We start from the raw sequence: 57,671 nt of genomic DNA on the forward strand, positions 1-57,671 counted from the left end.
GCATGATGAAGTCCGGCTTCAACTGCTCGCTCCACCTCTTCATAGGTCGCATCGGTGTGGCCGAGTGCCGCTGTAACCCGCTGTTCACGCAGCCACGAGATGACTTCCAGTGCGCCTTCACGTTCCGGTGCCAACGTAACTTGACGGATTAGGCCGGGATATTGCTTCTCCCATGTTTCAAGCCAGGATACATCAGGTAGAATGATATGTTCCGGATTTTGCGCACCAGGCCATTTCGGACTGAAAAACGGACCTTCCAGGTGCACACCCTCAAGCTGTGCATACGGCATCTCACCGGAACGATAACGAGCTACTTCAGCAAGTACGCTGTCCAGTCGCTCTTTCGGAGCGGTCATGGAAGTCGCAAGCATCGCTGTTGTTCCCTGCGTACTATGAAAAGAAGTGATCTTGTCCAACACCTCCGGGCTTGCATCCATAAAGTCTTCTCCGTTCCCACCATGCACATGGATATCAATGAATCCAGGCACAATGAGGCCATGGTCCGGTACAGACAGCTGCAAAGCTTCTCTCCGAATCTGTTCAGGCAGACCTTCCGGTACCCCAGCATAAAGGATTTTTCCATCCCTCCAGGCTAATACACCGTCTTCCAATATCTCATTGGAAAGGAGCAGCTTGCCCCGAAGAAGAGAAATATTTTGTTCACGCTGGCTCCCAGGTTCATGATTATTCGCTCCGGTCATCTCACCAGCCTCCCTGCTGCACGGTCCAGCAATACCACCACATTTGGATGACATTGCAATAGCGATGCAGGACAGGCCGTTGTAATTGGGCCCATGAACGCTTCGCGAATAATCTCGGCTTTTTCCTCCCCACGGGCAATGAGCAGAATCTGTTTGGCTTTCAAAATGGTACCAACACCCATCGTAATCGCCTGAGCCGGAACCTCATCGATGCTGTCGAAGAAACGTGCATTTGCCTTACGTGTCTCTTCTTTCAGATCCACAACATGTGTTCGTCCTGTAAGTTCAGTTCCCGGTTCATTGAAGCCAATGTGACCATTATGTCCAATGCCCAGCAGTTGCAGATCCACGGGTCCACGATCATCCAAGCGCTGTTCATAAGACTTACATTCCTGTTCCAGATCGGCAGCCTGACCATCAGGTACATGCGTTCTCGCAAGATCCATATCGATATGATGAAATAATTGTTCGTTCATGAAACTGCGGTAACTTTCGCGATGCTCTGTTGGAAGTCCTACATACTCATCCAGATTGAATGAAGAAGCCTGCGAGAAGCTGACCAGTCCCTTCTGGTACAACGTGATAAGCTGTTTATATATGCCTACAGGCGAACTTCCCGTTGCAAGTCCGAGGACTGCACGTGGTTTGGTCTGCAATAAACTTGCGATGACTCCTGCACCTGTGGCATTCAAATCTTCTTCATTTTCAAAAATACGTATATTCATCTGTTTAAGCACCTCCGTTGTGTTGTACGCGATAGGACTGCACGTTGTGATAGGATTGTTCCAGTCTCGGGATAAAACGGTCGAAGTCGGCACTTACCATGCCTGTGAACAAAATATCGACCACATGCAGCAGTGCAATACGTGAAGCCATATCTCCACGCCTCATGCCCTCTTCCAGAGAAGAGGTGAACAGTGGGATATCAGATACCGTTGCGAGTGTATTACTTCCATAGGAAGTCAGTGAAATCGTAGAAGCTCCGGCTTGTTTGGCACAATGCAGGGCATCAATGGTTTCGGGTGTTTCGCCTGAATAGGATACGGCCATTGCGACATCCCCCTCAGCGAGCGAAGATGCGGATGTGATCTGCATATGTGAGTCTGAGAAAGCAGTACAACTTTTGCCAATCCTCACCAACTTCTGATAGAAATCCTGTGTCACAATCGACGAGGTCGCCACACCGTACAGATCAATACGGCGAGCCTGGCACAATAATTGCACCGCCTGCTCCAATCTGCCCAGATCCAGCAAACGGGTAGTATCAGCAATAGACGCGAGGTGATTGGCTTCGATCGCTTCAACAATTTTGGATAGTGAATTGCCCGCTACAATGTCCTGATACGCTGTTTCATCAGAAGCGTGGGACAATTCTGCGGCGAGCTTCATTTTGAAATCGGGAAAACCTTTGAAATGAAACGACTTGCAAAAGCGGGTCACCGTCGCCGCACTTGTACCACTCTGCTCTGCCAGATGACTAATCGTCCAGCCGGGAATGTCCGACGGAGATTGCATAATGACTTCGGCAATACGTCGCTCCTGAGACGGAAGGTTATTCAGTTCTTGCTGCAACGCACGTAATATGGCTGCCATAAGGACCTCACTTGTATGAAAATTATTTTTATATATTTTTAATTTAATAAGAAAATTATTTTTATAACTTCATTCTAATCAAGACGATCCTGCAAATCAAGAGCAATTTCTCACGACTTTCGCAATGATACTGAACTTGTATAGACACTCACCAGCTTGATACATATCATATGTATCCTTTATATTGAGAATCGAGATATGATCGTATTAAAAAAAGGAGCGATTCAATGAATCGAAGACAACGGGAAAAGTTCATTCCTTCCATCTGGATTATTGCTACCAAACCAACAGAAGGACACGCCTATTATGCCCTCTATGCCATCGACTGGAAACGCGGAGGTCGGCTCAGTTGGGAAGGCTGGAATCAGCTCGAAGATCTGCTGCAATTTCATATTCCGATCAAACGAAAAGCTGGAGGACGGAAATCTTCTTCCACGCCTGCCGCCAAAATAGCGAAAAGAGCGCTCCATCTTCACCTGAATGAAGCACAGTTCGAGGAACTGGAGCAGCTCTTTTATCAGCCATTTTCGAAGAAAAGATGGAGGACGTTTATTCGAATGAATAGGAATCAGACGTGATAAAGTGATATGAATTAGGTTATTTATTTTTCAAGCTAAAACAAAAAAGCCTCTCCCCTTCTTTAGATAAAATAAAGAATTAGGAAAGACTTTCGCGGTATTAAAATTCAATTCGTTTTCATTTAATTTGCATTTAACTCAAAACTCAACTCAAGTTAACTCGTTCTAATTCATGTCATCATATCGTTCTAGGAACATGCTGACTAAGCCGGGTACCGTCATTTGGTGAACCGATTGATTCTCAATCTCCTCCGCCAGATCGTCATCTGTGAGGGAAACAAAGAAGGTAATGTCTGCTTTAGTTTGTCCATACCGAGCAAAAACGTCATCGGCTGTCTCATTCACGACTTTAGCGATGATTCGAATGATCTCATCCTTATACTCCCGAACCTCTTCTGTTGCATACAACAATCGGCTGATGTGGTTAAAGTGCGTATCCTCGCCATACTGATATTCGGAGCAGCCCCATCTGTAATAGATCTCGTCCTCCTCACTGTCGCATAGCCCTTGCTCTTTCATTCTCGAAATGTGCGTTGCCAGGGATTCCTCGGTATTCACCGCCATAAACAGCGTTACCCAATCACTGTCCGTTCCAAATGCACAAGCATATACTTTCTCATGCTGCACTTTAGCCAGCGTCTGTTCCAGATCGGGTAGAAACCCCGCTCGAAATTGTTTTTCAAATTCACTTAAGAAACGTTCCATTCAGCTCATCCTTTCATGTTTTATATAAGTTGAATACCGAATCGTTACACTTGCAACTTCGCTGACAGAATAACCTTCTGATCACTGTTATCCCCAGATTTCTTGTATCACTTTTTAAAAGTGGAAATCTGCGGATAAAGGCGACCGCTCCGCTTTTTCAGGTCATTTCTGCCCTCTCCGTTCTAGTGTAAATATGTAGTTTAACTTATATAGATGTAGTACAAAAAAATCTCAACCAATTTGTTCAAGCTATTGTTTCACTTCAAAGCCTTACCTACAATCTCTTATCTACTTCATATATGTAAATCATTATGGCCTAGTAAAATAATGAAAACAAGCGATGCTACGTTTCGGATATTCCCTCAAAAATATTGATAGTTCCCTGAGTCCATGGTCCATACCAGCAAAAAAGCCTTGCCCCATTCTTCATGACAAAGAATAGAGAAAGGCTTTCATGCTGCTACTTCATCCTAACTGTAATTCGCAACTAGATCTTCAGTTCTCCAAGCTTAATCAGCTCGACAACTGCCTGCGAACGACCCTTAACATTGAGTTTCTGCATCACATTCGAAATATGGTTTGAAACACACAAAAAACTATAGCCTACCCAATACGGAATGAATCTCAACATTGTTTGCTTTATCAACTGTAATGTTTGAAACTAATTTTTTCAGGATCAGGTTTACTTGGTCTACTTCAGTAAATTGTCCTAGATCTGATAATTCATCAAGTGAGATGTTTATTTCCTTAAACTGTTCACTGTCATTCAAAGCTCGTTCTAATTCAGATTTCATTTTGGACAACTGTTCTTGTTTCTGTTTAATCTCATGTTCATACTGTTCCTTCTCAAACTCATATTGCTCATCATCAATCTCATCATTTAACTTTTGCTTTCGGATCTCAAAAAGCAATTTACGTGCATTCTGTATCTGCTTCTCATATTTAGCAACTAGCTTTCCGGTATCTTCTCTCGCTTTTTTAGTGAAGGTTATAGTCTTACCCGACTTTGTTTTACTTCTCAGTTTCTCGCTCAATCTTTCAATTAAAGCATATTTGAAATCATCGTATGGAATCCTATTGTGATTGTCGCATCCAGTTTCGCCCTGTCTTCTTCTCTTAGAACAAACTAAGTAACGATAGCTGTTCTTCTTGCCGTTGGAGGTCACAATGTTCAAGGATGATCCACAATGCTTACACTTGATTATGCCAGCAAATACATTAACCTTGTTTCTTACCCCTCCACGCTTTCCACCGCCACGCTCTAACCGTATCTCCTGTGCCTTTCTAAATAGCTCCTCACTAACAATTGCTTCATGAGTCTGCTTACCGCTTTCTTCCCATAGCTCCTTGTCACGCTTAACCAACTTTCTAGTTTTATCAGAGATATTGTTGATATCGTTATAAACCTTTACAACTGTAAATTTATTAAATATGTTTTTACCTGTATATATCTCATTCGTTAGTATACGCTCTACAGACGTTACTCCCCATTTCCCTCCTCTGTAAGAGGGAATTTTCTCTTTATTCAGATACTTTGTTATAGCTTTCTCACCCATCTTTTGATTGACATACATATCAAAAATGAGTTGAACGATCCTGGCACGTTCATTAGGTATAATGGTTTTCCTATCATCGACCTTTATTTTGTCATAGCCCAATGGTGCAATAGTACCTAAATAATTTCCTTTCATTCCCGACTGACGTATACCTCTTCGTGATGATATGCTAATTTGCTCACTCAACTTTTGGTTAACTGCGGAGAATATTTGAAATTTAAACTCGTCATGATCAACTTGTGAATCATAGTTCTCGTCCAAGGATACAACCCTTAAACCAAGTTTATCCACAAGAGTTCTCTTCAAACCTAACGAGTCATACGTATCACGAGAGAATCTAGATAAAGAAGAAAAGAGGATGGTTTTAAAGTAACCCTTACCTGCATCCTCAATTAGCGTCTGAATAGATGGTCTTCCAACAATGGATGTACCACTATCCCTGTCTACATATATGTACTCTTCACGAACCTTTAAACTTAGCTGTCTGGCTTTTTCTTCACAATCCATCCGTTGGTGTTCTGGACTGAACTTTTGTGACTCCTTTGTTGTGGATACCCTAACATATATTGCTGCATCCTCATATCTCATGTGACTTTCCCCTCAGTCTGTAGATTTAATTGTGATATCATAGTCTGTAGCAGGGAAATTTTTGATCGCTCTTTGTACTACAGTATCAACTACAAATTGAATTGCTGCTTTTGCTTCTTCTTCGCTACGGTTATCGTCTATAAAAATAAAGTTGAATGATTTAGATTTTTTCTGCTTGTTTGTCTCCTTCATCCGTTGTACACCACCCGTATGACTTTCGTACGCATAATGTATGCGAATGCTGCTTGGACGAATGACAGACAATGTTTTTGCTGCACTTTGGATATTCACTCACCTCCTCACCTTGTATATTCGAGGTGATAGTAGTTTGTCACCCTGACACCCACGAGACTACTCAGTATTCTAAGACATGTTCCTTTGTGTTTAGTGTAATTTAGAGTGCGATGAATAGATGGATTACAATTGAGTCTAGAGATAATCTTGCATGTTCTTTTGTTTTGTAATTCTATTCTTAATCCTGCAACTTAATTTTCATTTGTTCAAAGGTAAACGGTTGATGCACATTGTATATTTGACCATCAATCTCTATCTGTCCTATTGGTATGTATCCTTTATACACTTTCTGTTCATTCTCATTACTGTTTACTTCAATGCTTTTTTGACCAGTCGTTAATTGCTCCGATTGAATCAAAACTATTTTTCCATCTTGAATGTTTTTTAAAAAACTCTAGTATCGTTTTCTAGCTTAGGTAGGTAAACCCAAGTCTTTCTTTGCATCTGTTATCGAATCATATCTTCTAAATGTGGGAATTACATTGGATTGCATGTTTCCCATCTCAAATGCATAAACTGGCTTAGCCTGTGCCTTATATGAAAAGTTAATATGGTAACACTGGGAATCCTTTATTTAGAAATGATTCCTACGTCTCTGATTCAGTCAACTTCGATAAGCTTAAGTGGGTAGTTGCATCCCCTCTCCTACATGGGAGAGTGTTGAGAACCTTTATCCTCAGATGTTGAAAATGTACAATGAAGACTTGCTAGTTTTGAACAAATTGCAGACCACCAAAACAGACTCGTGGACTAAAAAGCAAATGTATAAGGATAAGCGAGCCACTTTGCTTACAACTAAAGAAAGAGGAGTAACAAGACGTGCTCGTGACTTTGAGAGGATATATGATTTGCACTTTGTTGATGGATTAGCTTTTATTCAAATTTATAAGGGATATGGATTAAGTCCAACTTACTGTAAATAGGTGCTCCAAGAAAACATACACAAGTTTGAAAAATGAAAAAAATGCCCCTCAAGAATAATATCTCAAGAGGGGTTTATTTTTACCTATATTTGTTATTTATATTTGAGTGCTAAATTGCTGAACATTAGAACAGTTACAATTCTTCATCTCAAATTCGTTACTTATAAGTGTATTACCTATAATTTAACAAGTAAACATCATTAACTCCTTGTATTTTTCACCATGCCATTATTCTATTATTAAAACGCCACCCAACCATTGGTAGGTGTCATATTAGAATGACTGGTTGTAAAAGAATAATATCTATGAGATGGCGTTGAAGCTTTAATATTTATTCCTAATGTATCGCTTATAAAGCCGGCAGCCCCTGTTGCTCTCATAGTCCAAGTGCCCGATGCATTGAAGTAGCCTTCAGAAATGTAACCAGGACTGTTGTTTGATGTTTCACTCAAAAGGTATAATGGGTTCTTATTCGTATGACCTTGTATGACTTGAAGAGGTTTTACTGCCACGCTTCCATTATGTTCCCAACTTACTGTCAGAGTGATAGTGGTTGTATCAATTCCGAAAACTGCTAATTTAACAGATCGGCTAACTGATGCACGTTGGTTGGCTTGTGCGGCTAAAGCATTCGGTGAAAAATGATTCGATTGACTATCTTCTGTTGTAATAGTTTTCACATCAATAGAAATTTCCTTATACTTGTCATCATATAATGAACCCTCCTTACCTGATAACATTTCGCCTACCGCATTTACATAATCTTCTGAAGCGATAAAGTTAAGGAAAGCGTTTTGTTTAGATGGATCTAAGTTGGTAAATTGTTCTAGAGTCTCAATTGCTCCTGTATCTCCCTCACTAATAAGTTGATTTAAATAATTTACATATTCCTCAACAGTGTATTCTACTGGTTCTGATGATGCATCTGCACATGCTATAGATGCAAATAACATTGTTACAAGAAATAGTACGAGTGAACTTTTTGATAATTTCCTTAACATTGAATCAATTCCCTTCAATTGGTTATATAGTAGTATAGGCAAGGTGATATTAATAAGTTACCATTAATAAGGAATATTGAAACAAATATCCTAAAATATCTCAAAAAGGTGATGATAACTTGAAAAAAAATGGACTTGTGTGGATTTTGATAGTTGTAGTAGCTATATTGGTCGTAATGGGAATTTTATATTTCTTCGTTGAATCTGCATAACAAATAAGGGAGCCAGCTGAGATACTATCTCTGGTCTCCCTTTGATTTTATAGTCTAAAGATAATTGTTAGTCATTTCACTCTAAAATATAGTTCTTTTATAAAATCACATTTATTAACACAGAAATACCAAAGTATAAAAATGTAAGTTGATTATTTTTTTACTTGTCTTTGTTTTTTTGTGTAGATCGGATGGCAGCATGGTGAGTAAATTATTCATATTATTTTAATCATTCATTGTTAATCTTCGTGTCGAAGTGGAAGTGCTAGAGGTATATTTTTAAAAATGGATACTGTTTGAGATTTAAAATAGCCCCACCTATTAATAGATCAGCTAATATGAATCGTTAATGAATTCAACTTCATGAAACAATTACAAGTGCTATAGCATATAGCACTATTTTGGAAATACCAGCTGATTTCAGATGTAAATATACCCCATACATATTCAATCTCATATCTAAGATAATTCCCGAATCTCAAAAAGCCTAAGCACATGACCTAGGCTAATGAATGTTCATATTCCTTTACCCTTCGATAGAATGTATTGGGCTTCATATCTAGTTCCTTCATTGCGGCAACTGCTGTAATCCTTCCATGTTTCCATTCGGTGTAGCTTGCTTAAACTCCTCGTTGATTGCTTGCTTTGGTCTGCCGAATACAACACCGTCATTCTTAGCAGCCGCGATACCTTCAGCTTGTCTACCGTTTGTCCACTCACGTTCAGACTCAGCCATATATGATAAAAGTTCTAACAAAATAAAGTAAAAAATCAATTTATAACATCCATTAAGCTCTCATAGCCACATAATGAATGGACGTTGAAAATCCGCTCACTTTAAATGATACATTCGATGCTTAGACATAAACTTTACAGATGGAGTGCTGAATTAGCAGTGAGGACACCTATCAGCTTACTACGGGGTATGGTAAGAGCGGAAAATTCATGTCGGAAGGATCTTTACATACAGACTTCAATTAGTTAATTATTTCCTATAGCATCGTTATTATTCCATATATCAGGATTATTGATCGTTTGATTTTCTCCACGTACAGTGAAATCATAACTATCCTTTGCATTAGTATACCAGTCAACAATGACTAACTTTCCATTCGCACCTTGCACAAGAAATTCAGTAGGTTCAGCAAAACTGCCTACATCCTTTTTAACTTGTGCATCTAATTTAAGATAGAAAAAGTTCTTACCCTCTCCGACATACTTTACTTCTGCTACCTCAACATCAACACCTGTCACCAGATTATGAGTAAGATTGTTCTTAAGGAACAAATCGTATTGAGAGGTGATTTTTTTTTCCGTATATTGTTTAAGGTTTTCGTTATCTATATAAGTATCCAATTCAATGTCAGAACCGTTCCAGATCGCCCTATAATATTTAGACAAAGCATCCGTACACATTTTGTATGCTGTTTCAAAATCTGAAGCGGTTAGACCACTTTCGTCTTTCGCTAAAAAATAGGAGGAATCTTTTGATGAATTTCCTTTTGTTACAGGCGAAACTCTTGTGTTTTCAGCATTATTAATATCTCCAACAACGGGAACATTGTTATTTTCATTGTCACTAGTACTAGTCTGTTCGCATGCACAAAGAGTTAATAAAATCAATAATAACAGGTAAGCACGTTTCATTAAGTTTCCTCCTATGAAAATATTCTCGAACTCCAGATAATTAAGGAGGAGAAATTAGTTTGATGCACAACACATCAAAAAACCAATGAAGTGTTGTGCATCTCCCCTCAAATTTTTCACTTGTAATAACCGGTCAATTTTATAACCCTTTTGCTATCACCAGGATAAATTTCCTCCGCCTTTTGGTTGTTGTTATAACTATTTTTACCAGAGCGTCCTGTAACCAATGCTCCAAGAACTGACATCGTATTAGTTTCGTAGTATTCAGTAATAATAGTCGAATGCCGCCAATTATTGTAAGATCCGCTCAAATAAAATTGCAATACATCTCCAATTTGATATGGATAGCCTGCACTAGCATTATATTTGAACGTTGAGTATGTAGTACCCGTCCCAGCCGGACCCTTCGTTGTGTTATTCACCAAAAAATTATACAGGTTTGGTACACCTGACCAGGATGAAGCTCGATTACTCAAACTTCTATAATACCAGCCTGTAGAGGCAATGCCTGTTCCATTAGTATCGTAAGTAATTGCACCACCAGCGAGTAATGCATGAGATACAAAGTTTGTACAGTCCCAATTCCCAGTTATTTGTGAGAAATCGTAGTAAGAAACATTCGAACCACCACTTGCAGGCTGATCTTTTGCTTTATTATTTTTCGCGTAATTTGCTATCGCTGTCTTATTTAATGAAGATAATGTTGCAAAAGGCGTAATAACCTGATTAGATGATCCGTCATTTTCTAAACTATTGATTTGTACTGGAGCTTCACGATCAACAGAAAAATAATCGGTGATTTTATCATTTAATTCCTCTTGTCTTTTAGCGGTATAAGAGCTATCCAGCTTAGAGTTGATATTAACGAGATTACTTATATGATCCCCTTCACCTCTAACATATTCATCATAATAGTCATATGGCATATACCAATCTGAAATAGTAAGCCCTGCATCTGTATTGCGAAATAACATTTTTGACACTTCGCCAAATCCAGACTCCACTTCCATTCCCACGTAATTGAATGAGGCCTCAGTACCTATTGTCAAGAGGATGCCTTCTTCGGTAACTTCAGAGGACAGTAAATTGAATTTCAAGACGTAATTTTCTTTTTGTGCATTTGCGGCATCTACCACAAATTGTTTTGTTTTCATTTTCTTTTCCAAGTAATCAGACAGTTCGGAATCAAGCAATTCTGTTCTGACAGTTGATTTGTTATCTAATTGCTTTGTTCCGAGATCGATATTTTCATAGTAATTCTTCAACAATTCTTTTGCAAGGGAATAACTAGTTGTCACGGCAGATAAGCTAATCGCTCTATCCTGAGTGTTCAATTCAATTTGTAATGGACTACTGGGTTCAACATACGAATCATCAAAATTATGGTCTGGTAGAATAATATCTTGAGTATCAATCTCAGGTGGGTTACTTTGAGCCTGAGCAGCTGGAATATTCATGGAAAGTACAAGTGCACCTACAATCACATTGCTCATTATTTTTTTCAAAAAAATCATTCCTCTCATCTCAGTTGTATAAAAAAACAATATTACAAACATGAAATCCAAAGTATTTTTGCAATCACACCTCCTAGAACGATCATTAATAATAATCCTAACAATCGTTTCAATCAGCTATTTTTACGTTTTGAAAAAAGTAAAAATATTACATTTTTTTTGAAATCTTTTCCAATATAAAATAATACATTAAATCTGTCAATTATAATAGATAAAAACAATAATGTTATAGATTACATTCCTTTAGCCTAAAGTAGAAGCCGCTGCTAAAAAGGAGGGCTCTGTAGCTAAAAAAGTGGCGTATTACCAAAAGCAAATCAAGAAACTTAAACATTTGATCACTAAGGTACAAATCGAACGTAGTACAGAGGTTAAAAATTCAAAAGGTTATAGCAAGTCTTGAATTGGAAAGGAAATATTTCAAGCAAATTTTGTATTATTCAGTGAAAATTCTTTGAACTTTATAATTAATCTGCAAGCACTCCATTGGGTTGGGGTGCTTCTATCGTTCCACTGTTGATTGTTTCGATGTCTATCATTGGGAGACAACTTAGTACATAAGCTTCCCCGAAATGTTCGTGGAAGCTGTCCCTCAAATTTGAGGATCAGGTATGTGTACACAGAGTACACAGTTAAACTTGTCAGATTGTCATGTGGGTAGTATGGGAAATGATTTATATGTACGGACTTATTCGGGGAATCCCGAAAAACTATGACAAAACAGGAGGAATAGGTAAGTGGTGGAAAACTTTTCACAGGGTCAGAAAGGAAACGTCATATTGACGTATTGATTTCTTACGGGTACTTGAAGAGGATACATAATATACTATGGATAAGTTAATGTGTGACCCCCTTTTGTCTAATTCAAGTCATCATGGATCAGAGTTAACCAAGTTGGTTATGACTCAACTTGCTTCGCGTTCGCGATACGATAATCGAATTCAGACCTTCTGACTCCCTTCAATCTGACTGTGCAAAGTTGCGTAGTGAACGGGTTTACGTCACGTCAACCTGCAAAAATATACAACACACACGAACTCTGTTCCACCCGTTAATTCTGCCTATTTTATAAACAATTTCAAACTGCATCACATTCGAAATATGGTTACGCACCGTTTTCTCGCTGATGAATAACTGCCCTGCGATGTCACGCGTTGTTTTGTCTTGAACCAGTAATTCGAATACTTCGCGTTCACGGTGGGTTAACAAAAATTTGCTTTTATGATCGATACCCTTCAATGTTCACCCCTCCTTGCTCGGGTTGTGTTGGTGTAACAAGGTTAAGGGGATACAGTCAACTCATCTTATGTCAGATCAAGGGCGTTGGTTCAGTTTTATAAGAAAAATGGGCAGGAATTATGTGTTTTATTGTCCTAAGTAAACCTGTGCCGTGGCATATGTAATCCAGCATTTGAATCATCGATATTAAAACAAACATGCCTCTGCAGCTGATGTTACCATCCCCGCAAAGGCACACTTGTTCATTGAGCTTGGAATCTACCGATTCATTCGATTCATGACCCCACCATTGTGATTACGGTTCATCAGGCCATCGTCAAGGATGCCATCGCGGTGATTCATACCTGCTCCGTTGGTTGGGAAGATACGCTCCACCATCGATTGGAACGTATTGATCATGCCACTAACGGGCTTACCATTACGAATATCTGTGGCATAGTTCTCGACATGCTGCACAAATTCCGGATTGGCTGATACATATACATTCTCGATGTTCGGCGCAAACTGCTTGATTTTGGCCGAAATCTTGCCTTTAATCTCAGCTGATGTGTTATCATCCGTGCTATCTACACGTTGTCCCTCACTTTTCATTCCATAATGTCCATCGTTCGTCCCACGTGCTTTGCCGCTGTTTGTGAGCCCACGCATCATTCCAACCGCTCCTGTACCCATCGTGCCGTAGATGCCACGATCATTGCCCATATGGCTGCGATCCGTTGCTGAATTCGTGTTCAGCCCTGGTGCAATCCCGCTGGTGCTGTACGGAGACATTGTACCCGTTCCGCCATTCACACGCATGCCACCCATATCGCGGTTCATGTTGCCGCCACGCATGGTATCACTCGCATGATTACGCATCGTTCCATCCAGCATGCTTGTACGACCGTTGGATTTGCTCTCCAACTTGCCTGCATGACCATCTGCCAAACGAACCGCGACATAAGCATTACGATCCGTTAACATGACACGGGCGGATTTCACTTCCTTCATCTCCGTGATGCGTTTAGCCAGCTCCTCACTGGATTTCAGGTCAGTGACATTATGCATGCGATAACTTTTCGCACGGATGCCATCCATGCCATTCGTTTCCACACCATAACGGTTAATGCCGCTCGCTTGCTGACGGACACTTTGCGTATGCATATTGTTGGTATCCCGATTCGTGCCACATCCTGTCAAACCGGCCATTACAAAGATTGCAGTAGACAATGATAACGTAATAGCTGTTGCCTTTTTGACTGCTGGCATGTACTCATCCTCCAATGTATGTTGGTTTTGGTCACAAAGATAGGATGCGCTTCTGTACGTACAGATATCCTGAAAGGATATGGTACCTTTGCCTGTAGACTTGGTGTTTGTGTTTTGCTCTTTGCTTATTGGTCTTTGGCTTTTGAACTGTAGACCGTAAGGTCTTCGCTATCAAATAAAAAACAGTACTGCGTGTTCGCAGCACTGTCTACATGTAGATGAATTTATTTCAAGATAGTTATATTACTGTTTTCCAAATTACTTATCTTCCGTTGAAGTTGTTGATGCCTTAATTGTATCCGGGAATTTCTCGGCTTCCGTTAGACTAGTCGTCTCCAAGGCATATGCCCACTGACCATCCGGCGTAATAACCCAGATCTGATCCGGTTCGGATGGCAACGTAAGTCCCCGATACACATCTCTCACTTGTTGCCCATTGACCGTCTGCTCAACAGACAGGGTGAATCGTGGAACAGTACCTTCCAGCTCAGACGCTTTGCGCACATCATCTGCTGTTGACAGGTTTTTGATTTTACCAATAAGGGATACAGCGTCTGCGGCTTCAATCGTTTTTCCATTCAGTGTCCAGGTCTGCTCTGCTGCACCGTTCTCCGATGTCGATGTTAACATCCAGGTAGCGGCTTCACCTTCCCACTCCAGAGATCCCACATTTGTCTCATCCATGTTAAACGGTGTAGTATCCAACAGATCACGACGTGACAAAGCTATGTTATTAATCGCCTCTGTTTGTACGGCAACTACGGGACCCTCATTTACACGAACATATCGTGCGTCATCTGCTGGAAGCTGGCCACCAATCGCCAATTTGATCTCCCGATTATCTTTGAGTTTGATATCCATACGTGTAGCATCTGTTCCTAATCCGTACTTATCCAGATCCGTCGGTGTTTCTTCCACCACCATTTCCTGGTTCGCACCACTTAGAGCATCTAACCAACTGCTAACACTATAACCGTTCAGAGGATAAGCTTTTGGCTCAACCATCTGCCATACGCCATTTTCAAGCGTCAAAGTTGAAGATGCTGCTGCACTGGATGTTTCTGCAGTTGTGTCATGTATTGTGATGGATTGAATATCTTCGGATTGAATACCGAGCAACTTGGCTTGCACGGCTTCTTCTTCACGAAAATAATTTTGATTGGCTGCGTACACCCAGCCCACAATTAAAACGATGACCACCAGAATCGTTGGGAACCATTTTCTCATACTCGTCTGCGCCTCCACCATAAGAGTACACCGATGATCACAAAGATGAGTGGGAACGCTACAATTGCCACGAAGAAAATCGTTCTGGCCTGTTCGCCGCTCAGGTATGCCGTCTCATATCCGGCTTGTACCCGTGGGCGAATCGTCAATCCATTTTCTTTCTCACTCAAATAATTCACCGTATTCAAAATAAAGTCCCTGTTCCCGCCATTCGCAATTTCCGAATCCTGCATGAAAATGGACGAGCCCAGAATAACCGCCTTCGGTTTGCCATCCGTCGTATCGGCTGCATACCCAAGTTCCACTGGTCCCTGAATGTCCTCTTTAGCATCATTGCTTGTTTCATTTTGCAATAAGCCGCCGATATTCGTCTCTCCGTAACTGTCATTCGAAGAATGAATTAATGGGGAGAGGATATATTTATCCTGTTCTTTGCTGGTCAACGCGATCGACAGCGACAACATCGGGTATAGCTTGCTTGCAGCAAGTTTGTCCGTAATTGCATGTGTTCCATACTCCGGTACCACCCAGAGTGGTCCCATCGTACTGGCTTGTTGATTATCCACCATCACTGCATGCTCATCAACGACACCATAGTCTGCCATGAGGGCATCGATGTTTTTCCAGCTGGATTTCATATTTTCTACAAATCCGAGGGATAATAACAGCTTGCCTCCATTACTCAGATAAGTGCGAATGGACTTCATTTCTGCATCACTGAGATCACGTTGTGGACCTATAATGGCAAGCACATCTGCATCTTCCGGAACCTTCCCGGCCTGATTCAGCTGCAGTTCTTCTGTCTGCACATTATTTTGTTCCAATGAGGATTGCAGCGTAGTCATCTGATCGAGACTCAGCTCCTCATGTCCGGTCAGAAAGACCATTTTATGCATCTCGGTGGATGACATGTTCATAAGCGCCTGTGTCAGCTTTTCTTCACCTGTGAACTGATAGGATCCGTCACTGCCGTCACCTGCCGCGGTGAACAAACTGGCGATATCAATCACTTTGTGCTGATCTCCCTGCTCCAGCACAATGGAGCTACCAGTTATGCCGTATTTGGATGCAAGTGCAGGTTCCTGCGTCAGATTATACTGTTTTAGTTTCAGCTTGCTGTTCCGTTTCGTGTATTCCTCAACCATATCCGTGACCTCACGGTTCAGCACGGTGTTGTTGGCATTTTCGACGGTTAACACCAGAATGTTGACGTCATCCTTCACGTCTTTGATCGCAGTAAGGGACTGGTCAGACAACGTGTATTGTTTGTTCGAGGTCAGATCGAGCTGGAAGCCGCCAAGTGAATTCAGGAACAGTGTTAGCAAAATAAAGATGCCAATCACCGCTACAGACAGCACGGTACTGTTGGTATGACTTAACCATTTTTTCATCTTCTCACCTCCACCGCTTCCGTTCCACAATTTGAATGCTTAACAGCAGAAACACACCTGAAAGTGTGACATAGTACACTATATCCGGTCCGCTAAGCACGCCTTTCATGAAGCTGTCAAACCGGTTAGTCAGGGCAAACGGATCGAGCCACTGCTGCAAAGCAGTTCCTGTATTACCTGCGAATGAATCAAGCATCCACAAAACGAGCAAGATAATAAAACCCGCCACCGCAGACACCATCTGATGCTGGGATAATGTAGAAGCGAACAGTCCTATCGCCATCATGCTTCCGCCCAGGAAGAATAAACCAAGCGCAGACATCCATACCGTCGTCATATCCAATGTTCCATAGAACGACATGATGAAAGGGTACACCAGACTGCACAGGATGAGCACGACCAGAATGGCCAGAGAAGCAAGGTATTTGCCAAAAATAATCTCTGTTACACGCGCCGGAGAAGTCAGCAGCAGTTCATCCGTTCCCTGTCTGAATTCCTCCGCAACAAGCCGCATCGTTAACAAAGGCACGACAAACAGCAGCATGGATAACGTATCCCCCAGCACGAGTCGATAATCGACAATACTCGGCTGGTAATATACGAAACTGGAGTAGAACAGCAAGCTGGTCATCAGTACATATACGGCAAAAGCAAAATAGGACGTTGGAGACAGAAAATAAGCTTGCAGCTCTTTGTTACATACCGCCATCATTCGTCTCATTTGGAGTCCTCCCCTTTGCGCGAATGGGACGAAGCATCCGTTGAAGTATTCGTTAATGTACTACTTGTTGGACTCGGTGATGTTCCCGATACACTCGACGAGTCGTTGTCGGAAGTTACATTCGCCTGATCCATCACTGCCCCAGCAACCTGATCCCCATCTGCCGAATCCGCGTTTGTATCTTTTATATCCGTTGTTGTCTCGGTTGTGGTCAGCTTCAGGAAAATCTGTTCCAGACTGAGATTCTCCTTTTTCATCTCCAGAATCGGTAATCCTGCACCGGACAAAAGGTAAAATAGCTCCTCCCGGAAATCTTCCGAGTTCTCTCCAGTAAGAAGCATTTTAACCGTATTCGCTGTATCAGAAGTAAGTGAAGTATCTCTGGTGGTATTCGCATCTGATGTTTGAATGACTTCACTCCGCACTTTCTCCCATGGTTTCAGCACATTATGTAATTGCTCCGCAGTGGCCTTCACTTCAATCGACACCTTGAACTGATCCCCCATTGCTGATCCAAAATGCTGTGGTGAACCATCCAGCACGAGCTGCCCCTGATTAATGATCAACATTCGATTACAGAGTGTGCTCACTTCAGGCAAAATATGCGTACTGAGCAGCACCGTATGATTCTCCCCCAGTTCCCGAATCAGATCTCGGATCTCGATAATCTGATTTGGATCAAGGCCCGAGGTTGGCTCATCCAGCACCAGCAGATCCGGCTTGTGAATAATGGCTCCTGCCAGCCCGAGGCGTTGCTTGTATCCTTTGGATAACCTACGTACCATTTGTCTCTCCCGACCCTGGAGTCCCAATCTGCTTACCATCTCGCTGACTCGCAGCTTAACCTCACGTGCCGGAACATCTCTCAAATTCGCTACGAATTTAAGGTAGGACTGCACTGTCATATCCGGATACAGTGGCGGAGTTTCAGGCAGATATCCAATCTTGGAACGAACACGCTGACCTTGGTCATGCACCGATACCCCATCCACCAGGATGGAACCCGCGGTAGGATGCACATAGCCCGTAATCATACGCATCGTTGTTGTTTTTCCGGCACCATTGGGGCCGAGAAACCCGACAATTTCACCACGTTCCATGGTGAAATCCAATTGATGTACGCCGCGCTGCCCTTCGTAAACTTTGCTGACCTGTTTCACTTCGAGCACATCATTCATCCTTTCCCGTTAAAATACCCGTGTACCATCGTTCGTTATATAAATTCAACTAAAAATATTACACTTGCACTCCGATGGCAAAATAACCTTCCGATCACTGTTATCCCCAGATTTTTTTGATCCCTTCATTTAGAAGGAAAAATCTGGGGATAGCGTATGCTTCCGATGTAGCTTTCTTTTCAGAAAGCTTTCAGGCGAACGCTTCGCTTCTTCAAGTTTTTTCTGCCCTCTCCGTTAACGTGTAAATGTTACGTTGAAATTATGTAATAAATGATGTACACGGGAAGTTCCTTGTATAATACGTGATCTATCCTAAGCCCAGCTTAATGTCACTTAAAAGAAAGCTTAAAAAAATTTGTCCAAAATGTGAACACATTAAACAACACCCACACCCTATACTTCAAGCCAACGTAACATAGAGTACAGGAGAATGTGCTCCTGACCAAAAGTCAGAGGGTGAATCGTGTGAAAGTATTATTCACGTTTTATGTTCCAAGCGGTGGCGTGGATACGTTAAACCGACTGCGCACCGCTGTTCTGAAACGCCATGGCATTGAAGCGCACCTACTTTATCTCAACACAGGCTCGGGATTGCAGAACAACAGTGATACCCCCATTTTCACCGCATCCAGTGACGAGGATATCCATCATATCATTCATACTCATCATTATGATGCCATCATCGCCACTTCAGACATCGCTATGCCCGGCCGCTTGAGAGCGCTTGGCTATACAGGAAAAATTATTTTTGAAGCGCAGGGACTCGGAACACGCGATCAGGCTCTGGAAACGATACAGATGGGTGTACCTTACCTTCAGGCCCATTGCGATGCTGCCGTTATCCCTCCCACAGACCACCTTCTGGATATGTTCATTCATATCTGTCCTTGGCTACATCGGTTTGTTATTCCCAATATGCTGGATACAGACACCTTCGCACCGGTTCTGGTGGATACTCCACCCTATCCAGTGCTGGCTTGGGTAGGACGACTTGAACACAATAAAAACTGGCGGGAATATTTAATCATTTCGAGTGAAATCATCAAAAAAAATCCGAAAGCCAGACTATGGTTATTCCATGATCCCACTTTGGCCAATCCAGAAGATGAAGTCATGTTCCGGCACATGTTGGCAGAATACGGGCTTGAGGATCGGATCGGCATCTTCGTCAATGTTCCCCATTCTCAGATGCCCACATACTATTCGATGATTGCTGCGTCAGGGGGAATCATGTTATCCACTTCCCTGCTAGAAGGATTCGGCTATGCCGTCGCTGAAGCCATTAGCTGCGGTTGCCCAGTGCTCAGCACAGATTCGGATGGTGTGCGCTCATTCATCACACATAATAAGACTGGAAAGTTTTATCCCATTGGAAATATAAAGGCTGCTGTAGACGAAGCAAGAGACCTCATGAAGAACAAGAAACTGCGGGAGTATATCCGCATTCAGGGCAGACAGCATATGAGCTTGTCTTTCTCACCTGATCGATATGCCCATTCTTTCCGTGAAATGATGACAGCACTGCGAATTTTTCATTGAGCATAACAAAAAGGCAGTTCAGCAAGATTCTCTGAACTGCCTTACTATGTCACTTTAAAAAGTCTTAGTGTCCCATCATCATCGCGGGATCAGGCTTGTCGCCATTTTGAAGTTCTTCTTCCGGCATCGGTTTTGGTTTGCGCAGAATCAGACTGAGCAGACATCCAAACAATGCAATACAAGCGGCCAGGAAGAACGTATCATTGAAACCACTCACCAGACCTTGAACTATAGCGGTCGGCTCTGCACTCGTTGTATTGTCTGCGATTCTGGAAGTAAGGAAACCTGTGAGCCCTGCAACCGCAAAGGACACGACCACTTGCTGTGCAGCAGCCGTAAGCGGTGTAACCCGTCCAACCAGCTTACGTGGTGCAGCATTCAATACATGCGTATTGAGTGGCATCATGGACAAGCCCATACCCAGACCCATCATGATCAGGGCCGTGATGATCAGGCCAAGGCCTGTCTCTGCCGTGATGGAGGACAGAATAAACAAGGCTCCCGAGATAATTCCCAGACCCACGAAGGCCAGAGGTCTGGCACCGATTTTATCAAACAATCGGCCGCCGAGCGGCATACCCACGCCGGAAGCCAGAGCCTGTGGAAGCAGAATCAATCCCGTTTCCAGTGCAGTGTAGCCTTTGATCTGCTGCAAATAAAGCGGGATCAAGATCATCGCACCGAACAGCGCCACTTGCGAAACCCATGCGAGAATAATCCCACGCGAGAAATCAGATGATTTGAATACCCGGAGTTCGAGCAATGGATTTTGATGACGAAGTTCCACAATAATGAATAAGATTAGCGCCACGCCACCTACGATTACACCAGTCAGTGTTGTTGTAGATGTCCAGCTGGTTCCCCCCTCACTCACACCGTAAGCGAGCATTGAGAATGCGATTGGCGCCAGAATCATGCCGAGCAGATCCAGTGCAGGCGTGCGTCCACGATCTGTATCAGGCAAAAATTTGATACATAGAATGAAAGCTGCAATACCAATGGGCAAGTTAATCAGGAAGATCCAGTGCCAGCTCAGTGATTCAATAAACCAACCGGACAATACCGGGCCCAGTGCAGGGGCAAGCAACATGGGAATTCCGAGCATGCCCATGATGGAACCTCTTCGTTCAGGAGGAGCCAGTCGAAATACCATCGCCATACCAATAGGAGCAACCATGCCTCCCCCAAGGCCTTGAATGACACGGTAAATGATTAATTGCTCAGGTGATTGGGCAATGGAGCATAACACAGAACCCAAGGTAAACATGGCAATGGTGAACAGGAATACTCTTTTGGCACCGAAACGGTCAGTTAACCAACCTGCCAGCGGAATAACTGCAGACAAAGCCAAGGTATATCCTGTAACCGTCCATTGGATGGTCTTCAGATCCGTCTCGAAATATTGAACGAGATTCGGAATGGCCACATTAACAACGGTACTGTCCAGAATAACCATGATCATGCCGACGATAATAGCCAGGAGTGGCAAAATAATGGTTTTAATCGAAAACTCTGCCGGCTCCTGTGATACTGCTGTTTGTTCTTTCACGTTCTCCACACTCTTTTCCGGCAGAAGAACACAGGCTACTGCCTGCATCTCACTAGCCTATATTCTCTCGACTGATTTCAAACTATCGTTTTAAATCGTCGTTTTAAACTTTCGTTTAACACTGATCTAATTCTAATGAAAATACCTTTGCTGTCAAGCTATTTTTTCAGAATTTTCTACTATGGATGCAATATAAAAAAATGGAACAGGTACTTCCCTGCTCCACACGTGGGTTAATCACGACTATTCAATGATGTCCATATCAATCTGCAAGCTTCATCATCTGATATTCTGACATTATGCCCAATGTCTGACCGTGAATACTTCTGTAATACAAGCGAATAACCAGATGATTCGGTGAAGAGCTGTTGCTGATAATCCTCAGCTCATAAGGATCGGAAGATACATCCAGATTATGAATGACTTGATTACCACCCGCTCCCCCCGAATTCGAACTTATATGAAAAAGATGTCGATACAGTTCTCCGTGCCTACTGGCTCCGCCAACAAATACATCTGTCCCTTCATCGCTCCCCACATAGGCCAACTCCACGTCCATGTATTTGATGGGAACAAACGTCTGTAACAAATTTTCATGGATATTTAGCACATATACAGCCACTGTAGATCCCTCCTTCGGCGTATGAGCCTTTCTATACATAGGATATGCTCCCCCTTGTCTATTGTCATTTGCATTCACCCATTTTCAACCAGATACACAAAAATGCCCGACCTTCTGGTCCCCTTTTTTCATAGGATAGAAGCATAGAAGCTCGGCCGGTGCAGGCCGTGACAAGGGGGTAGCTATGAGAGTTCTGCTCGTTACGTATTGGGAGCTTACACATATGGGAGGCATATGGACATATGTTAAACAACTGGCCGACAGGCTGATTTCACTTGGTGTAGAGGTTGATATCATGGGCACAAATGGTGCCAAAAACGAGGTATATGTTCGTAATCTGAACCGCGCTTTCTCCAAGGATACGGTGTGGCCCATGCTGCAAGCCAAACTCAATCCGACCGATCTGCCACAATTCACTGCCGATCCGCTTCTCGCTTATTATGAACTGAATAGATATGCCTTCGAGATGGCCGCCGCTTATCTGGGAGTAGACCACTATGACGTAATCCATGCGCAAGATCCCGTAGCCGCCGTAGCCATTAAACGCATCTTGAACCGCAATATCCCACTGGTCACCAGCTATCATGGGGCACTTGCCCGCGAGGCCTTTTACGATGCTCAAAACTCCAACCCGCAACTTACTCTTTCTACCTATCTGCAATCCAAACGCGGACGTTATTTTCTCTCATTGGAAGAGCGAAGTGCAGCACAGTCTGAGCTGATTCTGGTGTCCAGTCACTGGATCAAAAGTACACTTACAGAACTCGCGGTTCCAGAGTCGAAGTTCAGGCAAATCCCCTATGCTATCGACCTGCCAACCTACCGTGCCTCAGCAGCCGTGAAATTTCGCCAACGACCACCCGCGGGCAAGAAAGTCATTGCCTTTACCGGAAGGCTTGAATACATCAAGGGTGTACATGTATTAATCAAGGCTTTAGCCAGTCTGAAAAGCAAACGTACCGATTGGGTGTGCTGGATCGCAGGAGAAGGCAATCTATCCGATGAGTTGCGGGCACAGGCCACGGCAGCAGGCATTGGCGCTGATGTTGTGTTCTGGGGCAAACTCGACAATATCCCTTCCTTCCTGCGCCACGCAGACATCTATGTCCAGCCCAGCCTGCAGGATACTCAGCCGTTCTCCGTGACCGAAGCACAACTGGCGGGTATACCTGTTATCGTCAGTGGTACAGCCGGCATGCCTGAGATGGTTGAACCGGGACGTACAGGATGGGTTGTTCCTCCACAGGATGTCGACTCGCTCAGTGAACTGTTGAATGCATTACTGGAGGATAACGTTACCCGAAGAACAGTGGGGGCGGCGGCAAAAGCCTGGGCTGAACAACATCGTTCATTGGAAGAAATGGGAATGCGTACTTTTCAAGTCTATCAGGAGGCTATTTACAGAGGAGGACAACCGATATGACGTTGCTTGTACCGAGTGATCTATACAATCGCTGGTTTTCGACTCCAGTTTCCACGCCTCACATCGACGTGGATTACGCTATCATGAATCAATTGATGCAGAAGCTGCCCAAGGGCTATGTATTTCCCGATCCCGTGTCGATGGAGATCATGTATTCAAAGGATTAAGTTGTCCCATTCCATGCTGTCTTCATGTAACATGCCGGAATATCAAACAAGGGGTGTACCATTTGTCATATGAATGACGGTGGACACCCCTTGTTTGCTTTTATTGTGTTGTGTTCTAGCGAATCCAGAACACGCTAATTGATTCTTTTTGCACAGATCCGACATGTAACGAATTCCAGATCTTATTCATCTGTCGCCAACTTGGAATACATATTCAGATCGTTGAACGTTTCGCCTGCCCTTTCGTAAGCTCTGAGGGTACCTTCGTATGTGAAATTGAGCTTTAATAATAGCTTGATAGAATTCACATGATCGGGGTCAACCTTTGCTTCAATTCGATTCAGCTTCATCGTCGAGAAGGCATGAGCTAACAAAGAAGAGATCGCTTCTGTCGCATATCCTTTTCCCCAGTGTGATCTGGCAATGTCATACCCAATTTCTGCTTTGAGATTGTCATAATCCAGTAAGTTATAACCGCATGAACCTATAATTTCATTGGACTCTTGCGCGATGATAGAGAATCGAATAGCCTTGTTTTCCTGAGAAAGGTCGTCCAGAATATTAATCATGGCTATGGCTTGATGTTCATCCGTAAAAGGAGTGATATTCATGAATCTAGTAACCTCCGGATCAGACCAAATTTCAAACAAGCTGGCCGCATCCAATACGTTCATTTTTCGCAAAAATAACCGTTCTGTGTGTAACTCTGTAATCAATACTTCACCTCCATTCGTTTATTAATGATTCGGTGTAAGATATTGATATCTGCGCATAGTCCAGTCCCTTCCGTGTATGAATCATTTCATTATACAGAGACTTCGGCATCCCTTCTACCTACCTGTCCATGGATCGTCATAGAACAAAAAAAGAGCTCCCCCACTTATAGCACATCCATTTAACTACCTATTCCATTCAAGCCATCATCTGCACATCCGTCTACTTCACTTCCAATACCCGCCGACCTGAAGCAAATTGAGCAAAATAGGTCTGTGTTTCGCCTGAACACGTTCCATCTCGGCCACCAGTGCCTTGAAGTGACGTTTGGTCCCCATTGAATCATGCAGACGATAACACATCAGGGGTTCATTGTAATAGAACAGCTCATACATCGGAAACAGTCGCAACCACATCTCGTAGTCATGAGTGTAGCGAAAATCAGTATCGAACAAGCCAAACCGCTCAAATGCATCCATCTCCAACATGACGGTACAGCCGTTGATCGGACAACCTTCAAGCAGTACCTGCAACATCTCCAGACGACTGCCCACTTCCGGATGCACCGTATCCAACCACTCACTCTTCTCATTCACATAGTGGTAGGCACCATGACAGAATGAAGCCTTGACCTCACGCATAAACTTCAACTGTTTCTCCACACGGTCCAGCAGCATCACATCATCTGAACTGAGCCAGACAAAGTAATCCCCTGTTGCCTGTTTGATACCCTCATTCAATGCCGTCGCGGTACCACCGTTTTCTTTGCGGATATAATGGATAGAATCCATGAATGGCTCTAGTCGCTCCACGTGCTCGGTTGACCCATCATCCACCACGATCACTTCAATATGCGGATAGGTCTGGTGAGTGGCACTGTGAACAGCCTGCTCGATATACGCACAATTATAAAAAGGGATGACGATCGATACTTTCGGCTCCATTCGGGGCCCCCTTCCTCCGCTTATCTCTGCATAGCGATTGCTTTCCTACATTTTATGAAGATCCATTCGATCGGCATTGGACATCCGCGGTGTTACGGAAGCACATTTCATTCTGATACCACCTTTACTGTCATCGGGTAAAATGCTGCGCAAAGAGGGCGTCACTCCGCCAACTTGTGGCTTCATAACTGCCCTCTCAACGCTAACCCCCAAGCGCCGCTATGCGCTGCAACAACGGTTCGCGATATCTCGACCATACCATGGATGCTTCTCTGCCGATGACATCGGCATGACGAACTGACCCCATTCCCCCATGCCACCGATAGGCCGTAAGCGGTTCGTTCAGGTATGGGAACCGATGACCGTTCAGTACAATCCGCATCCAGAGATCCAGATCATGCGTGTAAGGCAGAAGCTCATCGAACAGCCCCACTCCGCTGAACAGATCCTTACGAATCATGACCGTGCAGCCATTGACCGGATTGCCGTTGACAAACCGCCGCAGTAAGTCCAGATCGGACATCGGTTCTGGCCCACCATGCATTTGGGTAACGGCTGAATGCTCGTTGATATAGTGAAAATTCGTGTACGAGACGAGCACATTCTCGCGCTGCATAAACTCGAGCTGATACCGGATTTTATCTGGATACAGAAAATCGTCCGAACTAAGCCAGGCTACATAATCACCAGAGGCATGACGAATCCCATGATTAAGTGCCGAGGCCGTCCCGCCATTGCTTTTGCCAAGCACATTAATATAAGGAAGATAAGGCTGAAGCAGCTCTGCATGCCGGGTGGAACCGTCATTCACAACAACGATCTCCACATCCGAATATGTCTGGTTCAGCGCACTTTGAATCGCCTGAGGCACATAAGGACAGTTGTAGAATGGAATGACAATGGATACTCTCGGACTCAACCTGTCGTCCTCCCTTGCTGGTCACGAACATCACTCAGGATATCCTGAAGTGATGTGGCAAATGGAATCATCGGCTGCCAGCCAAGCTTGCGCAGCAGTGATAATTCCTCCTGTTTCCCCGAACCGTCCGGACCAGAAGATGCCCCATCCCAGCGAACAGGGACTTCCGCTTCTGTCATGGACAACAGCAGATCTGCAACTTCACCAAGACTCCGCTCGGTGCCAGACACCACCGGATATACTGTACCGCTGGCCCCCTGTATCAGGAGGGTTGCATACGCTCTGACTGCATCCCTCACATCCAGAAAGTCACGGGTATTGTCCCGTCCCGACAGGCGGAACGCCTCCGTTTTGCCCGCCTGCTCACAGGCAACAACATGGCGTGCAAGCAGGGAACAGATGCCTGTGGAAGGACCCGCCCCAATCAGATTGCCCGGCTCCGCCAGCATGATCTGTTGTCCGAAGAGTGACATCCACGACAAGGACACCATCTCTTCCAGTGCTTTGCTGAGGCTATATGGATGTGGAGGCTGGGGAATCCGGCCAGGTTCCTGCGTATATTTTAACCTCGATCCTACAATAACGGTTCGTGCTGCCGGACAACTGCGAAGCGCATCCAGCAAATACAGCACGCCCATCACATTGGTCTCCAGGACCAGTAACGGATCAGACCATGAATCAGGCACTGAATTTTTGCCAGCGAGATGCAGCACATAGTCGGGCTGCACCTTGCCGATCAGATGACGCACTTGCTGTTTATCATTCAGATCACAGACATGGACTTGGGTACCTATTCCAAACGAATGTACATCCGGTCTCCGGACTACCGCTACAACCACTGCACCAACTTCTCGAAAATAAGATACAGCATGTCGCCCGGTAAAACCGGAAGCGCCTGTAATTAGTACTGTCTTGCCCGTCAGCTCTGCTCCATCCATAATGCCAACTCCTTCAGCATTGTAGAATAATCCGGCAGGTCTGTCTTCACATCCTCGCGAGTGGACACCAGCGTACGGTCCTGTACTACACTGTCATCACGCACAATCGTCACATCCTGCTTGTTCCAGGTCTGCTTGAACAACACAAGCAGATCATGCTTGCTGACAGGTGTTGGATGAGCTAGATGGATCAGACCACTAATGGATGAGGCCAGGTAATGGTCAACCCATTTGGCCAGTTCAAGTGTGGTCACACCATTCCAGAATACGCGGGTATACCCGCCGACTTCACCTGTGCGGGACATAAACCATTGCATCAGACCAATGCCGCCCTGCCGAATTTCGGGTCCAATGATGGACGTACGAATCGTCAGATGACCTTCATCCTGGACTTCACCAAGTGCTTTGGTAATGGCATAAGCTGAAGTCCCATCCGTAACATCATCTTCCCGGTATGCTCCCCGATCTCCGCTGAACACACAGTCTGTGCTGATATGAATCAGACGTGCACCAATCGTATCCGCAACCCGCCGCAGACGATGCGGCAGAAACCCATTGATATGATAGGCCGTAATTTTGTCCTCATCTGCAAAGCTGTTCAACACACCTACTGCATTAATAATCACATCCGGGTGCACCGCTTCTACCAATCGATCAACCATGAAGCTGTCGTTCACATCCAGGAGCAGACCATTGGGGTCCGTTACATCACGAGTTGTGTAGAAGACGCTGTGTACACCTTGACGGCGGAAATAGTCGACCAGAATATGGCCGGCCATTCCGTTTCCACCAAGTATCAGCAGTTTCATGACAAGAATCCTCCGCGCTTGAGAATTTCACGAATCTCCTCTTTGGTCATCAGTTGGTGTTCAGAACTGAAGCTGTTAAAGGAGACAGGTGGACAATTGGTATAATGTTCACGCAGACCTGGTATGCCCAGGGTGGGAAGAATTACCAGATACTGCTCATCGTAGACAACGGTGGTCATGCTCTCGAATTCACTCATCAATATTTCATGAATTTTCTCACCTGGACGAATGCCCTGTTCCACAATGGCCACATTCTCCACACCGGAATCCTCAATTAACACTTCCGCGAGATCCACGATTTTGCAGGTTGGCATCGTCATGACAAAGATCTCTCCGCCGACACTTTCCACCGAGGCTTTGAACAGCAGGGTAATTGCATCCTTTAGCGTGAGAAAGAACCGAGTCATGCTCATATCCGTGATGGAGACCTGGCCTTTCTGACGAATCTGATTCTTGAACAGATGTACCACACTGCCGTTCGTTCCCAGAACATTTCCGCCCCGTACCGTAACAAACTTGGTGTTACTGTGTAACAAATTGGCATATACAATTAATTTCTCGCCGATTGCTTTGGTCATGCCGTAGAAGTTGGACGGATTGGCAGCTTTGTCAGTCGAGATATAGATTACTTTTTCCACCTTGTTTTCAATGGCAGCCTCAATCACGTTTTGTGTCCCAATCACATTGGTTTTGAGCGCTTCGTAAGGTTGGTCTTCACACACTGGAACATGCTTGAGTGCCGCCAGATGAAATACATAGTCCACATGCTGGCAAGCCGCCGTCAAGGCATCCTTGTCACGAATATCTCCAATCCGGAAATGAAGACGTGGGTCCTCAAATTCACGACTCATAGCCACTTGGCTGGACTCGTTCCGGGAATATACAATAATTTCTTTGGGCTGCTGGGGCAGCAGTTGAGCCACAAGTTCATAACCCCATGATCCCGTACCGCCAGTCACGAGTATACGCTTATTTTCAAACATGCATTTTCCCTCCAAGCAGAAATTTAACTACTTTACCGGATACATCTGTTGCTTTGTAACCTTGCGGGCAATCCCAATCAGTGGACATCTGCGTCATGACTTTCACGCAATCAGCGATGCGTGCCGCATCCAGACCGGAGACCACATTGCTGCCGCAATCCACCGTTTCCGGACGCTCGGTAGTTCGGCGCATGGTTACGGTCGGCACGCCCATAATGCAGCACTCTTCCTGCACCGTACCACTGTCCGTGAGCGCACAACGTGCATGACGTTCGAGCATCACAAAATCGAAGAATCCAAACGGCTCGTGAAACTCTACCAGCGGGTTCATCTCCAGTTGCAGATGCTCCGCAATCCGAATTGCTGTACGCGGATGAATGCTGCAGATTACACGCAGCCCGTGTTCCTCTGCGACCTGATTAAGTCCTTTCATAATCTCCAGCAGATGAGGGGCATGATCCACATTCTCGGCTCGATGGGCAGTAACCAAAAAATATTGCCCGGACTTCAGCTTCAGCTTTTTGAGGATTTTGCTGGAGTTCACCTGTGCGTCATAGTGCTGCATCACTTCATAGATGGGATTGCCCGTGAGCACAATGCGCCTGCTTGGTACACCTTCGCTGACCAAATGTTTCTTGCTCTGTTCCGTGTAAGGCATATTAATGGTGGAGATGGCATCAATAACCTTGCGATTCTTCTCCTCAGGCACATCCAGATCAAAGCAACGATTGCCTGCTTCCATATGAATAACAGGAACACCCATGCGCTCAGCCAATACTGCACATAATGCACTATTGGTATCCCCGAGCAGCAGTAGTTTATCGGGCTTCTCCTGCAATATCAGATCTTCCATTTGCGTAAACATCGAGGACAGCTGTCGTCCCAGAGAGGCCGCTTCATCCTGAAGAACGTAATCCGGTGCGCGCAGGCCCATTTCCTTGAAAAAGAGACCACTGAGACTTTCCGTGAAGTTCTGTCCCGTGTGCACCAGAATATGTTTGGACGCATACTGGTCCAGCTTGGAGATGATCAGGCTGAGCCGTATGATCTCAGGTCTCGTACCCAGCACCGTCATGATCTTCATCGTAATCCCTGCCTTCATCTTGTATTGGAACCCTTGCGCCCTGCTCGGCTACGTCCCGCCTTGGCAGATTTGCGTCTGCGGGTAGCTGATTTGCCCATATGCGGACGCGGTCCCTTCGTTGTACGGGATCTCCCTTTACGTCGGCCAGTTCCGGAAGTACGTTTCAGCCCCTCACGGTCTCGGCGAGAATGAGATGCAAGTGACTTACGACGGCGTTTCCGCGTTTTGCCCCTCTGTTGAATCAGCTTTGCAGCTGGGCCAGTACTTGAGGCTACAGGGGCATCTTGACCCAATGCGATCGGAGGTAATGAGGAATGTGGCAACGCCTGTATGACCGTCAGCGGGAATAACAGTGCCCGAACCGTAACCGGCTCCAGAACCAGTACCGTGCGTAGTCCTCCCTCCCCATGGGTATACACAGGTCCATTCGGAGGTTGGATATAAGCAAACCATCCGGGAAAACGCAATAACCACTGTGTCACCATCGTATGCAATTTCGTTCGGTAGGTTTCAACCCCGTAGAGCCTTTCCGCTTCTGCCCGATTGCGCCACCCCGTATTCGAAGCCAGCTCCGAATCATTCAGCAAGGTTGTCGCCAAGGTGACAAGCGCTTCGGTATCCCCGGGCGGGGCCAAAAACGCACCACTACCTACGGATTCCATTAATTCCTTCAGTCCACCCTGAGCGAAAGCGATGACCGGTTTGGCAAAATAGAGACCCTCCAGTGCGGTCATGCCAAATCCTTCTTTGACCATGCTTGGGATGACCACGATATCCATGGCGCTATACGCCAGAGATACGTTCTCTTCAAACGTAGTGAAGGTAAATCGGCGTGAATACCCGGATTTTTTCACCCGTGATACACACTCGTCGTAATACTTTTTATCCGATGGTGCCCCGATGATCCAGAAGCGACAGCGCGAATGCGTTTCACAGATCCTCAAGGCCATATCCACAAAAGGTTTCAACCCTTTGGCATCATATATAAAGGAAGAAATATAACCAATACAAGTCTGTGATGCCTTAAGACCAAGTTCCTTGCGCTTGCGCTCACGCAGATGAACCCAGCGGTCCGGTGCGGGCAGAGCCGGTTCCCATGTCGGCGAAATGACGGTTAGTTTGTCACTCATGCCAGCTTGATGAAATGGAGCGACCGCTGTCTCGGATATACCGATAATCCAGTCTGCATAGCGACCAATCATCTGAATCGCCTCGGCTGTATGTTCATTCGTATGAATGATCTCGGTAATCTTCCAGATAATTGGAATCTGAAGCGACTTCGCCGCTACAGCCGGCATCACATTGACACAGGTATTCGTTAACACGAGATCGGGAGCAGTCTCCCGTATGAGGGAGACCACTTCCTGATATGCTGGTGTATGGCGAAGTTGCTCCGCATCATTTGCAATGCCCAGGTAAGGTGTGTACACACCGTGAAGCATCGGCAGATTGCATATTTTGACCTGAATGCCGAATCTTCGTGCAAGCCCTGCCAGCTTCCCATCCTGGGGTACAATGAGCACACACTCAAAGATCGTACCGATCTCTCTCATAAAATGAAGCAGCAGCTTCTCTGCACCTGTAATGCTGCGAGTATTGCACACATGTGAAAATAACATCATCTTTGGTTTCGTTGCCATGGCCGCACGGACCCTGTATGCGGATATCCGATACAGGGTACTGTGCACACCTCCTCCCGGCCAGGATTAAGGAAATATGATGGTTAACATTTCATTAATTCTTTTGCCATACGTGTGGTCTTTCAGGGTACGCTCGAGTCCACGAAGGGCAATCTCACGGCGTTCCTTTTCATGCGTAAGATAATATTCCACCTTTTCGAGTAACTCCTGCGGCGAGGAATACGTCTCAATCTCCACACCCGGTTTGTAGAAACGCGTAATGTCATCCCTTGCGTCGGTCAACTGTAGTGTTGTGGAAGCGGCAATTTCAAACGTTCTTGGGTTCGGTGAGGCTGGCGGGATTTTGAGGTGATTATTATTGACGGAATCATCTTCGTGGGATCGATGCAGGTTAATGACAATTTTGGTGCCATTGTACACATCATTGGTCTCCTGTGGACTCATCCAGCGGCCAAGTTCAATCTTCTCGCCATAGGCAGTATAGTCAGGCAGACGGTCCCACCAGATTCCGTTAAATACTGTATTGTGTGACATCAACTGAGGCATGATCGGATTAAAGAAGTATACCCGGTTCCAATAAGCCGAGCCGATAAAGCTGACATCCCGTTTTAACGGGGAAGGGGTTGTAATCGGAAAATAATGATTGGTGAACGCGGCAAAAGGGAGATAATGGACTGACGCGCAGCCGTTTTGTCGATATAAATCGATGCAGTTCAGTTCCAACGTGAAGATATGATCAAAATGTTTGACGATATCAAGCGTCATGTCTGTATAGTACGGATCATCGGTCAGCCAGATGGCCGTCTGAATGCCGGCTTGGCGGATCGCATCGATATGCTCGATGGGTATATCCATTCCATCCAACACAAGCACCAGATCAGGACGCGTCTGCAGCGCAATCTCAGAAACCGGTTGACGCGGATCCGTGAGGGTTACCTGAGCTACCATTCCCTGTAGCGTGGCCATGATGGCCTCATCCAACGGGGAGTATGGGAAACCTTTACCCGAAGATACATACAGCACGTGAACTTGTCGGAAAGGCAACGGTTCCTGTGCACAATTTACAATATAGTTGGCGCGACCGCGCAGATATCCTTCTTCTTTACCTGCGTCATATCCGGCATGTTGCCCATTTTTGCGCGCTTGATCAGCCAGGCTCAGTACCGGTGCATGAACCTTTTTGGTTTTACGGTGTTTGAGAGACATACCGCCACTCCTTTATTTTTTGGGATAGGTTACTCGTTGTGCTGTTACTTCAGACGGGGGTTACAGATGTTCCAGCAACTGACCAATACGGCGAGTGAACGTGTGCTGGTTCATCGTGGTGAGAAGTCCCCGCCATGCCATCGCCTGTCGTTCTTCTTCATGCTTCAGATAATAGTGGATCTTGCGCTGAAGTTCTGCTGCGTTGGTGAAGGTCTCGATGTCATATCCCGGCTTATAATAACGGGGCAAATCCGCACGTGCATCCGTAATCTGCATGGTGCCGCAGGCACTAATCTCATACGTGCGCGGGTTAATGGAATGACCTTCAAGATGATGTGTGTTGCGATTGTCTTCCCCATTCTCGCAAGTCCGGTGAATGTTAATGACAATCTTGGCGCCATTGTAATAATCGACTGTCTCTCCCGGAGCAATCCATCCTTCGTGGATGAAGCGGCCTAGTACATCAAAACGTGCCAGCCGGTTCCACTGACTACCTGCAATGAATACCTTTTTGTCCGCAAGAAATGGAGCCAGCTCATCAAACAAGGCAATCCGGTTCCAAAATCCGGTACCGATAAAACAAATATCATGCTGATGTTGCGGTGCCGCGCGACGCGGTTGAAACATCCCCGGATTCACTGCGAGTGGCATATAGATAACCCGGTTCGCTCCATGTCCTTGATAGAATGGTACAGCGGCCTCTTCATGTGTGAACACGACATCATAGTGTTGACACAGGGACACAGTATCCTCGGTAAAATACGGATCATCCACAAACCACACAGCTGTTCGAATACCGAGTGCACGTATGCCCTTCACCTGCTCCAGATGATCCGGGGGAAACACATGCAGACCATTCATAACGAGCACAACATCTGGCCGATGCTGACTGGCTTCCTGCAACATCGTTGCTGGCGATCCAACAACGCATTCACGTACAGACTGTTGCAGGGCCAGGGTGACACCTTCATCGATGGCATCGAACCCTTGCGGAATATACAGCACCTTCATGTCCCGCAGGGTCGGTTCAAACATCTGCACCCGCTCCATCATGGCTTGACAGCCGCCAAATCTGCGGCCTTCTGCATATCCGCCGCGGTAAGCTGTCTCCGCTTCAGTTAGCGGACGGTGTCTTCGTTTTGCCACATTCTTCACCCTGTCTTCCTTCAGGAGATCTCACTTCCAGACTCTCCCCGAGATTGGTCTTCCCTCTAAAGGATATGCCTCGGGGTCAGATGCATCATGGACGGGTGTCCTGCAAGGCGCAAAATTGGCGCTTGCCCTCCACATCCGCCTGTACGGGCATGTCCGCTTTTGCGGCGATGCAAATAACCCGGGGGGATCTGTCCCCCCGGGCTATCATCATTTGTTTGGCATCACCAGCATCGAATATGGAATACAGCCGAAATAAGCCGATGCTTACGAAGGTTGCTTCGGAAACAGTGCAGTTGCTCACGTAGTCTTCCCTACGCTCCGCTGCTCCATTTCTAGCTTCATTCCATCTTCTCAGTTACTGTGCTTTGTACGCCAGCTGATGTCCGTCCTCGAATCCCTTGGCGAAACCCGCGTTGAATCCCTCGTTGTACGCCTCGTTGTATCCCTGGCTGTACGCACCGTCTGGATTCGGATCGGTAGGGGTAGCCGGGACGATGGGTTGTACAGGCTTCGGACTCCGGTACCGCCGTACCGTCCGTTTCTTTTTTTTGAGCCACGCACTGCGTCCTTTAAGTGGGCGTTTGTGAAGAACACGTTTGGCTCTGAGCGCACGCAGCTTGCGAATTTTGCGCAGACGGGCTCCACGAGTTACCAAAGCTCTTTTGGTTCTCAGTCGTATTTTCTTCTTCTTTAACATGTCATCATTCCTCCTGTATGTCCCGAACGATACGAATTGCACACTCGGGGTCTTTGAGCCACGGCAAGCCTGGCTCCCCATGCTGGATTCGAGCCAGCCTGATTCCCGTTACCATGCGAGACATCTCTTCCTGATAGCGACTCAGCAGACGAATGTTTTCGGCCAGACTGCGGGCGGATACTTCCGAATGAGCGGTTACACTGGCTACACTGTCCAGAATGCGTGCCAGCGCCTGCTGACTGTGTGCAATGGATTCAATGAGGGCCAGTTTAGCTTCCTGCTCACGCCGCATCAGACTCATTTTCCCATGTCTCCCAGATCCATGCCGCCAAACATGCCACCATCCATACCGCCGCCATCTTCGCTGTCGTTCTGTACCATCACCGCTTTGAGATTGTTGCACAGTCCGGTCTCCATCCGGGTTAAACCTTCCAGCAATTCCACCAGCTGATCATGCATTTTGAGTGGCTCGCCGACCTGATCCCCATGCGTCAGAAAAGTATCCCCATTCAAATGATTCAGCGTCCAGTTCCGTACCTTCTCGGCCTCAATCGCTTTTGCCTCCAGAATCAGGGCAATATTCCACTGCATCTTGGCTGCTGCGTCCAGCATCAGAATGAGGCTCTGTTCTCTACTCATGTTCCTTCACCCGCCTTCCGGGCTTATTCTTCCTCTTGAACCGCGATCTCCCGCATGACTTGGGTCAGCGTTTCGGCTACAGCCTCTTCCAGATCTGCAAGGCCTCCCAAGTAAGAGATAATGCTTTTGTTGATTTGCCCAGAGCTATCCAGCAGACCGTCAACGCCATCCAACTCCGGTTCGATATCTGGCAAATGATTGATGATTTCAGACATGCGCACAGCGACTTGGCGTTTGGCATCCAGCACACGTGCGATCTGCTGGTGAGAGTGTGCAATATGTGTGATGATTTCATCGATTTTGCTCTGCATGGTCCTCCTCCTTACCGTCACGGCCTGCTTCACCCATAGAAAAACCCGGCCTATCAGCATTTGCCTGTTACAGCATATGCCGGGCCGGGATCGTCAGTTACTACAGCTTGCGCCTATATCGTCAGATGACATAACTCCAGTCAGAAGAATACCGACTGAGGAATTGGCGAGTCCGTTCCTGCTTGGGACGCACAAATACCTCTTCCGGGGTTCCTTCCTCTACAATGGAACCCCCGTCCATGAAAACAACCCGATTTGCCACCTCACGGGCAAACCCCATTTCATGGGTAACGACAATCATGGTAATCCCCTCTTGAGCAATGGAGCGGATGACAGACAACACCTCCCCCACAAGCTCGGGGTCCAGTGCCGAGGTCGGTTCATCAAACAAAATCACTTCGGGATTCAGTGCCAGTGCTCTGGCGATTCCTACCCGCTGCTGTTGTCCACCGGACAACATACTTGGATATTCATTGATTTTGGCAGAGAGTCCGACTTGTTCAAGCACACGTAAGGCACGTGTACGGGCATCAGCTTTGGATATTTTCTGGGCAATAATCAAACCCTCCGTGACGTTATCAAGCACCGTCTTATGTTTGAACAGATTATAATGCTGGAAGACCATCGCTGTTTTCCGTCTCAATTGCACAATGTCATGTTTGCGTGCATGCTTGCAATCTACGGTCAATCCACTGATCTGAACCTTGCCTTCATCGGCACGTTCCAGAAAATTGACGCAGCGCAGCAGCGTTGTTTTACCTGATCCACTCGGTCCAAGGATCGCAACGACATCACCCTGCTCCACCGTCAGATCAATCCCCTTCAATACGTCCTGCTTGCCAAATGTTTTGTGTATGTTCGTTAGTGTAATCATGACACGCCTCCTTTGCTGTACACGGCAACCCGACGCTCAAGCAAAGCGGTGATCCGCTCGGCAATGAGGGTCAGCCCCCAGTAGATGAACGCGGCGGCGATAAAGGCCTCCAGAAATTTCAGACTGACGGATGCCACCACATCCGCTTTACCGAGAATGTCCATCTGTGACACGGTAAAGGCGAGTGTTGATCCATGCAGGAACCCGACAAACATGCTGCACAGATTAGGCAATACCGCCCCGATCGCTTGAGGAATGATGATGCGCCTTAAAGCCTGGAATGTGCTCATACCCACAGCGTGTGCAGCTTCCATCTGACCGATATCAACGGCAAGAATGCCTGAACGGATAATCTCGGACATATAGGCGCCCGCAGTAAGCGAGAAGGCAATGAGTACAAATACGAGAATCGGGATCGATGAAGATTGGAAAGCCCAACCGTAACGTTCCGACAGCTTATCAATAATCATTGGAATACCATAATAGATGAGGAATAGATGCATCAGCATCGGTGTTCCACGCAGGAAAGAAACGTAGAAGTCAGCAATGCGATGAATCCACCGCACACGATAAATACGGATCAGAGCCGTAGCCAGACCAATTCCGAAGCCTGCAATCAACGGAACAATCGTAATGACGAGTGTCAGTGGCAATGCCTTCAGAATTTGAAAAAAAGAGGTATAGATAAACTGGAGATCAATCGACATATGCTCACCCCTCTATTCGTTTCAGTGCGAGTTCAAAAAGTCTGGTTTTCAGTACCGAGAAGATGGAATGAAGTTAGAAATGGAGTAGCGGAGCGTAGGGAAAACTACGTGAGCAACCGCAATGTTTCCAAAGGAAACATACATCGTAAGCCTCCCGCTTATTTCGGCTGAATTTCAACTTCGATGCTGATGATGCCGCGAGGCATGATTCGTAATCAAAAGCGGACTTTTTGAACAACCTCTCTCAGGCGTTTGGCGCGAACGGTCGATTTGTGTACAACCCTCTTGCGTTCATGGCGCTGTAGTCTGCGTTCTGCAACGGCAAATCCTTTTTCGAGTACAATGACAATGACATAATAGACCACAGACAGACTGATATATACCTCAAGTGCGTGGGACGTGGCGGAGATTAACGTCTGCCCTCTGCCCACCATATCCATGACACCAATGGAGAAAGCCAAAGAAGTATCCTTTAATGAACCGATTAACGTATTGGCCATGTTAGGAAAAGCAACAATCAGTGCCTGCGGAACGACAATCCGCCGAAAAGACTGGAATGTCGTCATACCCGCAGCGTAGGCTGCCTCCGTCTGACCTTTATCCACACTGCGCACTGCTCCGCGAAAGATCTCGGCAAAGGATGCCGCATCACTAAGCGCATAGGTCACAATGACAAATAACAACGGGTCGGTTCTCGACAGGTCGATGCCAATCGGTTTGAGCAACTCGGGAAGTCCGTAATACACCAGGAACAATTTGATCAGGATCGGTGTGCCCCGCATGAATGAGACGTACAGGGTAGCCAGCTGGCTTAGTACCGGAATCCGATACAGACGGGGAACGGCCAGAAGCACGCCGCCCACCAGTCCGAGCACGATGGAGCCACCCAATACAATCAGTGTTATATGCAAATATCGTAGCAGTTCCGGGATGAAATCCAGAACCAATGACAGATCAAATGATTTTCCCATGACCGCTGCACACCTCTCTCAGACTACTCTTCAACCGTATAGTCAGCCCCAAGCCACTCTGTACTCAGCTTGCCTAATGTCCCATCTTCTTTGATCGATTTGAGCGCTTCGTCCACTTTGGTTTTGAGCTCCTGCTCATCCTTGTTCAGAATGAAATACACTTTGGAGTTGGAGAGGGCATCTCCCACCGTTTTCAACTGGGCATCCACCGCTTTATTCTGATAATCAATGGCAAACTGAGTGCTGATCGTTGCATCCACCCGGCCTGTTTTGATCTGGGTAATGGTATCCTCACCTGCTCCGGAATAGACGATATCAATGCCGTTACCGTTCGCTGCATTCCATTTCTCAGCAAGTACAGCCGCATTACTCGTAGCGCCGACAATCAGTTTTTTTCCCTTCAGATCCTCAATCGATTTTACTTCCTCATTTTTCTGACTGACGACAATTTTATTTGGGAAAATATTATAGGCTTCATCATTAAACAGGAACTTGGCCTGTCTCTCTTCATTTACTTCCATCTGGTGAGCGATCAAGTCAATTTTTTTCGTTTCCAGACTCAGCAGCAGGTTTTTGAAATCCATAGTGCTGAATTCGAATTCGTAGTCAGGCAAACGTTTGTCGATCTCCCGGATCAATTCCACATCATAACCTGTTAACTTGCCATTTTCATCAATGAAGCAGACATTCGGGAACTGTGTACCTGTTCCTACAATGATTTTTTTCACTTTGGTATCGCCTGCTGCCGAAGCAGATTCTGACTCATTACTTGCAGTACCTGTGCTGCATCCAGCCAGAACCGCCAGCATTGTAATGAACAGCAGTGCTGTCCGGAATTGTTGAATCCCCCGTTTTTTAACCATTCCCAATCTCCTCCACAGGCTGTTATCACAGCAAATATGATGTGTGCTCCTATTCCGATACTCATTAACAAACCATTCTTACTTGTATAGTCGGAATTAGGTTGAACAAAGAATATCATTACAACTTATCTTTGGGCAATAACTAAACTAATAGGACATCCTGATAAGGTTATAGAACTTCTCTATCGTACACAAAGAAGCCATCCCCAATATCATTGGTAGATGGCTTCTTGATGTATGACTCTCGTTCAATTATATTTTTTTGGCGTTACACCATATCTTGCTTTACTCTCTCATCTATCTGCGACTTGCCCATTTAATTTTACGCGCAACTTCCACTCGCTGTAATTGCAAGAGGCCGATCCGTTCCTCGAACTTCTTGCGTTCATCTATGGAATGAGCGGCATGAATCTGATGGCACAGACCAGTAAGTTTACTGTTAATATAATCGAACCTTGTCCATAATTCCTCTTCAGGTGTGCGCTGCTGGTCCGTCGCCGTCTGAAATATTTTAAGTTGGTGGATTAAGGATTGCTGCCATTCCTGATCTTGAATTTGGATGGCAAAATGCAAAAGATCCAGATAGTCATCGATTTGCAACGAAACGCCGCAATCAGGTCTAGTGTTCATCGTCGTCTCTCCTTATTTCAGTACTTGGCTGGAATCAATTACTTCTATCTTACAGGAACAAGCCCACTGAAAGCGAGTACTGAATGATTAAATTTTGGAATTTTTTTTATTTTTTTATGTTAAAACAGCTTTACATTTCCATTCGTTCCAATTCAGTTAACATTTGATATTAATGCATATGAAATATATGATAAAAACCCGCGTTAAGGAAGAAGTTTTTTCCTTAAAACGGGTTTTACGTGATGAAATATATCGTATATCTATTTAAATTTCAGTCGTTTTTACCATCTCGCTGCTGTCTGGTCATCAATAACATGATAAACGAGATGATGATAATGGAAACAGTCCATGCCCAAGCCATGGTCTGATTGCCTGAATCCACAGCGACATAGATTGCCGTGGGTACTGTTTGTGTTTTGCCCGGAATATTGCCTGCAATCATCAGTGTCGCTCCGAATTCCCCTAGTGCCCGGGCAAAGCCCAGGATGAAGGCGGTCATCAGCGCTCTGGCTGCGAGCGGCAAGGAAATGTAACGAAAGACCTGCCACTCATTCGCCCCAATCGAACGACCTGCATCTTCCAGATCCCGATCGACACCACTGAATCCCGATTTCATGGTCTGATACACGAGTGGAAAAGCAACCACCACCGCAGCAATCACCGCAGCCCACCAGGTGAAAATAACCGGTGCAGAGAATATGGCTTCAATCCATTGTCCAAGCAGACTTTTACGCCCCAGTATGACAAGTAACAGAAATCCGACCACCGTTGGTGGAAGGACTAGTGGCAGCATAAATGCCGTTTCCAGCAGAATCTTTCCCCGAAATGAAGTACGTGACATCTTCCAGGCTACCGCAATTCCGAACACAGTGGCCACTACGCTGGATAACAGCGCAACCTGAAGCGACAGGCGCACCGGCGACCAGAATACGGACCAGTCTATGGCGTTCATATTCATTCCGAAATTGTGAATCCATATTTCACGAAGATATCCAGTACTTCAGGGGTTTGCAAATACGCATAGAATTGTTCGGCCTCTGTGCGGTGTTTCGTTCCTTCAATAATGCCTATCGGATAATTGGCGGGTGTGTAGCTGTTCTTGTTCACCTCAAACGCAATTTTCACCTGATCTGAAGTAAGAGCATCCGTTTTATATACAAATCCGGCATCTGCATTACCTGTCTCAACATATTGAAGGACCTGTCTAACGTCTTTCCCCTGCACTAGCTTGCTTTCCAGTTCATCCCACAGCTTGGCGTTGGTCAGAGCTTCCTTGGCATAGGTTCCCGCAGGCACACTTTCCGGAATGCCAATCGCTACCGTCTTGATGGAGTCATTGGTGAGATCCGTTTCGCCGGTTACGGTATTGGTCCCATCTGCTGGCACAATCGCCACCAGTGAATTCTGTAGCAGATTCTTCTGATCGCCTGATGCAATCAGGTTCTCATCCACCAGCGCATTCATATTTTTCGTTGCCGCCGATACAAAGATATCAGCCGGGGCGCCCTGTTCAATCTGCTGTTGCAAGGCACCCGAGGCGCCAAAGTTGAAATTAAGTTCTATATAAGGATTAGCTAGCTCATAATTGGCTTCAATCTCTTTCATCGCATCGGTCAGACTGGCAGCCGCCGAGATCGTCAGATCTACCGTTTCCTGAGGATCACTGTTGCCCGCTGATGAACCTTCACCTGATGCCGCTGGCGTTGAAGTCGTTCCTTCTGCACCCGTGGATGTATCCGTAGTGATCGTGCTTGCGCCACAACCAGCCAATACTAGAGCCAGTCCCAGTGACATACTTCCCAAAATATATCCGATTCTCTTTCTCATTCAGTTCTCCCCCAACGTTATCTTTGGTTATAACTAGTTATAATTAATTATATCTAATTATACACAAGACCAAAAAAATGGGAAGGTGATTTCAATCACAATTGATTTTTGTTACCTGTCTTCTGCGTTTCTTGCGTGTTCTCAGGTTTATGGCATTCCTCAATTAATGGTATAGTACAATAAACATTGCATTACGATGAATGATCGGATCTATATCTTTGAAGGAGGATCTTCACTTATGACGGAGGAGCAATCCTACACAACCGAAGAAATATCCAAGCTGCTCAAAATATCGAAACTGACAGTCTATGACCTGATCAAAAAGGGAGACCTTGTCGCCTACCGTGTGGGTAAACAAATGCGGATTGATGCAACGGATCTGGAGGCATATAAACGCCGATCCAAGCAACTTCAGTCCTCAGGTCAGCGTATCCCGAATACGGTTCAGACCTCGGTATCAGGGACTCAGTCAGGTCATGTTGATGCTCAGGAAAACTCCTTACAAGCGAGTTCTACCCATACAATGACTTCTGCACCACGGCATCTGGTCATAACAGGTCAGGATGTCAGTCTGGATATCCTAATGCGCCATATGGAAAAACAAACCCGGGACATTCGTCCGCTGCGCTCGTTCATGGGCAGTCTGGACGGACTTATCTCAATGTATCGTGGTGAATCCGATCTGGTCAGCACCCATCTGCTCGACGGAGATACCGGTGAGTATAATCTGCCGTATATTCGCAAAATTCTGACAGGACGATCCTATGTTGTGGTGAACCTGCTATCACGTCCTGCCGGGCTATATGTACAGCGTGGCAACCCGCAGAACTTGCAGCATTGGACCGATCTGAGCAAGCCTGAACTAAGACTAGCTAATCGGGAGAAGGGTTCTGGTGCGCGGGTATTGCTGGATGAGCAACTTCGGTTGCATGGTATTTCTGCCGCAGGCCTGATCGGATATGAATTGGAAGAAACCAGTCACATGGGCGTGGCTGCCAAAGTGAGTTCTGGCGAAGCCGATGTCGGAGTTGGCATTGAGAAAGCTGCACGACTTGTGGGCCAGGTTGATTTTATCCCGCTCGTTCAGGAACGCTATGATCTGGTCATGCTGAGGAAGCAGGGTAATGAAGCCTGGACAGAATCGGTGCTGCGAATTCTCCAATCCCCGGAGTTCAGGCAGGAACTGCAATCATTCGAGGGCTATGATGTATCGCGAACAGGTGAAATTTTGTATGAAGCATAGTTATACCGTCCTTAACAGTTCATGCTCAACGTGAGTTACACATCACATCATGCATATATCAAACGCCTTGCAATGGATGCAAGGCGTTTTTGGTATTTCTTTGTATATATATAAGTCATGATATGGATGAATGTATGGATTAATATGGCAGATCGATCTCAAAAATGAACACACCATACGCGGGCATGCTGATCTCATCCTGAAGTGTTGTACCCGACAGCAACTCTTTGGCTTGCTTTTTAAGTTGGATGGCCACTTGGTGTTCCGAGTAGTTGAGTAAAAATACATAAGCTTTATCCTTACCGGAACGGATCCCAAGCTCAACTTCGGACGGCACCTCCACCAGATCATCCACAGGCGAGACTAGCCCGATTTCATCCAGAAGAGCATCGACGACCGGTTCATTGTAAGCCGCACCATAATACCATACCTGCCCCTGACCCACCGTACGTTTGGTCAATGCAGGACTACCTGCATAATATTCGGATGCATACTCGGCCACGACCTGTACGTCGGGATGCTCCACATGAAGAACTTCGTTAAATCCGGCCGTTGGCGTTCCCTCCTCAAGCCGCTTACTCTCTCCATTCCATTGCAACGTGGCTGCGGAAACGGTTCCCTTGATTAAGGTGAAGTCCTCTACGGTTACACCACACAACTCAGCGACAGCCCCTGGGAACGGTCTCATATAACAATGTCCCTTGAGATCCTTATAACCGGTGCGTGCACCGAAAAACAGGGTGCCCCCTTGACTGACATAGGCTTGCAGCAGTTCTGCTGTCTCGTCTGTCATGATGGCCGGGTGAGCATAGATGATCACCTTATATTCGGTTAACGCCTCCAATGTTGTCGTGGATTGCAGGGTCACCAGATCCGTCGGAATATGACGATACTGGAGCTGCTTATACCAGGAGCGTACACTCTGTTGCTGAAGCGGACCGTGCCACTCATCCAATTCTCCGTCCCAGATGTTATCGTAATCCTGCAGGATCGCAACATTGGCTTGATAAGTAGTGCCCGCAATAACGCGCCCGATCTTGGCAAACTCTTCGCCTACTTGCGCAACCTCGCGTACCCTTCTGTTGGGTTGATTATGGTAATCATTGATGCCATGCCAGTACATCTCGGTGCCAAATGTTGCCGTCCGCCAGCGGAAGTAGACAAGCAGATCTGTTCCGTGGAGAACAGATTGAAATGACCATAATCGGATCTGCCCCGGTCTTGGTGTGCCCATGCCTATACTATCTACCCAACCTCCTGGCCCAGACTGCTGTTCCATGACGCAAAAGTTCGGTGACATATTGCGTACATTGGACAGTTTCATGCTCCAGGCCCGGTCCTGTAACGAATTGTCGTCTGTCCCCGGGAAGATCGTGGCAAACTGTGGATACGAATCATAGGAGAAGAAATCCAATAAGTCCTCTGTCATTTCATGATTATCCAAGTGTCCAAACGTACCGTTTGTGGTGATCCAATGTTTCGGGTCCAGTTCCCGAATAATGTCCACCTGAACCTTGGCAAATGAAATAGTATTGGCTGAGATGAATCTCTTTTCATCCAATGCCAAATGAGGATTTGGCGAAGGACTGACCATATTTCGGGTAAGGTGGACTTGCTCCCAGTCGGTATAGGTCTGACTCCAGAAAACGGTTCCCCAAGCCTGGTTCAGATTCTCTAATGATTCATAACGATTCTTAAGCCATTCACGGAAAGCGACATGATCTGCCTCAGCGTAGAACACATCCATATGGCAATTGAATTCGTTATCGATCTGCCAGCCAATGAGAGCCGGATGATCTTTATAGGCAATCACCATATTACGCACGATTTTCTCACATTGCTGTCTGTAGATGGGGCTGCTGTAGTTGGTATGGCGTCGCATGCCGTGTTGATACAATACGCCGTCTTTATTCGCATTTAATACTTCAGGGTATTTTGAGGTTAACCACGCTGGTGGAGTTGCAGTTGGTGTTCCCAAAATAACGCTCAAACCATATTGATGTGCCAGATCCATTGCCTTCTGGAAAAAACTAAAATCGAACTGGTCTTCTTCCGGTTCAAAGATGGACCATGCGAATTCAGCCATCCGAATAACAGTAATATTCATCTCTCGCATTCTGCGGAAATCGTCCTCCCACAACGCTTCCGACCAATGCTCAGGGTAATAACAGACCCCCATTTTCAATTCATCCATATGTATAGACTTTGGCATCTTCATTTGCCCCCTTAACCTGCCATATTGCCTCCATTCTATTGGAACCTTCACTTATAATAAATGACAAGATTATGCGACTTATAATAAAATATTGTCATGAATATAGATTCAAATCACAGTTGGCTGAATCTATTTGCATTGATTACATAAAAATATTGCGTTCAAATGGAGGATGCACGTGAAAGAACACATCTTTCTCCCCAAGCCGATTTTCCCCAGACATGTATGCTTTCCCGATTTTATTGGAGGGTACAGTGACTTTCCGAAGCATCGTGTGCATCGAGAATATGGCACTACTGAAATTAACTTGGATCAATGTTACAACCTGCACCTTGTACTCAGCGGCAAAGGATTCCTTGACACCGGAACCACACGATATGAGTTAATGCAAGGGCAGGGATTCCTCTATGGCCCCGGTCTCAGACAAACCTACTACTCCGATTCGGATGATCCTTGGAGTATTCGTTGGATTCACTTCTACGGCGTTCGTCTCGAAGAATTGTTAAATGGAAAAGGCGTTGACGAGCCATGGCTGTTTCAATGTTCCAACTTCCCGGTGGTTACCGCGCTCATGGATCGATTAATGGGGCTCGGAAGAGGTTATCAAGTGGAAGACGAGCACAGCATGGCAGCTACGCTGTATGAGCTTCTGACCCGATTGCAATCTGCGGCGAGCCGAATCAATGTTTCGCTTAATCACACTTCAGAGCGAATTCGTGAAGCTGGGAATTATATTCGTTCCCATAGTAACGAGCACATCACGCTTGAACATGTAGCGGGAATTGCCGGATACAGCACAACGTACTTTAGCCGTAAGTTCAGTCAGACGTTTGGCATCTCCTTCCCGGAATTCCTCATGGAATCCAGATTACTCCATGCAAAGCAGCTGCTCGCGACAACCAACCTTTCCATTAAACAAATTACGCTGGAAACAGGATTTTCACAGTCGAGCTATTTCATCCGATGTTTCAGAACCCAGGAAAACGTAACACCCATGCAATTTCGCATGATGCACAATCATTCGTTATAGGCACGGCACATATTTCTTAATCAAGCTGACGCAAAAGAAGACACTGCATACAACATACAGAGTCTTCTTCGCTCATTTTTCATAAGTGCTCATTCGTATCCTCGTCATCGTCGCCCTTACTCACGCCAGAACAGTCCAGCCTCATCCCGTTCCACCTGTTCAAGCATATCCTCAAAATCAGAACAAGGTGTAATAATATCTACCGGGTTCCAGCTGCTTTGTTCATCTCTGGCATACACTTTCCACTGATTTTCTTCCCAGTAGAATCGGGCAATGTGCATCTTATCCCATTGATACCGTTCCTCGGCGGGTCTTTCTTCGGTCAGGATCAGTTCATTGTCATTCATCTCATATGTCAACTTCACCATCGTACGCAGTGGCGCAGGTACCTTCTCATGAATATATCCGTTCATTACGGACTGAATTCTTCGTAACGTAAACAAGTCCAACATGAAGATGCACACCCTTTCAGCAAAATAACACCCTGCTCTACACACCGCATGTAGCCAAACACACAACAATCTGCCTTCATGCAAAGAGGGTCAGCCACATCCCTTGATCATTTTACCAGCTGGATTTAGTTACACCTGGAATCTGTCCTTGATGGGCCAGTTCTCTGAACTTGATTCGAGACACCTTGAACTTGCGTAGATAACCCCGCGGGCGGCCCGTCACTTCGCAACGGTTCTTCAAACGAGTCGGAGATGCATTCCGCGGCAATTTCTGCAATGCCTCGTAATCCCCTTTTTCCTTCAATTCCAGGCGCAGGTCCGCATATTTTGCCACGATCGCCTGACGTTGCTTCTCACGTACCACTTTTGATTTTTTAGCCATGAAATCCAGCTCCTTTATCCCTTGAATTTAGTTTACGTGGTGATACTGCTCTACTCCAAATACAGAACATCATCTTCCGACTTATACAGCTTCCACAGGCCATGGTAGGGGATTATCAAAATGGCCCCAGTCGGCCAGCATTTCTTCATCACTGAGCAAGCACTGGTCCAGCTCATCTTCAATACTGACACGTTCCATGTCGATTCCAATCATGACAAGCTCCGTCTGGCGATCTCCCCACTGGGCATCCCATTTCTCCAGAACATCCGGCTCGTTACGCAAAATTTCTTCTTTGTCTGCTTCCGGCAAAGCCGCGACCCAATGTCCCGCAGGACCAAATTGAATGGATGGTCCTGCCTGACTCAGGCTTGCAGCAACATCTCCTTGGGCGGCAAGCCATACCAAGCCTTTGGCACGTACCACTTCTTCCGGCCAGTAACTCATGAATTCAGCCAGACGGGAAGGGTGGAATGGCTTTCTGCGGCGATAAACGAAGGAAGCAATGCCATATTCCTCCGTTTCCGGTGTATGCGACTCCTTCTCCAGCTCCTGAATCCATCCAGCGGACATGCTCACCTTTTCAAAATCAAAACGGCCTGTATTTAGAATCTCAGACGGATTCACCTGTCCATTCTCAGTGCGAATGATTTTGGCATTAGGCTGTAGCTTGCGGATGATGCCTTCCAGCTTGTTCAGCTCGGTGTCATCGACCAGATCACATTTGTTCAGCAGCAGTACATCACAGGTTTCGATCTGATCAATCAACAAGTCTACGACGTCACGTGTGTCCTCATCTCCGGTCGCCTGATTACGATCCAGAAGACTCTGTCCTGATCCAAAATCATGCCAGAATCGATTGGCATCCACCACAGTTACCAGACAGTCCAGTCTGGCCAGGCTAGTCAGGTCAATGCCCGACTCCTCATCCGCATATGTAAAGGTCTGTGCGACAGGTACAGGTTCACTGATACCAGTGGATTCGATCAAAATATAATCATACTTGCCTTCATTCACCAGCTTCTCAATCTCCTGCATCAGATCATCCCGCAAGGTGCAGCAGATACAACCGTTCGATAACTCCACCAGCTTCTCTTCGGTTCGAGACAAGCTTGCCTCCCCCTTAACCAGCGCAGCATCGATATTCACCTCACTCATGTCGTTGACGATTACGGAAACCTTAAGCCCTTGTCTGTTGTTCAACACGTGATTTAAAACGGTTGTTTTCCCTGAACCGAGGTAACCACTTAGTACGGTTACCGGAATTTGCTTTTGTGTCATAGAAATCTACTCCTTATATGTGCAGTCTGCGTAATCCAGACTTTAATAGTAATTATTACGATTAACAACATTGACTATAATCCTGTTGCACAGTCGTTGTCAAACTATTTTTACGAAATACTCCAGGAAAATGGATATGAGAAACATCTATCGACGTACTTTCAGAGAAGGTAGACCGTCTTCAGTTGAAGTTTTTCTTAAGATAATTGAACTGTTCAGATCCTTTGAAAACTTATAAATTTTAAGATATAAAAAAGACCCATGATCTGTCTCCTGCCGCTTGTATCCTGATGATACGTGCCGGAAAATTCAGTTCATGAGCCTTTACTTTACTATTCAGCTTGCTGCCACAGATCTAGCCTTATTGCCCGCTTCCATCCGTTGCCTGAACACCAGCACCAGAACCATCGCTGCAATAGACAGCAACGTACAGATCATGAACATGGTCGAATATGAACTCACCTGCACAATAAGCCCCATTGCCAGTCCACCCAGAGAGAATCCGAGGTCATACGAGGACATGAAGATGCCCATGAGTACATATCTGGAATCCGCAGGCAGCACAAAAGACAAGTATGTGGTTAATGTCGGGTACAACAATGCCAGAGCAAAACCGCTAAATACAGCAGAAAGATACACCAGTGGCCCGATAATCTCCATGAGACTGAGCAACTGGGTTCCCATTGCTGCACACAGCATCAGCCCTGCCATAAGCCAGGTATTCCAGCTGCCGTCAGACGGAATTTTTTTACGCAAAATAAACCTGCACAGAATGACAACCAACCCTTGAATCGTCAGAAATACGCCTGCACTTGCCATTCCGGTGGATACCATATACAAGGGAAGGAAGGTCGCTGTTGCCCCAAAAACGCAGGACGTAAATAACATCACCACACTGCTGATCAGCAGTGGTGTACTGCGCCAAATGCCGCCGAATGAACGAAACATGTCACCTAAGGTATACGATTTGTTCTGCACGGTACTCCGTGGCAGATCCACATTATATCCAATCAGAAGTGGCAGAGCAGCCAGTCCGATCATTAGCAGCGTAAACGCCAGATCACTGGCATTTTCCCAGATTTGTATGGCGAGGATCGGAATAACGAGAGAAGGAACCATCGTAAACAGGGTGTACATGGACAGCCCTTGTGCCCGGTCTTTGTCCTCCAGCTTTTCCACAATGCCTGCCTGCATAGTCATAGAGAAAAAGGCCGTAGCCACCCCTTGCAAGGCCCGCAGCCACAGATACGTCTCCACACCAAAAACAACAAATAACAGCAGCGTTCCGGCATGTAAAAGCAATAGCCATTGCATCACACGCAGCGGCCCATGCTTGCCAAGCAACTGGGCTGCGAAAGGTCTCAAGAGCATACAGGTGAACATATATGCCCCCATCATCAGACCGATCTCAGCCTGATTCAATCCGGCGGCTTCACTTCGCAAAGGCAGAATAATCGTCAAAGCCGAATTCGCCGCAAAAAACAAAAAGGCCAGCATATAAAACCGGATAAACGAAAAGGATACCGGATTTAATTTTCCATTGGATGTTGCCGTCATCGAAGACTTCAAACGTTCGTCACCACTTTCTCTTCTGGCAGTCAACTCACAGATGTACCTGTCACGGGTCTTCGCCGTTCATAGGCAAAAACGATCATTACCGCTCCTAGGATAGCACACATCCTGTACATAAATGAATAGGAAGAGAAGTCAGCGACGGGTCCCATAATCACACCACCCAGAGAAATACCCAGATCCGCCATCGCGATAAATAAGCCGATCAGAACGTTCCGGTTCAGCTTAGGCAACACAAAAGATAAATAGGTCGTGAGTGTCGGATACAGGATCGCCTGACCGATTCCCATGAATACAGCGCCCACATAGAAAAAGACCACCCCGCCTGTCACGGCAAAACTGACACATTGCGCAGCTACGGCGAGCAGACACATGGTGCCCATCATGAATGGAGAGTGCCAACTGCCATCAGACGGAATCCTTTTCCTAAGCATGATTCGAGCCAGCACCACCGTCCCGGCCTGAAGCATCAGATACACACCCGCATTCCCATTTGGTACTTGACTCGCATACAGCGGAATAAAGGTGGTAATCGCACCAAATACAACCGAAGCGGCGAGCATTAACACACTGCATCGAAACAGAAACGGATTCTTCACCAACTGACCAAAGGATTCCCACATACTGACGTTCTGCTCCGAAAGATTCTCAGCAGGTTGCTCCTTGTTTGGTTCCATTTTGGCGGTATATCCGAAGACACCCGTACAGACGGCAATGCCGATCAGAACCACTGTAAAATAATCCATGCCTCCCGCCTGCCATATCCCTAAAGCGAGCACAGGTCCCACGATTCCCGGAATATAACTGAACAGCGAATAATATGAAATCCCCTGAGAGCGATCTTTTTCCGGAAGGGCATCAATAATGCCTATCTGCAAAGCCATAGAGAAGAACGCTGTGGAAACTCCTTGCAAAATACGAGCAACCAAATAACCGCCGAGTCCCGTAAAGGGATATAAAATCAGCGCAAATCCATTGATAATCAGAATCAGACGCAATATTTTAATCGGCCCATGCTTTTGAATAATCCGACCGGCCCAGGGTCTGAAAAACATCGTTGTGAACATATAAGCACCCATGATCAGTCCAATCGTTGTACCGCTCGCACCCAAGAACTCCCCTTGCAATGGGATGATCACGTTAAGAATGGCATTGGCACTGAAATAAAGAAGAACCAATATGTACAAGCGCAAAAAAGGCCAAGACATCGCTCCACTCACAATGGGTATTCCCCCTAAAATGGTATTAAATGATCCAATAATCTCTTCGCATAGTCGGACTGTACGTCTTTGAGTTGCTTGATTGGAACGATCTCTGCAACCTGTCCCTCTCTGAAAATGATCACCCTGTCACAGATATAGGCTGCCGCCTGTATATCATGCGTGATAAAGACATAGCTTAGCTTGTAGATTTCCTTAAGCTCTTTCAACAATTGCAGCACCTGAATCTGAACAGACACGTCCAGTGAGCTGATCGCTTCATCGAACACAATGCATTTGGGGGCGGTGGAGATGGCCCTGGCTATACACACTCTCTGTGCCTCCCCCCCGGACAGTTCATGCGGATATTTGGATCTATAGGAGGAGTCCAATCCAACTTGGTTCAGCAGCAGATCGACCTTCGCCGAGTTGCCCTGATCCTTCCGCAACTTTTGCTGCGCTTGCATGGGTTCCATAATGGCGGCTTCCACGGTAAGAAATGGATTGATGGAAGACGTATAATTTTGAAAAACGGCGCTGATGTTACCCATCCGTGCACGTCGATCCTGTACGTCTTTACCATCCAGCGAGATCATTCCACGATCCGGCCGTTCAATGCCGAGAATCAGACGGCCCAATGTGGATTTGCCGCTTCCGCTTTCACCGATGATGCCCAGACATTCGCCATGCTGGCATTCAAAGGTAACCTGTTTCAACACTTGTTGTTGGTGCTTGGAGAACAGTCCGCCCTGGTTATATGATTTTTCGATACCTTCCACCTTTAGCATCTATGAGTCCCCCTGCATCAACGCCTTAAAATGATTGCTCAGCTCAAGCCGGGTAGAGACCAGATACTGCGTATAGGCATGCTTAGGCTGTGTCAAAACAGAATGCATGCTGCCACGCTCGACGATCTTGCCGTCTTTCATGACCATCACGTCATCTGCAATCTTCTGCACGACGCCGAGATCATGGGAGATGAACATCATGGAACAGCCCACGCGTTCGCGTAATTGAATCAATTGCTCCACCACTTCATATTGGGAGATCGTATCCAGCGCCGTTGTCGGTTCATCCGCAATAATCAGATCGGGCTCAAGCACCAATGCCAGTGCAATCATGATTCGTTGCAGCATCCCGCCGGACAGCTGATGTGGGTATTGATTCAGAATCTCGCGCGGATGTCTGAGCATGACGCTTTCCATGGCATGGATGATTTTCCGCTCAATCTCGCGGGTGTTCCAGCCAAAATGCTGCTGAAGTGTCTCCCGGATATGCACACCAATGACACAGGAGGGATCAAATGCACTCATGCCATTCTGCAAAATCATACACAGATGCTTGCCCCGCTTATCCCGCATCTCCGGTTCCGAAAGTTGGTTCAGATCTTCGCCCTGGAATAACATCTTGCCCGATTGGCGAATCCACGGCTTGTTCAGTCGCATGATGGCCCTACACGTGACAGACTTCCCGCTTCCACTTTCCCCCACGATGGCCATACAGCTTCCCTGTTTAACTTCGAATGAACTGTTATGAATGATCACTTTGTCTGTGTTGATGTCCCATACTTTCAGATGCTCAACCTCGACTATATTCATAAGCGGCCTTTCTCACCTCACTCTCGTAAGACTTGTCAGACTTACCTTGAGAGGTCATCAATTTGGGGTCCAGAGCCACTTGAAGGGCATCCGATAGAAAATTAAATGCAGACACGACCACTACAATGGCCAGTCCCGGTGCCAACATCAATTCAGGTCTGGAGAACATGACTTCCCTCGCCTCATTGAGCATCATCCCCCACTCCGCATGCGGAGCTTGAATGCCAAGCCCCAGAAAGGAAAGGCCGGAGATCTGCAACATCATTGAACACATGGAACCACTGGCAATGACGGCAATATCGGCAAAGGTAACCGGAACAATATGTTTGGTTATAATTCTTAGATTAGGTGTGCCGGAGGCTTTGGCGAATTTCACATAATCCATATCGGAGAATTGCATCACAGATGTGCGAATAACGCGGGCAAACCAGGCCCATTTCATGCACACAAAAGCAATCAAAATGTTCTCCAGTCCTGCACCCAAAATGCCAACCACCGCCAGTGTCATCACGTATCCGGGAAAAGACAGCATAATATCACAAACTCGCATGATCCATGCATCCACTTTTCCCTTGAAGTAACCCGCGACGAATCCAACAATGGCCCCGATCAGAACAGACAGACTAAGTGCAACCAGAACCCATAACACACTTGGGCGGATGCCATAGATAAGCCGGGATAATACACATCTGCCCAGATGATCATTGCCTAGTAGATACTCCCAGGACGAGGAGGCATAACGAAGCTTCATGTTCACTTCCCCAGGGTCATGCGGCGCAATAAGAGGGGCGAGAATTCCCACCATAAGCGTTGCAATAATCACCACCAAAGAGGTCATGGCCAGCCTGTCTTTACTCAGATTTATCAGTATACGCATCAGAATTCCTTTCTCAATCGGGGATTCATCGCCGCATTCAAGATGTCGGATAACGTGTTAAACAAGACAAAGGTGACAGCCAACATCAGAACATACGCCTGAATAATCGGAAAATCCCTGCTTAAAATGGATTTCACGCTGAGCCTGCCGAGTCCCGGCCAGGCAAATACATTTTCGATGACCACCGTACTGCCCAGCACGATCGGGATCGCCATACAAAAGATGGACACGGCCACCTGTAATGAATTTCTCAGAATATGCAGGGTGACTTTCTTCTCGCTCAGACCACTTGCCCGTGCATATAACACATAGTCCTCATTCATATTGCTCAACATGGAACTTCGAACCGTTCGGAAGTAAATGCCCGTATAACTCACTGTGATTACGATCACCGGTAGAATGTAGCTTCGATACAAGTCCATGCCACTGGTAGGTAACAGGTCCAGCTTGACGGAAAAATACCAGATCATCATGGCTGCAAGCCAGTAGGATGGCATGGCGGTAAGGAAAAATGATACACCTCTGACCGATCGATCCAGCAGCTTGCCTTCTCTCATCGCACAGATCACACCTAGCAGAATGGACAGCGCAATAATGAATACCGATGAGACGAGCGTTAACTTCAATGTGTTCATAAAAGCCGGCCCCATCAATGACCACACGGGTTCACCAGATACATAAGAGTTGCCAAAGTCCAACTGCACAACAGCCATGATCCAGTTCACATACTGGATCATGAATGGCTGATCGAACCCCAATGCCTGGTTGGTCTGGGCAATTAATTCCTCCGTAATCTGCGGAACTTCCTGTGCCTGTAACACAACAACCGCCGGGTCCAAGGGAGATAGATTAATCAGAACAAACGTTATAAATGAAATGATAATCAGTAAAGGGATGGTTAACAGAATCCTTTTGACGATATAACTTCCCATATCCATCTCCGCTCTATTTAAAATTCATTTGTTCAAATGGTAGTTCATATTGGGTCTGCTTGAATGAGATTCCATCAAGATTCTCGGGAGCGACAACGGTGACACGCCCGTTGGTAATCGGAATGAACACCGCTTCATCATGGACGATCTTCATAATATCGGCATACAGGGATTGGCGGGAAGCCTCATCCGTGGAGATCATGACCGCATCGATTTTCCGGTACAATTCATCTGCTTCAGCAATTCCGCTTGTCGTATGTTTGTATGCCGAATCTGACGTAAATGCAGCGATGGTACTCTGAGGATCATAGGCCAGTCCCCAGGTTTGATTAAAGAGCAGATCATATTCCCCGGTTGCTCTCCGATTCGCAATGGAAGTGGACTCTTCGCCCAAGATTTCAAGCTGAATTCCCAATTCTTTCATCGAATACTGGATCAATTCGGCCTGTATTTTCTGTGAAGACGAATTGCTGTCATAGTATAATTTCATGGCTAAAGGCTGACCGTTCTTCGTTCTCACTCCTTTACCATCTGCCAATGTCCAGCCAGCTTGGTCCAGAAGCTTTTTAGCCAATTCCGGATCATACTCCCGTTTCTTAAGGTCTACCTTGGCGTAATTGACATTGGCCGAAAATAGCGTATCCGCTACAGTCTGCGTTCCGTTGAAAATATCTTTACTGATCGTTTCGCGATCAATGGCATACCAAAGTGCTTCCCGCACTGCCATTTCCTGAACCGGACTATTCTGGCGACTGCTGTTGGCTACGATCATATTGGTGTTCATCGCTTCACTTCGAACCACTTGATAATCACCAGATTCAGCTAATTGGTCCATGGCCTCGACATCGATACTATCTGCTCCCCGGTCATCGGTGAACACAAAGTTAATCTCTCCTTTTTGCAATGCCAGAAATGTTGTTTCTCCTGCCGGAAGAACCTTGGATGTGATCTTCTTGATTGCAGGTACACCACCCCAATAGTCTTCATTGGCTTCAAACGTGGCGTTCTCTTCGACTTTATGAGCAGTAAGCTTGTAAGGTCCTGTACCATGGAAACCACTTACCCCGTCTTTGGTCCCGTCATCTTTGAAATCCTTGGGTGATATGAAGACGTAAGGTCTTGTCATGGACAATTCCACCAGTGCCGGATAATAGGCTTCCGACAGCGTCAGCTCCACCGTATGCTCATCGATAACTTTTACACTCGTGATTTTGGTAGACAGCTTGATCCAGGCATGTTTTTCAGCGTTGGCCTGTACTGCATCGATATTTTGTTTAACCGCCTCTGCGTTGAATGGCTCTCCATCATGGAATTTCACATCTTGTCGCAGAAGAAAGGTATAGATCTTGCCATCCTCGGAGATATCCCATGATTCTGCCAGCAATGGCTTGATTCCGTCAGGCGTGTTTTCCACCAGTGACTCGTATACCATCCCTTGTGCAGGCATGGAACCTGTGTATAGATGGGGATTCATATCATTAATATCTTTGGCAGAAGCATAGATAAGTTCCGTTTGTACCTGGCTATGGACAGGCTCCGTTTGGGCGCTCTCTTTCTCTTTTGTGCTCTGAGCGCATCCTGCCAGCACCGTAATGGCAGATACCAGCAATAATATAGATGTAAAAGTAAGACCCTTTTTCACAACATTTCCTCCTGATGATTAAGTTACAAGCAGACCTTGTAGGTTACATCGGGCAACTCCGATTGCAGTACCATCTTCCGATCGCTGTTATCCCCAGATTTTTTTGATCTCTTTTCCAAAGAGAAAATCCGGGGATAAAGGCGACCGCTTCGCTTCTTCAGATTGGTTCTGCACTCTCCGTTATGATGTAAACATCAGGTTCAACTTGATTAATTTGAGATGTAACTAGACCCTATTAGTTGGAAGTCCGGTGCAGATCATGCGTATATCCTCTTCAAAGGATTGGATCACAAAGGCATCGGATAAACGTTGATCTGTTTTCGTACGGGCAACTTCCTGAATCTTCGCCTCGTATGTGGCGATAAAATGATCCATGGTTGGACAGCTCACATCCAGGTGTCTGGCAATGCCCTGAATGATTTTGATGCGGTAGTAATCTTCCTTGGGCATCCGCGGGATGTCCAGTTCTCCTTCGCGGTTCATGAATATTTTTCGAAATGGCACTGCTGAAAAGTCGAAATATTTCCCCTCCGAATCGGGTTCCGAGAATGGATCAATCAACAGCGAGGTGTACCGTATGTATAATAAATACTCTTGATGAATGACCTGCAGCTGATTGAAAATCTCGATATCCTGGCGTGATATACTCTCTAATCGAACCGGATAGTTGTCATCCGTCATGAATTGAAGCAAGTTTACTCCCTGGATGTGGAGTCTATCCGTAATATTCATAATCTCCTGCCACTGTGCCCGCATTTGCCGTATCAACACTTGTGTTATAGGACCTTCGGGATACATCTTGTATACATATTTCTGAATATCCGATGCTTCAAAGATAGCCTTTAATGAGAAGTCGTTCATGAACAAGGGCGGATGTACATACAACGATATATTTCTCGTTTCCGCCTCCAGTGGGGAAGTCATGACTTCCAACGCAACACCCAAACGCTCATAAGCTTGGCATAGCTTGTTAACCTGTTCAGACGGGTATTGATTGGAACCGATATAAACCTTTTTCTTGACCCCCGTTGTCATGACATGATTAGACGGATGTTCGTGCATCCAACGGGTATCTCCGAGGTAGGTCGAGAAACTGATCACTTCAGGCACTGTATTACGCTCTCTCATATAATGGGTCACCAATCGATTCGACCCAAACGTCGGAGAGACCAAAACGATACATTTCAGTTGTTTGATGAATTGTTCACTCATTTGTTCCAATACATCAATATAAGCATCCGTAGTTACAGCCAAAATGAGTGTGTCCCACTCACCCTGAATGGTGTCATATCCCTTGAACACATGATCAACGAAACATTCACCTGCAAGCGGTTGATGTTTTTCATTTTGAATGCTGACCTCAACACGCCCATTGCTCTGTTCAAGGGCTGCGAATACGGACGCTGAACGAACCGATGGTCTCCCCGCAATACCAATGCAGCAGTTGAGATAATCTTTGAATGTTACCGCAAGCTGAATGGATGCAGGGCCGGTTCCAAATATCAGAATTCGCTGAAGATTGCTCATAATAACCTCCTATATTCAAAGTTCAACCTGGAATCCTTTTGGACGTACTTGAGACGCACTTGCATCCTATGCTTTCTGGTACAACGCAATATCGAACACATCATCCGGGCGCAGGATCTGGTCTACCAGCTTCCACTTGGTACTGTCCGTCGCTCTCATCGGATAATTAAATAAGGACTTTAACTGGTCACCATATC

At 45.9% G+C, this 57,671-nt stretch carries 59 protein-coding genes and 1 pseudogene (2 of these 60 only partly in view); 6 read left to right on the forward strand and 54 right to left on the reverse strand.

The genetic code is table 11. The features are described from left to right. The 3 genes in view from nagA to MKY85_RS23930 are tightly spaced (at most 4 nt apart) and all read right to left on the reverse strand, a layout consistent with a single transcriptional unit that may run on beyond the window. On the reverse strand, nt 1-701 hold the 5' portion of the coding sequence (gene nagA, locus MKY85_RS23920; RefSeq protein ID WP_342570928.1) for an N-acetylglucosamine-6-phosphate deacetylase. The gene continues 514 nt to the left of window position 1, outside the view; the window shows 701 of its 1,215 coding nt (coding positions 1-701); it begins with the start codon at nt 699-701; the stop codon falls past the left edge of the window. Next, nucleotides 698-1,426 (reverse strand): glucosamine-6-phosphate deaminase, encoded by a 729-nt coding sequence (gene nagB, locus MKY85_RS23925; protein WP_221820902.1) that lies wholly within the window; start codon nt 1,424-1,426, stop codon nt 698-700. The genes nagA and nagB overlap by 4 nt, the downstream gene beginning before the upstream one ends. A gap of 4 nt (nt 1,427-1,430) precedes the next feature. Continuing rightward, nucleotides 1,431-2,294, reverse strand: coding sequence for a MurR/RpiR family transcriptional regulator (locus MKY85_RS23930; protein ID WP_017692537.1), 864 nt, complete (start codon nt 2,292-2,294; stop codon nt 1,431-1,433). A 227-nt stretch (nt 2,295-2,521) separates the two neighbouring features. Between MKY85_RS23930 and MKY85_RS23935 the strand changes: the two genes are divergently transcribed. Continuing rightward, the gene (locus MKY85_RS23935) at nt 2,522-2,872 is read left to right on the forward strand and encodes a hypothetical protein (protein WP_342570929.1); all 351 of its coding nucleotides are present in this window, start codon (nt 2,522-2,524) and stop codon (nt 2,870-2,872) included. 165 nt (nt 2,873-3,037) lie between these two features. Here MKY85_RS23935 and MKY85_RS23940 read toward each other — a convergent pair whose 3' ends face one another. The 14 genes and pseudogenes from MKY85_RS23940 to MKY85_RS24005 all read right to left on the reverse strand — a co-directional run bounded on the left by MKY85_RS23940 (nt 3,038) and on the right by MKY85_RS24005 (nt 18,307). Beyond that, complete coding sequence (locus MKY85_RS23940) at nt 3,038-3,577, reverse strand: DUF4303 domain-containing protein (RefSeq protein WP_342570930.1); 540 nt, start codon at nt 3,575-3,577, stop codon at nt 3,038-3,040. Nucleotides 3,578-4,064: 487 nt separating this feature from the next. After that, nucleotides 4,065-4,163, reverse strand: a pseudogene (locus MKY85_RS23945) (LuxR C-terminal-related transcriptional regulator); the annotation flags it as partial. A gap of 10 nt (nt 4,164-4,173) precedes the next feature. Then, a complete protein-coding gene (locus MKY85_RS23950) occupies nt 4,174-5,721 on the reverse strand; it encodes a recombinase family protein (RefSeq protein WP_339237232.1) in 1,548 nt (515 codons plus the stop codon). A 12-nt stretch (nt 5,722-5,733) separates the two neighbouring features. Then, nucleotides 5,734-6,012: a hypothetical protein gene (locus tag MKY85_RS23955; RefSeq protein ID WP_339237235.1), complete on the reverse strand. Its 279-nt coding sequence runs from the start codon at nt 6,010-6,012 to the stop codon at nt 5,734-5,736. 1,165 nt (nt 6,013-7,177) lie between these two features. Next, nucleotides 7,178-7,939 (reverse strand): hypothetical protein, encoded by a 762-nt coding sequence (locus MKY85_RS23960; RefSeq protein WP_339237238.1) that lies wholly within the window; start codon nt 7,937-7,939, stop codon nt 7,178-7,180. A gap of 780 nt (nt 7,940-8,719) precedes the next feature. Continuing rightward, nucleotides 8,720-8,887, reverse strand: a complete 168-nt coding sequence (locus MKY85_RS23965) for a hypothetical protein (protein WP_339237241.1) — start codon at nt 8,885-8,887, stop codon at nt 8,720-8,722. A gap of 245 nt (nt 8,888-9,132) precedes the next feature. Next, nucleotides 9,133-9,798, reverse strand: a complete 666-nt coding sequence (locus MKY85_RS23970; RefSeq protein ID WP_339237243.1) for a hypothetical protein — start codon at nt 9,796-9,798, stop codon at nt 9,133-9,135. A 116-nt stretch (nt 9,799-9,914) separates the two neighbouring features. Continuing rightward, a complete protein-coding gene (locus MKY85_RS23975) occupies nt 9,915-11,303 on the reverse strand; it encodes an amidase domain-containing protein (RefSeq protein WP_339237245.1) in 1,389 nt (462 codons plus the stop codon). A gap of 1,005 nt (nt 11,304-12,308) precedes the next feature. Continuing rightward, on the reverse strand, nt 12,309-12,551 hold the full coding sequence (locus MKY85_RS23980; RefSeq protein WP_339237248.1) for a helix-turn-helix transcriptional regulator: 243 nt from the start codon (nt 12,549-12,551) through the stop codon (nt 12,309-12,311). A gap of 258 nt (nt 12,552-12,809) precedes the next feature. Then, nucleotides 12,810-13,799, reverse strand: coding sequence for a YhcN/YlaJ family sporulation lipoprotein (locus tag MKY85_RS23985; RefSeq protein WP_342570931.1), 990 nt, complete (start codon nt 13,797-13,799; stop codon nt 12,810-12,812). Nucleotides 13,800-14,057: 258 nt separating this feature from the next. Beyond that, nucleotides 14,058-15,026: a DUF4340 domain-containing protein gene (locus MKY85_RS23990; protein ID WP_342570932.1), complete on the reverse strand. Its 969-nt coding sequence runs from the start codon at nt 15,024-15,026 to the stop codon at nt 14,058-14,060. Continuing rightward, nucleotides 15,023-16,417, reverse strand: coding sequence for a GldG family protein (locus MKY85_RS23995; RefSeq protein WP_342570933.1), 1,395 nt, complete (start codon nt 16,415-16,417; stop codon nt 15,023-15,025). The genes MKY85_RS23990 and MKY85_RS23995 overlap by 4 nt, the downstream gene beginning before the upstream one ends. Before the next feature lie 4 nt (nt 16,418-16,421). Next, nucleotides 16,422-17,138, reverse strand: a complete 717-nt coding sequence (locus MKY85_RS24000; RefSeq protein WP_342570934.1) for an ABC transporter permease subunit — start codon at nt 17,136-17,138, stop codon at nt 16,422-16,424. Further along, the gene (locus MKY85_RS24005; RefSeq protein ID WP_342570935.1) at nt 17,135-18,307 is read right to left on the reverse strand and encodes an ATP-binding cassette domain-containing protein; all 1,173 of its coding nucleotides are present in this window, start codon (nt 18,305-18,307) and stop codon (nt 17,135-17,137) included. Before MKY85_RS24005 ends, MKY85_RS24000 begins: the two co-directional genes overlap by 4 nt. Before the next feature lie 474 nt (nt 18,308-18,781). Here MKY85_RS24005 and MKY85_RS24010 point away from each other — a divergent pair, with 474 nt between their 5' ends. Continuing rightward, on the forward strand, nt 18,782-19,855 hold the full coding sequence (locus tag MKY85_RS24010) for a glycosyltransferase family 4 protein (RefSeq protein ID WP_342570936.1): 1,074 nt from the start codon (nt 18,782-18,784) through the stop codon (nt 19,853-19,855). A gap of 64 nt (nt 19,856-19,919) precedes the next feature. On the opposite strand, the gene MKY85_RS24015 is transcribed toward MKY85_RS24010, so the two are convergent. Both MKY85_RS24015 and MKY85_RS24020 read right to left on the reverse strand, forming a co-directional pair. Next, on the reverse strand, nt 19,920-21,404 hold the full coding sequence (locus MKY85_RS24015; protein WP_339237267.1) for a DHA2 family efflux MFS transporter permease subunit: 1,485 nt from the start codon (nt 21,402-21,404) through the stop codon (nt 19,920-19,922). Nucleotides 21,405-21,666: 262 nt separating this feature from the next. Beyond that, a complete protein-coding gene (locus tag MKY85_RS24020) occupies nt 21,667-22,065 on the reverse strand; it encodes a hypothetical protein (RefSeq protein WP_342570937.1) in 399 nt (132 codons plus the stop codon). 145 nt (nt 22,066-22,210) lie between these two features. Between MKY85_RS24020 and MKY85_RS24025 the strand changes: the two genes are divergently transcribed. Together MKY85_RS24025 and MKY85_RS24030 are read left to right on the forward strand one after the other, a co-directional pair. After that, nucleotides 22,211-23,449, forward strand: coding sequence for a glycosyltransferase family 4 protein (locus MKY85_RS24025; RefSeq protein WP_339237273.1), 1,239 nt, complete (start codon nt 22,211-22,213; stop codon nt 23,447-23,449). Further along, nucleotides 23,446-23,616 (forward strand): hypothetical protein, encoded by a 171-nt coding sequence (locus tag MKY85_RS24030; protein WP_253440469.1) that lies wholly within the window; start codon nt 23,446-23,448, stop codon nt 23,614-23,616. The genes MKY85_RS24025 and MKY85_RS24030 overlap by 4 nt, the downstream gene beginning before the upstream one ends. Nucleotides 23,617-23,798: 182 nt before the next feature. Here the strand turns inward: MKY85_RS24030 and MKY85_RS24035 are convergent, their stop codons facing one another. The 22 genes from MKY85_RS24035 to modA all read right to left on the reverse strand — a co-directional run bounded on the left by MKY85_RS24035 (nt 23,799) and on the right by modA (nt 41,527). After that, nucleotides 23,799-24,332 (reverse strand): GNAT family N-acetyltransferase, encoded by a 534-nt coding sequence (locus tag MKY85_RS24035; protein ID WP_342570938.1) that lies wholly within the window; start codon nt 24,330-24,332, stop codon nt 23,799-23,801. 225 nt (nt 24,333-24,557) lie between these two features. After that, nucleotides 24,558-25,274, reverse strand: a complete 717-nt coding sequence (locus MKY85_RS24040; RefSeq protein ID WP_339257107.1) for a glycosyltransferase — start codon at nt 25,272-25,274, stop codon at nt 24,558-24,560. A gap of 45 nt (nt 25,275-25,319) precedes the next feature. Continuing rightward, the gene (locus MKY85_RS24045) at nt 25,320-25,460 is read right to left on the reverse strand and encodes a hypothetical protein (RefSeq protein ID WP_339257109.1); all 141 of its coding nucleotides are present in this window, start codon (nt 25,458-25,460) and stop codon (nt 25,320-25,322) included. 16 nt (nt 25,461-25,476) lie between these two features. After that, nucleotides 25,477-26,193, reverse strand: coding sequence for a glycosyltransferase (locus MKY85_RS24050; protein WP_342570939.1), 717 nt, complete (start codon nt 26,191-26,193; stop codon nt 25,477-25,479). Next, complete coding sequence (locus MKY85_RS24055) at nt 26,190-27,131, reverse strand: NAD-dependent epimerase/dehydratase family protein (RefSeq protein WP_342570940.1); 942 nt, start codon at nt 27,129-27,131, stop codon at nt 26,190-26,192. The genes MKY85_RS24050 and MKY85_RS24055 overlap by 4 nt, the downstream gene beginning before the upstream one ends. Next, complete coding sequence (locus tag MKY85_RS24060; RefSeq protein WP_253440481.1) at nt 27,113-27,940, reverse strand: SDR family oxidoreductase; 828 nt, start codon at nt 27,938-27,940, stop codon at nt 27,113-27,115. Before MKY85_RS24060 ends, MKY85_RS24055 begins: the two co-directional genes overlap by 19 nt. Next, nucleotides 27,937-28,923, reverse strand: coding sequence for a polysaccharide biosynthesis protein (locus MKY85_RS24065; RefSeq protein ID WP_342570941.1), 987 nt, complete (start codon nt 28,921-28,923; stop codon nt 27,937-27,939). The genes MKY85_RS24060 and MKY85_RS24065 overlap by 4 nt, the downstream gene beginning before the upstream one ends. Then, entirely contained in the window at nt 28,916-30,007 is a 1,092-nt protein-coding gene (wecB, locus tag MKY85_RS24070; protein ID WP_339237292.1) for a UDP-N-acetylglucosamine 2-epimerase (non-hydrolyzing), read from the reverse strand. The genes MKY85_RS24065 and wecB overlap by 8 nt, the downstream gene beginning before the upstream one ends. 14 nt (nt 30,008-30,021) lie before the next feature. Then, entirely contained in the window at nt 30,022-31,647 is a 1,626-nt protein-coding gene (locus tag MKY85_RS24075) for a glycosyltransferase family 4 protein (RefSeq protein WP_342570942.1), read from the reverse strand. A 66-nt stretch (nt 31,648-31,713) separates the two neighbouring features. Beyond that, entirely contained in the window at nt 31,714-32,853 is a 1,140-nt protein-coding gene (locus tag MKY85_RS24080; protein ID WP_339237296.1) for a glycosyltransferase, read from the reverse strand. A 60-nt stretch (nt 32,854-32,913) separates the two neighbouring features. After that, nucleotides 32,914-34,008 carry a glycosyltransferase gene (locus tag MKY85_RS24085; protein ID WP_339237298.1) on the reverse strand — a complete coding sequence of 365 codons (1,095 nt, stop codon included), beginning with the start codon at nt 34,006-34,008 and terminating at the stop codon, nt 32,914-32,916. A 355-nt stretch (nt 34,009-34,363) separates the two neighbouring features. Next, nucleotides 34,364-34,705, reverse strand: coding sequence for a hypothetical protein (locus MKY85_RS24090; RefSeq protein ID WP_339237300.1), 342 nt, complete (start codon nt 34,703-34,705; stop codon nt 34,364-34,366). 4 nt (nt 34,706-34,709) lie between these two features. Then, a complete protein-coding gene (locus MKY85_RS24095) occupies nt 34,710-35,006 on the reverse strand; it encodes a hypothetical protein (RefSeq protein WP_339237302.1) in 297 nt (98 codons plus the stop codon). Next, nucleotides 35,003-35,344, reverse strand: a complete 342-nt coding sequence (locus tag MKY85_RS24100) for a hypothetical protein (RefSeq protein ID WP_017692510.1) — start codon at nt 35,342-35,344, stop codon at nt 35,003-35,005. Before MKY85_RS24100 ends, MKY85_RS24095 begins: the two co-directional genes overlap by 4 nt. Nucleotides 35,345-35,367: 23 nt before the next feature. Then, complete coding sequence (locus tag MKY85_RS24105) at nt 35,368-35,655, reverse strand: hypothetical protein (RefSeq protein WP_017692509.1); 288 nt, start codon at nt 35,653-35,655, stop codon at nt 35,368-35,370. Nucleotides 35,656-35,776: 121 nt separating this feature from the next. Further along, nucleotides 35,777-36,529 carry an amino acid ABC transporter ATP-binding protein gene (locus MKY85_RS24110; RefSeq protein ID WP_339257119.1) on the reverse strand — a complete coding sequence of 251 codons (753 nt, stop codon included), beginning with the start codon at nt 36,527-36,529 and terminating at the stop codon, nt 35,777-35,779. Further along, on the reverse strand, nt 36,526-37,236 hold the full coding sequence (locus tag MKY85_RS24115; RefSeq protein WP_342570943.1) for an amino acid ABC transporter permease: 711 nt from the start codon (nt 37,234-37,236) through the stop codon (nt 36,526-36,528). Before MKY85_RS24115 ends, MKY85_RS24110 begins: the two co-directional genes overlap by 4 nt. Before the next feature lie 215 nt (nt 37,237-37,451). Further along, entirely contained in the window at nt 37,452-38,207 is a 756-nt protein-coding gene (locus MKY85_RS24120; RefSeq protein WP_339237309.1) for an amino acid ABC transporter permease, read from the reverse strand. A gap of 23 nt (nt 38,208-38,230) precedes the next feature. Beyond that, nucleotides 38,231-39,070: a transporter substrate-binding domain-containing protein gene (locus MKY85_RS24125; protein ID WP_339237311.1), complete on the reverse strand. Its 840-nt coding sequence runs from the start codon at nt 39,068-39,070 to the stop codon at nt 38,231-38,233. Between the two features lie 297 nt (nt 39,071-39,367). Further along, nucleotides 39,368-39,700 (reverse strand): hypothetical protein, encoded by a 333-nt coding sequence (locus MKY85_RS24130; RefSeq protein ID WP_339237313.1) that lies wholly within the window; start codon nt 39,698-39,700, stop codon nt 39,368-39,370. Nucleotides 39,701-39,971: 271 nt separating this feature from the next. Then, nucleotides 39,972-40,658 carry a molybdate ABC transporter permease subunit gene (gene modB, locus MKY85_RS24135; protein WP_339237316.1) on the reverse strand — a complete coding sequence of 229 codons (687 nt, stop codon included), beginning with the start codon at nt 40,656-40,658 and terminating at the stop codon, nt 39,972-39,974. Further along, nucleotides 40,655-41,527 (reverse strand): molybdate ABC transporter substrate-binding protein, encoded by an 873-nt coding sequence (gene modA, locus MKY85_RS24140; RefSeq protein ID WP_342570944.1) that lies wholly within the window; start codon nt 41,525-41,527, stop codon nt 40,655-40,657. Before modA ends, modB begins: the two co-directional genes overlap by 4 nt. 238 nt (nt 41,528-41,765) lie before the next feature. Between modA and MKY85_RS24145 the strand changes: the two genes are divergently transcribed. Beyond that, on the forward strand, nt 41,766-42,770 hold the full coding sequence (locus MKY85_RS24145; protein ID WP_342570945.1) for a helix-turn-helix transcriptional regulator: 1,005 nt from the start codon (nt 41,766-41,768) through the stop codon (nt 42,768-42,770). Nucleotides 42,771-42,909: 139 nt separating this feature from the next. Here the strand turns inward: MKY85_RS24145 and MKY85_RS24150 are convergent, their stop codons facing one another. Then, the gene (locus MKY85_RS24150) at nt 42,910-44,982 is read right to left on the reverse strand and encodes a beta-galactosidase (protein WP_342570946.1); all 2,073 of its coding nucleotides are present in this window, start codon (nt 44,980-44,982) and stop codon (nt 42,910-42,912) included. Nucleotides 44,983-45,157: 175 nt separating this feature from the next. On the opposite strand from MKY85_RS24150, the gene MKY85_RS24155 reads away from it, so the two are divergent. Further along, entirely contained in the window at nt 45,158-46,015 is an 858-nt protein-coding gene (locus tag MKY85_RS24155; protein WP_339257134.1) for an AraC family transcriptional regulator, read from the forward strand. A 116-nt stretch (nt 46,016-46,131) separates the two neighbouring features. Here the strand turns inward: MKY85_RS24155 and MKY85_RS24160 are convergent, their stop codons facing one another. The 12 genes from MKY85_RS24160 to MKY85_RS24215 all read right to left on the reverse strand — a co-directional run. After that, nucleotides 46,132-46,467, reverse strand: a complete 336-nt coding sequence (locus MKY85_RS24160) for a DUF3024 domain-containing protein (RefSeq protein ID WP_339237327.1) — start codon at nt 46,465-46,467, stop codon at nt 46,132-46,134. A gap of 112 nt (nt 46,468-46,579) precedes the next feature. Next, complete coding sequence (rpsN, locus tag MKY85_RS24165) at nt 46,580-46,849, reverse strand: 30S ribosomal protein S14 (RefSeq protein WP_124117611.1); 270 nt, start codon at nt 46,847-46,849, stop codon at nt 46,580-46,582. An 81-nt stretch (nt 46,850-46,930) separates the two neighbouring features. Further along, nucleotides 46,931-48,127, reverse strand: a complete 1,197-nt coding sequence (locus tag MKY85_RS24170; protein ID WP_342570947.1) for a GTP-binding protein — start codon at nt 48,125-48,127, stop codon at nt 46,931-46,933. 336 nt (nt 48,128-48,463) lie between these two features. Beyond that, entirely contained in the window at nt 48,464-49,729 is a 1,266-nt protein-coding gene (locus MKY85_RS24175) for an MFS transporter (protein WP_342570948.1), read from the reverse strand. Beyond that, nucleotides 49,726-50,919, reverse strand: a complete 1,194-nt coding sequence (locus MKY85_RS24180) for an MFS transporter (RefSeq protein ID WP_342570949.1) — start codon at nt 50,917-50,919, stop codon at nt 49,726-49,728. Before MKY85_RS24180 ends, MKY85_RS24175 begins: the two co-directional genes overlap by 4 nt. 14 nt (nt 50,920-50,933) lie before the next feature. Then, nucleotides 50,934-51,686 (reverse strand): ABC transporter ATP-binding protein, encoded by a 753-nt coding sequence (locus tag MKY85_RS24185; RefSeq protein WP_342570950.1) that lies wholly within the window; start codon nt 51,684-51,686, stop codon nt 50,934-50,936. After that, nucleotides 51,687-52,496, reverse strand: coding sequence for an ABC transporter ATP-binding protein (locus MKY85_RS24190; RefSeq protein WP_342570951.1), 810 nt, complete (start codon nt 52,494-52,496; stop codon nt 51,687-51,689). It lies immediately after the preceding gene. After that, nucleotides 52,477-53,373 (reverse strand): nickel/cobalt ABC transporter permease, encoded by an 897-nt coding sequence (opp1C, locus tag MKY85_RS24195; protein ID WP_342570952.1) that lies wholly within the window; start codon nt 53,371-53,373, stop codon nt 52,477-52,479. Before opp1C ends, MKY85_RS24190 begins: the two co-directional genes overlap by 20 nt. After that, on the reverse strand, nt 53,373-54,305 hold the full coding sequence (gene opp1B, locus MKY85_RS24200; protein WP_342570953.1) for a nickel/cobalt ABC transporter permease: 933 nt from the start codon (nt 54,303-54,305) through the stop codon (nt 53,373-53,375). The genes opp1C and opp1B overlap by 1 nt, the downstream gene beginning before the upstream one ends. A gap of 13 nt (nt 54,306-54,318) precedes the next feature. Continuing rightward, complete coding sequence (nikA, locus tag MKY85_RS24205) at nt 54,319-55,947, reverse strand: nickel ABC transporter substrate-binding protein (RefSeq protein WP_342570954.1); 1,629 nt, start codon at nt 55,945-55,947, stop codon at nt 54,319-54,321. Nucleotides 55,948-56,172: 225 nt separating this feature from the next. Continuing rightward, complete coding sequence (locus MKY85_RS24210) at nt 56,173-57,474, reverse strand: opine metallophore biosynthesis dehydrogenase (protein ID WP_342570955.1); 1,302 nt, start codon at nt 57,472-57,474, stop codon at nt 56,173-56,175. Nucleotides 57,475-57,540: 66 nt separating this feature from the next. Further along, nucleotides 57,541-57,671, reverse strand: partial view of an SAM-dependent methyltransferase gene (locus tag MKY85_RS24215; protein WP_342570956.1) — the end only. Its footprint extends 664 nt past the window's final position; the window shows 131 of its 795 coding nt (coding positions 665-795); its start codon lies beyond the right edge, outside the window; it ends in the stop codon at nt 57,541-57,543.

The sequence above is a fragment of the Paenibacillus sp. FSL R5-0749 genome (assembly GCF_038595085.1).
Taxonomy (GTDB): Bacteria; Bacillota; Bacilli; order Paenibacillales; family Paenibacillaceae; genus Paenibacillus.

Coding starts and splice junctions, on each gene's coding strand:
- MKY85_RS24160 (WP_339237327.1), bottom strand. CDS start 46,467: ATGTTGGACTTGTTTACGTTACGAAGAATTCAGTCCGTAATGAACGGA.
- MKY85_RS23990 (WP_342570932.1), bottom strand. CDS start 15,026: ATGAGAAAATGGTTCCCAACGATTCTGGTGGTCATCGTTTTAATTGTG.
- MKY85_RS24125 (WP_339237311.1), bottom strand. CDS start 39,070: ATGGTTAAAAAACGGGGGATTCAACAATTCCGGACAGCACTGCTGTTC.
- MKY85_RS24170 (WP_342570947.1), bottom strand. CDS start 48,127: ATGACACAAAAGCAAATTCCGGTAACCGTACTAAGTGGTTACCTCGGT.
- MKY85_RS24145 (WP_342570945.1), top strand. CDS start 41,766: ATGACGGAGGAGCAATCCTACACAACCGAAGAAATATCCAAGCTGCTC.
- MKY85_RS24110 (WP_339257119.1), bottom strand. CDS start 36,529: ATGATTACACTAACGAACATACACAAAACATTTGGCAAGCAGGACGTA.
- MKY85_RS24080 (WP_339237296.1), bottom strand. CDS start 32,853: ATGTCTCTCAAACACCGTAAAACCAAAAAGGTTCATGCACCGGTACTG.
- MKY85_RS23995 (WP_342570933.1), bottom strand. CDS start 16,417: ATGAAAAAATGGTTAAGTCATACCAACAGTACCGTGCTGTCTGTAGCG.
- MKY85_RS24190 (WP_342570951.1), bottom strand. CDS start 52,496: ATGAATATAGTCGAGGTTGAGCATCTGAAAGTATGGGACATCAACACA.
- MKY85_RS24155 (WP_339257134.1), top strand. CDS start 45,158: ATGCACGTGAAAGAACACATCTTTCTCCCCAAGCCGATTTTCCCCAGA.
- MKY85_RS24040 (WP_339257107.1), bottom strand. CDS start 25,274: ATGGAGCCGAAAGTATCGATCGTCATCCCTTTTTATAATTGTGCGTAT.
- MKY85_RS23935 (WP_342570929.1), top strand. CDS start 2,522: ATGAATCGAAGACAACGGGAAAAGTTCATTCCTTCCATCTGGATTATT.
- nagB (WP_221820902.1), bottom strand. CDS start 1,426: ATGAATATACGTATTTTTGAAAATGAAGAAGATTTGAATGCCACAGGT.
- modA (WP_342570944.1), bottom strand. CDS start 41,527: ATGAGAAAGAGAATCGGATATATTTTGGGAAGTATGTCACTGGGACTG.
- MKY85_RS23985 (WP_342570931.1), bottom strand. CDS start 13,799: ATGCCAGCAGTCAAAAAGGCAACAGCTATTACGTTATCATTGTCTACT.
- MKY85_RS24060 (WP_253440481.1), bottom strand. CDS start 27,940: ATGAAACTGCTGATACTTGGTGGAAACGGAATGGCCGGCCATATTCTG.
- MKY85_RS24100 (WP_017692510.1), bottom strand. CDS start 35,344: ATGAGTAGAGAACAGAGCCTCATTCTGATGCTGGACGCAGCAGCCAAG.
- MKY85_RS24030 (WP_253440469.1), top strand. CDS start 23,446: ATGACGTTGCTTGTACCGAGTGATCTATACAATCGCTGGTTTTCGACT.
- MKY85_RS24000 (WP_342570934.1), bottom strand. CDS start 17,138: ATGAGACGAATGATGGCGGTATGTAACAAAGAGCTGCAAGCTTATTTT.
- MKY85_RS24065 (WP_342570941.1), bottom strand. CDS start 28,923: ATGTTTGAAAATAAGCGTATACTCGTGACTGGCGGTACGGGATCATGG.
- MKY85_RS24130 (WP_339237313.1), bottom strand. CDS start 39,700: ATGAACACTAGACCTGATTGCGGCGTTTCGTTGCAAATCGATGACTAT.
- opp1B (WP_342570953.1), bottom strand. CDS start 54,305: ATGGGAAGTTATATCGTCAAAAGGATTCTGTTAACCATCCCTTTACTG.
- MKY85_RS24095 (WP_339237302.1), bottom strand. CDS start 35,006: ATGAGTCTGATGCGGCGTGAGCAGGAAGCTAAACTGGCCCTCATTGAA.
- MKY85_RS24210 (WP_342570955.1), bottom strand. CDS start 57,474: ATGAGCAATCTTCAGCGAATTCTGATATTTGGAACCGGCCCTGCATCC.
- MKY85_RS24115 (WP_342570943.1), bottom strand. CDS start 37,236: ATGTCGATTGATCTCCAGTTTATCTATACCTCTTTTTTTCAAATTCTG.
- MKY85_RS24120 (WP_339237309.1), bottom strand. CDS start 38,207: ATGGGAAAATCATTTGATCTGTCATTGGTTCTGGATTTCATCCCGGAA.
- MKY85_RS24055 (WP_342570940.1), bottom strand. CDS start 27,131: ATGGATGGAGCAGAGCTGACGGGCAAGACAGTACTAATTACAGGCGCT.
- MKY85_RS24025 (WP_339237273.1), top strand. CDS start 22,211: ATGAGAGTTCTGCTCGTTACGTATTGGGAGCTTACACATATGGGAGGC.
- MKY85_RS24105 (WP_017692509.1), bottom strand. CDS start 35,655: ATGCAGAGCAAAATCGATGAAATCATCACACATATTGCACACTCTCAC.
- MKY85_RS23960 (WP_339237238.1), bottom strand. CDS start 7,939: ATGTTAAGGAAATTATCAAAAAGTTCACTCGTACTATTTCTTGTAACA.
- MKY85_RS24090 (WP_339237300.1), bottom strand. CDS start 34,705: ATGTTAAAGAAGAAGAAAATACGACTGAGAACCAAAAGAGCTTTGGTA.
- MKY85_RS24075 (WP_342570942.1), bottom strand. CDS start 31,647: ATGGCAACGAAACCAAAGATGATGTTATTTTCACATGTGTGCAATACT.
- MKY85_RS23970 (WP_339237243.1), bottom strand. CDS start 9,798: ATGAAACGTGCTTACCTGTTATTATTGATTTTATTAACTCTTTGTGCA.
- MKY85_RS24020 (WP_342570937.1), bottom strand. CDS start 22,065: ATGTATAGAAAGGCTCATACGCCGAAGGAGGGATCTACAGTGGCTGTA.
- MKY85_RS24150 (WP_342570946.1), bottom strand. CDS start 44,982: ATGCCAAAGTCTATACATATGGATGAATTGAAAATGGGGGTCTGTTAT.
- MKY85_RS23940 (WP_342570930.1), bottom strand. CDS start 3,577: ATGGAACGTTTCTTAAGTGAATTTGAAAAACAATTTCGAGCGGGGTTT.
- opp1C (WP_342570952.1), bottom strand. CDS start 53,373: ATGCGTATACTGATAAATCTGAGTAAAGACAGGCTGGCCATGACCTCT.
- rpsN (WP_124117611.1), bottom strand. CDS start 46,849: ATGGCTAAAAAATCAAAAGTGGTACGTGAGAAGCAACGTCAGGCGATC.
- wecB (WP_339237292.1), bottom strand. CDS start 30,007: ATGAAGATCATGACGGTGCTGGGTACGAGACCTGAGATCATACGGCTC.
- MKY85_RS24045 (WP_339257109.1), bottom strand. CDS start 25,460: ATGAAGCCACAAGTTGGCGGAGTGACGCCCTCTTTGCGCAGCATTTTA.
- modB (WP_339237316.1), bottom strand. CDS start 40,658: ATGAATATGAACGCCATAGACTGGTCCGTATTCTGGTCGCCGGTGCGC.
- MKY85_RS23965 (WP_339237241.1), bottom strand. CDS start 8,887: ATGGCTGAGTCTGAACGTGAGTGGACAAACGGTAGACAAGCTGAAGGT.
- MKY85_RS24185 (WP_342570950.1), bottom strand. CDS start 51,686: ATGCTAAAGGTGGAAGGTATCGAAAAATCATATAACCAGGGCGGACTG.
- MKY85_RS23950 (WP_339237232.1), bottom strand. CDS start 5,721: ATGAGATATGAGGATGCAGCAATATATGTTAGGGTATCCACAACAAAG.
- MKY85_RS23930 (WP_017692537.1), bottom strand. CDS start 2,294: ATGGCAGCCATATTACGTGCGTTGCAGCAAGAACTGAATAACCTTCCG.